Raw genomic sequence first — 57,671 nt, forward strand, 5'->3', positions numbered from 1 at the left:
ACGATCTGGCAAAGTTCACGGGTATCAGCCGGGAAAAAGACATTCTGCTTACGGATCACCCTGCAGTCCGCTTTATGAAAGAAGAAAAAGATTCTCCCTGCTATCTGGATTTTCTGGAGCAGAATATTTACCGTTATACAGGAAGAACCTTAAACGGGCAGCCGGAATCCATTCATTTGTATCAGACACGAAATCCGTCACAGGAGGTCGCATTTGTGATCCGTTCCATGGAAGACAATATAAGAAAGAACGGGCTTCGATACAGGGATATGGCGGTAATATCCGGGGATTTATCCAGCTATGCCAATGAGATCATTCATCAGTTTCAGCTAAGCCGTGTGCCATTCTTTCTGGATGATAAGAAAAGCATCTTAAAGAATCCCATGGTCGAGCTCATCCGCGCAGCAATTGAGATTGTTCAGAAGGATTTTTCTTATGAATCCGTGTTCCGTTATTTAAGAACCGGGCTGATTGTATCCCAGGATCATATGGATCAGGCAGACAGACTGGAAAATTACGTCATAGCCATGGGGATCCGGGGCTTTAAACGGTGGGCAGCTCCCTTTGAGGGGTGGTATAAGGGTGCCAGAGAGTTAAACCTTGTGGAATTGAATCAGTTTAAGGATGAGATAATGGGTCCCCTTAAATGTCTGCGGGAAGAATTTAAAAGAGAAGACTCCACGGTAAAGACCATGACTGGTGCAGTGACTGCGCTTTTAATGGAGACAGGCATTGAAGAGAAGATGCTGGATTTCGAAAAAAAGTTTCAGGAGATGGGAGAATTTGCGCTTGCCAAGGAATACGGCCAGGTTTATGGACTGGTAATGGATTTGTTTGACCGTCTGGCAGGACTGCTGGGAGAGGAGCATGTAAGCAGGAGAGAATATGGGGAGATATTAGATGCCGGTTTTGCTGAGATTAAAGTAGGTGTGATACCGGCAGCCGTGGACCGGGTTGTCGTGGGTGATATTACACGAACCCGTCTGGATCATATTAAGGTTCTTTATTTTGTAGGAGTAAACGACGGACTGGTTCCGGTGAAAAAGGAGAAAAGCAGCTTATTCACGGACAGAGAAAGAGAATTCCTATCCGATCATTCCATAGAGCTGGCCCCTACTTCCATGGAAGAGGGGTTCCGCCAGAGGTTTTATCTGTACTTAGCACTTACCAAGCCGGAAAAAGAGCTGGTGTTATCCTACTCAGCCATGGATGGCAGCGGAAAGAGCATGCGTCCCTCCACGTTGATCGGAGAACTGAAAAAGCTGTTTCCCGGTTTAAAGGAATCGGCTCCCGGTGAAGGAGGCGTACCCTTAAACTTTCGTGAAGCAAAGAGCCGGCTGGCAGACGGTATGAGGGAGTGTGGAACTGGAGGAGGGGACAGCCGGCTTCTGGAACTGTTAAAAGCGTTTTTGTCATCTCCAGAATACAGAGAAGAAGGAAAACGACTGATTGAAGCAGCTTTTTACGTATACCAGCAAAAGGGCATTGGAAAAGCGGCTGCCAAAGCTCTTTACGGACCCGTCATCAACGGAAGCGTGACCAGGATGGAACAGTACGCATCCTGTGCTTATGCCCACTTCTTAAATTACGGTCTGGAACTGACTAAACGTCAGGAATATGAGCTGGCAGCCATGGATATCGGGAATCTCTTCCATGATTCCATTGATTTATGGTTTGGGCGGATGAAGGAAGAAGGCAGGGATTTTAAAACACTGACAGTAGAAGAGCGTCAGGCGATGGTGCACGAATGTGTAACGAAAGTAACGGAGGAATATGGAAATACGGTCTTAAAAAGCTCTGCAAGAAATGCTTACCTGGCAGGTAAGGTGGAACGGATCACGGACAGAACGGTCTGGGCACTTACAGAGCAGTTAAAAAAAGGGGATTTCACCCCCGTCGGATTCGAGGTTTCCTTTTCTGCAGACGATCATTTAAAAGCAATGCGGCTTCCTTTATCTAAGGATGAAGCCGTTCATTTAAGGGGAAGGATCGACCGAATGGATTTATGCGAAGATGAGGAGGCAGTCTATGTTAAGATCATTGACTACAAATCCGGAAGTACCGCATTTGATTTAACTTCCCTTTACTATGGTCTGCAGCTGCAGCTGGTTGTCTATATGGATGCGGCACTGGAGTTGGAAGAGAGAAGACGACCGGATAAGCAGGTTGTTCCGGCAGGCATTTTCTATTACAATATCAACGACCCGGTTGTGGACAAAGACGGTGAGATGACGAGTGAAGAGATATCAGGCAGGATATTAAAACAGCTGCGTATGAACGGCCTTGTTAATACTGATTTAAATGCAATCGCACATCTGGATCATGAGATTGAGACCGAATCGGATGTAATACCGGTTGCCATGAAGAATGGAATCATTCAGGAGGCGCGGTCATCGGTAGCAGGAGGAAACCGTTTTTCCGCCTTAAGACAGTACGTTCAGGAAAAACTGAAGACAGAAGGGCGGGAGATTTTAGATGGTGTCATCGATGTAAATCCCTATAAGCAAGGCAATAGAACTGCATGTGATTACTGTCCCTATCATGCTGTCTGCGGGTTCGATTTAAAGACGGAAGGGTATGGTTTTAAAAAGTTTAAGGCTTTAAAATCCGAGGAAATATGGCCGGTTATTGAAGGAGAAACAAAGGAAGGAGAGGAACATGGCAATCACCTGGACAGAGGAACAGAAAGCAGTCATTGAAAGCAGGAACAGAAATCTCCTTGTATCGGCAGCAGCGGGAAGCGGTAAAACGGCTGTTCTGGTGGAACGCATTATACAAATGATTACGGAGGGAGAGCATCCCCTTAAAATAGATCAGCTTCTGGTCATGACGTTTACAAAAGCTGCTGCAGATGAGATGCGGGAGCGGGTTTTAAAGGCGGTGGATCAGAAGCTGATGGAACAGCCGGATAATGATCATCTTCAGATGCAGGCAGCCATGATTCCCTACGCCCAGATTACTACCATAGACAGCTTCTGTCTGGGGATTATAAGAGAGCATTACAGCCGGTTAGACATTGATCCAGCTTTCCGTGTGGGAGATGAAGGAGAACTGATTCTCCTTCGGGGAGATGTGATGAAGGAGATGCTGGAGGAATTCTATGAATCAGAGGATCCTTCCTTTGAACGTTTTGTAGAGACGTATGCCACCGGCAAGACGGACCGTGGAATTGAAGATTTCATCATGCAGGTATACCGTTTTTCCCAAAGTAATCCCTGGCCGGAGGAATGGCTTAATAACTGCAGGAATGAACTTGAAGCCTGTGATATGAAACATATGAAGGATACTGCCTGGATGCGTTTTTTAATGGAGGATGCTTCACTTTTACTGGAAGAGCTTCTGGTTCAGACAGAAGCAGCCATGGAGATCTGCCAGGAAGAGAACGGTCCGGAGGCATACCTTCCCATGCTTGCCAGTGATGCGGCCATGTTAGAATCGCTGCTGGAAGCCAGGGAATATGAGCAGTTAAACTGCCTGTTAAAGGAGGTATCATTTACCAGACTCGCCTCCATACGAAGCAAAGACATTGACCAGGAAAAAAAGGCGGCTGTAACAACAGTCAGGGACCGGGTGAAAAAGGGTCTTGGAAAGCTTTGTGACTTATACTGCTTTGAGTCCCCGGAGGAAGTGGGAGCGGATATGGAAGGGACGAAAGAAGCTGTTTTCATGCTCCTTCATCTGGCAGAAGAATATTCCCGCAGATATCAGGAGAAAAAGAAGGAACGCAATCTGGTGGATTTTAATGATCTGGAGCATTATGCTCTTCAGATTTTATTAAAAGAAGAGGACGGAGTAAGGATTCCAACCCAGGCGGCCGATGAATTTTGCCGGCAGTTTGAGGAGATCCTGGTGGATGAATATCAGGACAGCAATGAGGTGCAGGAAGCGCTGATCAACAGTATTTCAAGAGAGCGGTTTGGAAGTCCCAATGTTTTTATGGTAGGAGATGTGAAGCAGAGCATCTACCAGTTCCGTCTGGCAAGACCCCAGATGTTTCTTGATAAGTATCAGAGGTATTCCAGTGAGGAAGGGAGTTATCAGAAGATAGAGCTGCACCAGAATTTCCGAAGCAGAGAATCGGTATTAACCAGCATTAACGAAGTTTTTTATCAGATTATGACAAAAAATCTGGGGAATATCCGGTATACAAAGGAGACGGCGCTTCATCCGGGCGCTGTGTTTTCCCAGTGGGAAGGCCGTGTAGGAGAGAAGACAGAACTCCTTCTCATTCATGGCTCTTCCGATCAGTTAAAGCAGCTCGATGAAGAACGTGCAGATTATACTGCCAGGGAAGCAGAGGCAAAGGTTATCGCCTCGAAAATAAGGGATCTGACAGATCCGGATTCAGGCCTTTTTATCTGGGATAAGAATTTAAATGGTACAGGCGCATACAGGATCTGTCAGTATTCCGATATTGTTATCTTATTAAGAAGCTTAAGCGGGTGGGCGGAAGAATTTGTCAATATCCTGATGAATGAGGGGATTCCAGCTCATGCAGAACGGAAAACAGGATACTTTTCAGCCACAGAAGTGGAGATAGTTCTATCCCTGCTCAATATTATTGATAATCCCATGCAGGATATTCCGTTAGCTGCCGTACTTAAATCCCCGATTGCAGGAATTACGGACAAGGAGATGGCTCATCTTATGGCTGTGTGGAAAAATGCAGCAAAAAAAGGTCAGGATCGTGGGATTTATGGGGCGTGGCAGTACTATTTAAAGGAGTATGAACAAGGAGAAGATGAAGACGCCCCGGCCCTGCCCCGGAAACTTTCCGAATTTTCCGGAACATTGTCCCGATACAGGGAAAAAGCAGCATATTTATCCATTCATGAGCTTCTCTATGACATATATGAGGGAACCGGTTATTACGACTATGTTTCCGCCATGCCGGGAGGGGAGGTGCGGCGGGCCAATCTTTCCATGCTGGTGGAAAAGGCGGCAGCTTATGAACAGACAAGCTACAGAGGGCTGTTCCATTTTATCCGTTATATTGAAAATCTAAAAAAATACGATACGGATTTTGGGGAAGCATCAATCCTCGGAGAAGAGAATACGGTCCGCGTCATGAGCATCCATAAGAGCAAAGGATTGGAATTTCCGGTTGTATTTCTGGCTGGAATGGGGAAAAAATTTAATAAGCAGGATGCCTATGGAAAACTGCTCATTGATCCTGATCTGGGGATTGGAACTGATTATATGGATCTGGAAAAACGAATCAAGGCGCCTACCTTAAAGAAACATGTTCTAAAGAGAAAGACAGAGCTGAGTGCACTTGGAGAAGAGCTTAGGGTACTCTATGTTGCCATGACAAGGGCCAAAGAAAAGCTGATTATGACCGGACTGGACCGTTACCTGGATAAAAAGCTGGACCGTTATGCATCTGTTATGAGGGCACAGGGGCAGATTCCATTTTCCATACTTTCAGGGGCAGATTCTTATCTGGACTGGCTGCTGATGAGTGTTTCGGGTAAATATTCCCCTGACGGCATCTTGTCGGAGGAAGGACAGGATACAGGGAATATCATTATGAAGGAGCTGACTGTTTCCGGCCTTGTCATGGGGGAAATGAAACGGCAGGTTAGTATGAAACTGACGAAGGAAAGCTTTCTTCGGATGGATACTGGAAAAAGTTATGACCAGGATTTTGAACGAGGTTTAAAGGAGGCACTTTCCTACCAGTATCCTTATCAGGAGGATATAAGACTTCACACCAAGCTTACTGTTTCTGAACTGAAAAAGCAGGGGCAGTTCGTGGATGAAGAGGAGAGTGATTTTCTTCCTACAATCCCTGTATTTTTAAGAGAGGAAATAAAAGAAGAAAAAACAGGTGGTGTCCGGCGCGGTACAGCGTATCACCGTGCCCTGGAACTTTTGGATTTTTCAAAGGTGAAGACTGCAAAGGACTTATCATCTGCACTGGAGAAGCTAAAAGAAGACGGACGGCTAAGCGGGGAAAGCTTTGCCCTGCTTTCTGAAAACCAGATTCTGGCATTTATCAACTCACCATTAGGACGGCGGCTGGCAGCAGCCCAGGAGAGAGGACTGTTAAAGAGGGAACAGCAGTTTGTAATCGGGATACCGGCCAGGGAGATGGATGTGGCTGATTCCGATGAACGGATACTGATACAGGGAATTATAGACGCTTATATGGAGGAAGAGGGGCAGCTTGTCCTGGTGGATTATAAGACAGACTTTCTAAAGGAAGGGGAAGAATCCATTCTTTTTGACCGCTATGGAATACAGATGGAGTATTACAGGCGGGCTCTGGAGCAGATCACTGGTAAAAAGGTGAAAGAGATGATCATTTATTCCTTCGCTCTGAAAAAAGAAGTCGTAATATGCGGATCATAAAATCTTAAGAAGGAGATGGTAAGAATGATACCTGACAATGAAGTAAGATTAACTCAAATGACGAAAACAGCCGGCTGTGCCGCTAAGATCGGTCCGGGAACCCTGGCAGGTATTCTGGAACATTTACCGAAGTTTCAGGATCCCAGTCTTTTGGTGGGGATTGAAACCTCGGATGATGGTGCGATTTATAAAGTAAATGAGGAACTGGCACTGATCCAGACGCTTGATTTTTTCACACCGGTTGTAGATGATCCCTTTATATTTGGCCAGATTGCCGCTGCCAATGCACTCAGCGATATTTATGCCATGGGAGGAGAACCGAAAATCGCATTGAATATCGTGGCCTGGCCGAACTGCTTAAACCCTGCTATTCTGGGAAGGATATTAGAGGGCGGAGCGTCAAAGGTTCTGGAAGCAGGTGCCGTACTGGCAGGAGGACATTCCATTCAGGATGAAGAACCGAAGTACGGGCTGAGTGTAACCGGTTTTGTCCATCCGGATAAGATTTTTAAAAACTGTGAAGCAAGGCCGGGAGATGTTATAATTCTGACAAAACCCCTTGGAACCGGAATCGTTAATACTGCGGTGAAGGCTGATCTTGCTTCCCGTGAGGCAAGAGATGAAGTCATAAAAGTCATGACTTCGTTAAACCGCAGGGCCAAGCAGGTCGTGGAGCAGTTTGAGGTTCACAGCTGTACCGATGTGACTGGGTTTGGTCTGGCAGGCCACTCGGTTGAGATGGCTGATGGAAGCGGTGTAACACTGGAGATTTCAGTAAGTGATCTTCCGGTACAGAAAGAAGCCGTGGAACTTGCGCGAATGGGGCTGGTGCCGGAAGGGGCGTATAAAAACCGATCCTATACCAGTGACCGCGTGGATTACGGTAATACGGAGGAATGCATGATTGATATCTTCTGCGATCCCCAGACTTCAGGAGGACTTTTAATCAGCGTTTCCAGGGAAGACGGGGAGCGGATTATGGATACGTTCCTACAGGCAGGTATGGAAACTGCCTGCCGCATAATCGGAAGAGTTACAAAGAGACAGGAAAAAGCAGTAAAACTGGTGAGTCACTTATGATCTATCTGGATAATGCAGCCACTTCCCTGCATAAACCTGAGGAAGTAAGACTGGCAGTAGCTGATGCCATGCTTCATATGGGCAATCCTGGAAGAGGGATTCACGGTGCATCTCTTGATGCTGCCAGAATGATTTACGATACCCGGAGTCTTATTTCCCAGCTCCTTCATGGAGACGGTCCCGGCCAGGTGGCATTTACTGCCAATTCTACGGAGAGTTTAAATCTGGCAATAGAAGGGATATTTCGTCCGGGTGACCATGTGATCACCACAATGATGGAACATAATTCTGTACTTCGTCCTCTTTACCGTATGGAGGATCGGGGAATGGAACTGACTATTCTGCCTGCAGATCAATATGGCTGTATTCATTATGAAGAGATTGAGGCTGCAGTCAGAAGCAATACGAAAGCAGTGGTATGCACCCATGCCTCTAACTTAACTGGAAATATTAATGATTTAAAGACCATTGGGGATATCTGCAAAAAGCATGGGCTTCTTTTCCTGGTGGACGCTTCACAGACTGCCGGTGTGTTTGACATTGATATGAAGGAGATGGGAATTGATGTGGTCTGCTTCACAGGGCACAAAGGATTGTTGGGACCTCAGGGAACCGGTGGAATCTGCATCAGGGAAGGGCTTAATATAGAGCCTCTGATTGTAGGAGGAAGCGGGATGCAAAGCTTCCTGCGGACGCAGCCGGAGCAGATGCCGGAACGTCTGGAAGCCGGCACATTAAACTGTCATGGCATTGCAGGACTTCACGCAGCCCTGCTCTATATCAGCCGGACAGGTATGGAGTCCATACGTAAACGGGAGCAGTCTTTAATGAGACGGTTTTATGAAGGAGTAAAGGACATTCCAGCAGTTACCGTCTACGGGGATTTTTCAAGAAAGAGCCTGGAGCAGCGGGCTCCCGTTGTAGCTCTTAATATTGGAAGCCTGGATTCTGGTGAGGTGGCAGATGAATTGACAGTTGCTTATGGTATATATGCCAGAGCAGGTGCTCACTGTGCTCCTCTGATGCATCAGGCACTGGGTACTGTAAAGCAGGGTGCTGTGAGGTTTTCCATGTCCCACTTTAATACGGAAGAAGAAATTGATCAGGCAGTGGCGGCAGTCAGAGAACTAAGCAGGGAACAGGAGCTGATATGAGGCGGAAAGAGTTAAAAACCGTAGTGACTTTTCATACGGTTACTGAAGCGATTGCCATGGAGACGGCCTGCATAAGAGAAAAAATTCCGGGAAGAATTATTCCGGTACCGGGAGAGATTAAAGCGGGCTGTGGACTTTCCTGGGTGATGCCTGTTCATTGGGAAGGAGATATCCTGCAATGGATGGAACAGGAAGGTCTCAAGTGGGAAGCTGTAGGGGAATATCTGATTTAGGAGTGCAAATGGATAATAATCTGAAAAATATATCATATATGTTAAGATGACAGCATATATTGATAAATGATTTGAAATAAAAATAGCGTTGACAAATAGTTTTACAATATGTTATAGTCAACCTGTCAGAGGTCACAAAATATGTTAAGTATCAGTATTCAAAGAAACTTATATATGCTCATAATTGGATGAGTGTTTCTACCAACTACCGTAATAGTTGTCTATAAGTTTCCTCGTGACAGGTAGGCGGCTTTTTGGGCTGCGCTGTTTGTGTTCACGTTTGGAGCGACAAAGGAGACGGTAGTTTTTTATTGCTTGGTTTTTAGGAACATTGCAATTTGGCTGCCGTATTTTTGTTTGTGCGAAGCAGGAGGTTCTATGACCGGTGATAAAAATTTTATACTAAAGGGAAACATTTGTTATAGTGAGGATGCCCATACGTTAAGAACGGTGGAGCAGGGGTTTTTAATATGCCAGAATGGGAAGTGCGCCGGAGTATTTCAAAGCATACCCCAGCAGTTTTTAGATTTTTTGGTGATTGACTGTAGCGATAAGCTGATTATTCCGGGGCTGATTGATCTTCATATTCATGCACCGCAATATTCCTTCCGTGGTCTTTCCATGGATTTAGAGCTGTTAGACTGGCTGAATACCAATACGTTTCCGGAGGAAGCCAAATATGGCGATCTGGAATATGCAAAAAAGGCCTACCAGATATTTGCAGAAGCAATGAAGAGAAGCGGGACGACAAGAGCCTGTATCTTTGCCACCATCCACGGACCGGCCACAGAGCTGTTAATGGATCTCATGGAAGAAACCGGTTTAAAGACGATGGTTGGTAAGGTCAATATGGACCGGAATGCACCGGATTATTTATGTGAATCAGGTGCACAGGCGTCAGAGGCGGAAACAATCCGCTGGCTTTCCAAGACAAGAGGAAAGTATCAGAATGTAACTCCGATTCTGACACCCAGATTTATTCCGTCCTGTACTGATGATCTCATGGAGCGGCTGGGAAGACTGAAAAGAAAATATAAACTGCCGGTTCAGTCTCATTTATCGGAGAATATAAGTGAGGTTGAATGGGTGAAACGTTTATGCCCCAGCACCGGGTGCTACGGCGAAGCTTATGATCAGTTTGGCATGTTCGGTGGGGAGGAAAAGACAGTAATGGCTCATTGTGTCTTTTCGTCTGAACAGGAGATTGAACTGATAAAAAAGCGGGGAGTTTATATTGCCCATTGTCCCCAGTCTAACACCAATCTTGCTTCTGGTATTGCACCCATGCGTACTTATTTGGACCTGAAATTAAACGCAGGCCTGGGTACGGATGTAGCAGGAGGAAGCGTTGAGTCCATTTTCCGTGCTATGTCAGATGCCATATCCGTATCAAAGCTTCGGTGGCGTCTTGTGGATTCCTCATTAAAACCTGTTACGATTGAGGAGGTATTCTATCTGGGAACTCTGGGAGGAGGCTCTTTCTTTGGAAAGGCAGGCAGCTTTCTGGAAGGTTATGAGTTTGATGCTCTGATTCTGGATGACAGCAGTTTAAGTCATCCCCAGCCGCTAAGTACGAGGGAACGGCTGGAACGTTTTATCTACCTGTCGGATGACAGGCACATCGCGGGGAAGTATGTGGATGGGAAACGAATTTTTTAGAGCACCTAAGGAGGTAGGAAGTATGGAACGAATATTTCATTTATCTGAAAATCACACAGATTTAAAAACCGAGATTATAGCCGGAATTACAACCTTTATGACAATGGCTTATATACTGGCGGTAAACCCAAGCGTTCTTGGGGCAGCCGGAATGGACAGCGGTGCAGTCTTTACGGCCACAGCGCTGGCATCCCTGGTTGCAACACTTTTAATGGCAGGTCTTGCAAATTACCCGTTTGTACTGGCACCAGGAATGGGATTAAATGCTTACTTTGCTTATACCGTTGTTCTGAATATGGGTTATACCTGGGAGATGGCTCTGGCAGCCGTGTTCGTCGAAGGTATTATCTTTATTCTGCTTTCACTGACCAATGTCCGTGAGGCGATTTTTAATGCGATCCCAATGAATTTAAAGCATGCAGTATCAGCTGGTATTGGTTTATTTATTGCCTTTATCGGTCTTCAGAATGCAAAAGTAGTGGTTGACGGAGCGACTCTTGTAACCATGTATTCCTTTAAGTCATCCCTGACTGACGGAACCTTCCATTCTGTAGGTATCACTGTTTTACTTGCGATTATTGGCATCCTCATTACTGCAGTACTGGTTGTAAAGAATGTAAAAGGGAACATCCTGTGGGGAATTCTGGCAACCTGGATTCTTGGTATGATCTGCCAGGCAGTTGGTCTTTACCAGCCAAATCCTGAAATTGGAATGTTCAGTGTATTCCCGGATTTTTCAAAAGGATTTGGAATTCCAAGCATGGCACCCACCTTTTTAAAGCTGGATTTTTCCAGAATTATATCAATGGATTTTCTGGTAGTCATGTTTGCATTTCTGTTTGTTGATATGTTTGATACACTGGGAACCTTAATCGGTGTTGCATCCAAAGCAGACATGCTGGATAAGGATGGAAAGCTTCCCCAGATCAAGGGTGCACTGATGGCAGATGCCGTAGGTACTTCTTTAGGAGCATTATTTGGTACATCCACAACTACAACTTTCGTGGAAAGCGCTGCAGGCGTGTCAGAAGGCGGAAGAACCGGATTAACAGCAGTGGTAGCAGCGATACTCTTTGGCTTATCCCTGTTTTTATCCCCGATCTTTCTTGCGATTCCTTCTTTCGCAACAGCTCCAGCTTTGATCGTTGTCGGATTTTTAATGATGACATCAATTACAAAAATTGATTTTAACGATTTTACAGAGGCACTTCCATGCTACATTGCAATTATTGCCATGCCGTTTATGTACAGCATTTCTGAAGGTATTGCAATGGGTGTTATCTCTTATGTATTTATTAACGTTGTTACAGGCAGCGCAAAGAAAAAGAAAATCAGCATTCTTATGTATGTTTTAGCTGTACTCTTTGTGCTGAAATATATACTGATCTGATAGATCGGCGAAACGGCGGTGACACGGTCCTGCCAGGCAGATATTGCCTGGTGAACCATGTCACCGCCGTTTTTCTTTGTTTCATTAAAAATTAATTCAAAAGCACAATGGCCAGATTTAAATATCCTGCAAATGTCACCCATAAAAGATAGGGAATCTGTAATATGGCGGCTGTCTGGTTTACAGACCAGAAGGCTGTAATCATACGAATTATAAAATACCATAAAAGCAGCAGAATAAGAAATGCCAGAAGGTAGTTTTGCAGGTTAAAGAATACCAGGCTCCAGATAAAATTGAGGGAAAGCTGAATGGCGTAAAGCCGTAGTGCTTCCTTCCGCCTGGGAGAAGAGGACTGGGCAATGATATAAGATCCTAACCCCATGAGCAGATATAGTATCGTCCATACGATGGGAAAGATCCATCCAGGAGGGGAAAGAGCCGGCCGGTTTAAGTCTTTGTATAGCATCATGCTGTTTTTTGTTAAAAATCCAGCCAAAGCGCCCACTGCCAGAGGTAGTACCAGGAAGAAAATAAATTTTTTTCTGTTACTGTTCATAGAAATCTCCCGTTTCTGTAATTAATACAATCTTATTCCCGCATTAGTGAAATTATTTCCCGTTTTTCGGTAAAATAATATTTAATAAGATAGCGACCAGAGTTGCCACAACCACAGGAGACCGGCCAAAGATGGTGACTACCCAGGCAGGAAATGTGGAAAGCGCCGCCGTAGCCTGGGAGATTCCCATGCCAAGTGCTGCAGCAAGTCCTACGATAGAGGAATTGCGGTAGTTCATTTCTTCAGAGGTTACCAGCTTCATACCTGTCATTGCAATGGAGGCAAAAACAGATACGGTTGCGCCTCCTAACACACATTGGGGAATGGTGGTAAGCACGGCTGAAAATTTGGGTATCAGACCGGCAGCCAGTAAGAAGGCTGCAGTTAAACCCATAACATACCGGTTGACCACTTTCGTGGTGGTTACGATCCCCACGTTCTGGCTGTATGTCGCTGTGGGAAGTCCTCCTAAAAAAGCGCCGAAAATATTTGTTACTCCATAGCCCATGATTGCCCCCTGCAGTTCCTTATTGGTTGGCTCTCTGTCTATGGAACCGCTGGTGGTAGCGGTAAAGTCACCAATTGCCTGAACCGAATTAATGGCAAATAAGAGTCCGATGGCAATGCAGGAAGAGGGTTCAAAGGCAATGCCAAAATGCAGAGGCTTTGGTATAGAAAATAAGGAAGCAGCTGCAATGTTGGAAAAATTGACCATACCAAAAAGCAGTGCTGCCACATATCCCACTATGATGCCAATGAGAATAGAAGCCAGCTTATAAATTCCCTTTCCAAAATGGTTCAGTACTGTGACCACAGCCAGTGTAAGGAAAGCGACGGTCCAGTTCTGCCAGGATCCGTAGGAGGGGCTTGAGACTCCGCCGGCCATATAGTTAATGGCAGTAGGGTAGAGGGAGAGCCCAATGGTAAACACGACAGTTCCGGTAATGAGTGGGGGGAAAAATTTCCGGATCCGCATAACGGAAAATCCTACCAGAAATGCTACGATACCGCCGACGATCTGAGCTCCAAGAATTGCAGAAATTCCATAATCTGCAGCAATGGACTGCATACTGGGGACGTATGCGAAACTGATGCCCAGGATAACAGGAAGGGCAGAGCCGAGGCGGAATCCGTTCTTTTTCCCTATGGGAAAAAGCTGGAGGAGAGTGGACAGGGCGGAGACTACCAGGGCAGCCTGAATCAGGATGACCCGGTCTGAGCTTTCCAGTCCTGCGACGTTTGCTACAATGATGGGTGGTGTGACGCAGCCGACGATCATTGCAACCAGATGCTGTACTGCAAGGGGGATTGTGTGAGAAAATTTGGGGATGCCGTCGAGTTCAAAGATAGATGCATACTGTCTGTCAGATTGACTCATGGCATTTATACTCCTTTATAAGTTTACTGATGTATATGGGTTCCGGTGCTTCCGAGTATTCCTTCTTTTGCTTTTTCCAGCAGAGTTATGAGGGCAGTCCGCCCTTTCCCGGATTCGGCAAATTTTACTGCTGCTTCCACCTTGGGAAGCATGGATCCAGGTGCAAAATGGCCCTCCCGAATGTACTGATTCGCCTGGCTGGCGGTGATGTCACTCAGCCATGTTTCGTCCTGTGTGCCATAGTTTAAGGCTATTTTCTCCACGGCTGTCAATATAATGAGGAGATCTGCGTCCAGTTCCTCTGCCAGAAGCTCACTGGCAAAGTCCTTATCAATGACTGCACTGGCGCCCTTTAAGTGATTGCCATTTAAGGTTACCGGAATACCTCCGCCTCCGCATGCAATCACCAGCTGTCCGCCGTCTACAAGAGAGCGTATGGCCTCTATTTCGATGATTTCCTGCGGCTTTGGAGAGGCGATCACACGGCGGTAACCTCTGCCGGCATCCTCCTTCATCAGGTATCCGTATTTGATTGCGGCCTCCTTGGCCTGTTCCTTCGTCATAAAATGTCCGATTGGCTTGGAGGGATTTGAAAATGCCGGATCCTGCTCGTCTACGCGGATCTGGGTAATCATGGTGGTCACCGGAATATGTCTGATATTCCGGTTCACCAGTTCTTCTCTCAGTGCGTTCTGCAGATCATAACCGATATAAGCCTGGCTCATGGCGACGCAGACGGAAAGAGGGGTATTAGGCTGCGTGGGATCCTCTCTGCACAATGCACTCATGGCATTGTTGATCATTCCCACCTGTGGCCCGTTTCCATGGGCAACCACCACCTCACATCCTTCTTCGATCAGGTCTACGATGGCTTTCGAGGTGATCTTGACTGCTGCCATCTGTTCCGGCAGGGTATTGCCGAGGGCGTTTCCGCCCAGGGCAATTACAATTCTCTTTTTTTTCTCCATATGAGTGATCCCCTTGGTTAGATTGAGAACTTACGCGGTGAATTCTTTTCCTCCAGCTTTTTAAATACTTCCTGGGGATTTTCAAATTTGCTTAAAAAGATCATGGCAGCAATTACGTATGGCTTATAGCTGGCTTCCTTATAAAGCGGATTTCTGTAACGGTCAAATACGGAAGCTTCTACTTCTCCGTCTTTGCAGCTGATATCGTTGATATCTGCAGGAAGGCAGTGAAGATAGAGCGCTTTTCCGTCCTTCGTAGTCTTCATCAGTTCTTCTGTACAGCACCAGTCCTTATGATTGGCATTCTGTGCCAGAAGCTCCTTCTCAAGTGCTTTGATTCCGTCCATGTCTCCATTGCCATAAAGATCGGTTCTCTTTTCCATAGCTGCAAACGGTGCCCAGCTCTTTGGATAAACGATGTCTGCATCTTTAAATGCATCAGCCATATCGTTGGATACCCGGAAGGAACCGCCTGATTTTTCGGCATTGCCCTTAGCCACATCTAACACTTCCGGCATTACTTCATAGCCTTCCGGATGGGCCAGAACCACTTCCATTCCCATACGTGTCATTAATCCGATCACACCCTGGGGAACAGATAAGGGCTTACCATAGGAAGGAGAGTAGGCCCAGGTCATGGCCAGTTTTTTCCCTTTTAAGTTTTCGATGCCGCCGAATTCATGAATAATGTGGAGCATATCAGCCATGGTCTGCGTTGGGTGGTCAATATCACACTGTAAGTTTACAAGAGCCGGCTTCTGTTCCAGAATTCCATCCTTATATCCTTCTGTTACCGCATCAGAAACCTGGTGCATATAGGCATTGCCTTTTCCGATGTACATATCATCACGGATGCCGATCACATCTGCCATGAAGGAGATCATGTTGGCAGTTTCGCGGACTGTCTCTCCATGGGCGATCTGGGATTTCCCCTCGTCTAAATCCTGTACTTCCAGTCCCAGAAGGTTGCAGGCAGAAGCAAAGGAAAAACGGGTGCGGGTGGAGTTGTCGCGGAATAAGGAGATTCCAAGTCCGCTTTCAAAAACCTTTGTAGAGATGTTGTTTTCTCTCATAAAGCGGAGGGCGTCGGCAACGGTAAAGACTGCTTCCAGTTCGTCGTCCGTTTTCTCCCAGGTTAAAAAGAAGTCATTTTCATACATCTCCTTGAAATTTAAGGAATTCAGTTTGTCGATATAATCCTGTAAGGTTTTCATAATGTGGTAAGCCTCCTGATCGTGGTTTTATTCATTGCAGTAAACAGTGGGAAGTGCAGCGTATACGGCTGCACAGGTGACAAGGTCCTGCTTCCAGGTCTTTTCATTCGGCGCATGAGCCTGGGCCTCTGCTCCCGGGCCAAAGCCGATACATGGAATCTGATTGCGTCCCATAATGGAAACGCCGTTGGTGGAAAAGGTCCATTTGTCGGTGAGAGGACGTGCAAGCCGCATGGAAACTGTCTCCTCAGAACCGATTCTGGTATTCCCGTATAAGGACTTATAAGCTTCTTCCAATGATCTGGTTACTTTATGATCCTCAGGAATGACCCAGGTTGGGAAGTAACATTCGATTGGATAGGTAAGTCCTTTATAGGAAGGACGGGAATACTCATACATGGAAACGGTGACATCGTCTCCGTATTTCTTAACATTTGGCAGACTGCGGATCTCCTCCAGACAGCTTTCCCAGGTCTCCCCTGCTGTCATACGGCGGTCTAAGGAAACAGAACAGGAGTCAGCTACTGCACAGCGGCTTGGTGATGTGAAGAAAATCTCTGAGACAGTGATGGTACCTCTGCCTAAAAAGTTTGCTTCTTTCCACTGGGGATTATGAGCTTGCTCAAGCATTTTGGCAAGTCCCTTAATCTCATTGCCATCTGCTGTATCATTCTCGTTAAGAGAACGGACATCCTGAAGAATATCAGCCATCTTATAGATAGCATTGTCTCCACGTTCCGGTGCAGAACCGTGGCATGAGATTCCCTTTACATCAACCCGGATTTCCATACGTCCTCTCTGCCCGCGGTAGATTCCTCCATCCGTCGGTTCGGTGGATACTACAAATTCCGGACGGATCTTATCTTCATTGATAATGTACTGCCAGCAGAGTCCGTCGCAGTCTTCCTCCTGTACGGTACCGGTAACAAGAACGGTGTATTTGTCACTTAAGAGCCCTAAATCCTTCATGATTCTGGCACCGTAAACAGCAGATACCAGTCCGCCGCACTGGTCGGAGACACCTCTTCCTCCTATTTCCGTATCGGTTTCATAGCCTTCGTAAGGATCAAAATTCCAGTTGGACTTGTTGCCGATCCCTACCGTATCAATGTGGGCATCGAAACCGATCAGTGTCTTTCCGGTTCCCATAAATCCAAGTACATTGCCCATGGGATCGATCTGCACTTTGTCAAACTCAAGCTTTTCCATCTCCTGTGCAATCCGGTCAATGTGAGCTTTTTCATCGCAGCTTTCCCCAGGGAATTTTACGATGTCACGCAGAAATTTTGTCATATCTGCTTCATAGCTTTTAGCTGCTTCTTTGATTTTTTCGTAATCCATGCTTTTACCCTCCGTTTTTATAAATGACTAACGTTCTTTTCCTTCCCAGACAATGGCTTTGTAACGGTCAGGATCGGTATCTCCTTCTGTGGAGAAAAGAAGAACTTTAGAATCTTTGTTAAGTCCCAGGTGATCTCTTAAGGCGTGACAGGAGTCATCTTTCATAATGGATGCTAAAACTCCAAATGGTGCAGCTCCCGATTCTCCTGATGTAACAGGAGTATCTCCTTTTATTGGTGCAGCCAGCATTCTCATACCTTCTGCAGCAGCCCAGTCAGGAGCAGAAATAAATGTGTCGGTATGATTCTTTAAAATATCCCAGGAGATTGTATTCGGTTCTCCGCAGGCAAGACCGGCCATAATGGTCTGCATATCGCCGTCAACGATCCGGATATTACCATCCCCTGCTTTTGCGCCTTCATAAAGACAGGCAGCAACATCCGCTTCCACTACAACACAGACAGGCGGATTCTCGGGATAGCGGTTTTTAAAGTATCCAATTACTGCTCCGGCAAGAGATCCAACACCTGCCTGAACAAACACATGGGTAGGTCTTTCGCACCCGTATGTCATAAGCTGTTCGCCAGCCTCCATGACCATGGTGCCGTACCCCTGCATGATCCAGGCCGGAATTTCCTCATATCCATCCCAGGCGGTATCCTGTACAACAACACCGTTCTTTACCTTTAAAGCTGCATCAGCAGCCATGCGGACGCATTCGTCGTAGTTGAATTCCTCAATGGTTACATCGGCGCCCTCTGCCTTAATGTTGTTAAACCGGTTTAATGTAGTACCTTTTGGCATAAAGACAACTGCCTTCTGTCCAAGCTGGCGGGCAGCCCATGCAACACCTCTTCCGTGATTGCCGTCTGTCGCGGTAAAAAAAGTGGCCTGACCGAATTCTTTCTTTAACGCATCGGATGTCAGCACCTGATAGGGAAGATCAGAGACTTCTTTTCCAGTCTGCTTCGCCACATACTTGGCCATGGCATAAGAACCACCTAAAACCTTAAATGCATTCAAGCCGAACCGGTAAGATTCATCTTTTATGTAAATCTCACCTAACCCAAGGTAGTCCGCCATATGGGGGAGTTTTGTCAGAGGAGTTTCTTTGTACTGGGGGAAACTTTTGTGGAAGTTTCTCGCCTTTAAAATCTCCTCAGGCGCCATGACAGGCAGATGTCTGTCATCGGTTTTCGGCATGGTGTTTACAGCCCATTCAATTGGTTTCATGTCTGCACATTCTCCTTTATAATAAAATAGAATCATCGGGTTTCGTCTGCATGCTGCTTAAGCCTTTTCTTTGTTTGCATCCATATAGCTGTATAATGTAAATTTTGAGATACCGAAAAAGCTGGATACCTTATCACCTGATTTTGTAATGAGAAATGCACCTGCGTCATTGAGATACTGAATAGCAGCCACCTTGTCATCCTTTGTCATCAGGGCCACCGGCTTTCCAACTAAAGCAACAGACTGATCGATTAAAGTGTCCAGCAGATCGTTGACGTTATGGGTGATTTTTTTAGGCTCCTTATTGTGATCTCCTGCAGTTTCACCGGTGGAAATCAGGGATTTTACCGCATTCTCCACGGTAAGCAGTCCGGTAATGTCATAGTTTAATGCAAGGATGTAGTCCACGGTATGACCGTTTCCCCTGATATACATCGTGCTGGATTTCAGTATACGGCCATCCTCAGTTCTTGTTAGATAGGAGAGGCGGTCTTTTAAAAGATCGGGATCCTTTTTTAAAGTTTCCAGAACAATTTCAGAAGGCCCGTCTCCGATTTTACGGTTGCTGACCTGGCCGTTTTCAATAAAAACGATGGAGTTTTCGATGTTTTCCTTGTGCAGGTCGTGAATCACCACTTCGCATTGGCTGCCAAAGTGGGCTGCCATCCCCTGCGCAATCTGTGTCAGTAACTGAAGCTTTGAATCCATTTTTTCTCCTCCTTGCAGGTTCGTTGTTAAATTCATCATAGCATAAAAAAATTTAATTACAAGTGGTTTTCTAAAAAATTTTTAGGTTTGCTAATTTTTTTTGTAAATCATGCTTGCATTTCTCAAAGTGAAATGATAAACTGTTTTTAAACGAAAGCTATAGTGTAATGTGCATAAAAAAATAAGTTTAAACAGATGAAAAGAAAGCAGATTGCGAAAATAAAGTAATGACCTTTAAAAATTATTCTGTAAGGTTTGTATACATAAGAAAATTAGTAATTTACTTTCAAATATAAGAAAATCGAAAAGGAGATGGAATCATGCTGATAATTGGTAATGGAAGAATGATCACAAGAGATCCCGGGAATCCGTTTCTGGAAGACGGAGCAGTGGCGATGGAAGACGGGGTGATAAAAAAGATTCTGACTACCGGTGAGCTAAAAAAGGAATACCCTCAGGCAGAATATATCGATGCCAGGGGAGGGGTCATTATGCCGGCCTTTTTAAATACCCATGAGCATATTTACAGCTCCTTTGCCAGAGGATTAGCCATTGACGGATATAATCCCCATGGATTTTTGGAAATTCTTGACGGACTCTGGTGGACCATAGACCGGAATTTAACATTGGATGATGTCTATTTAAGTGCTATGGCCACCTATGTGGATTCCATTAAGAATGGAGTAACGACTGTTTTTGACCACCATGCCAGCTTCGGGCAGATCAGGGATTCCTTATTCCGGATTGAGCAAGCAGCGAAAAAAACCGGGATCAGAACCTGTTTGTGCTATGAGGTCTCCGACCGTGCCGGAGACGAAAAAGCGAGAGAAGGAATTCTTGAGAATGAGACATTTATCCGCCACGCTGGTTCTGATGATACGGATATGATTGCAGGTATGATGGGAATGCATGCCCAGTTTACCATATCGGATCAGACCATGGAATTTGCGGCATCCCATAAACCGGACGGGACAGGCTTTCATATACATGTGGCAGAAGGAATTGAGGATCTTCATGACTGTCTTCATAAACATGGCAAGCGGATTGTTGACCGCCTTATGGACTTTCAGATTCTTGGGGAGAAGACGCTTCTGGGACACTGCATCTACATTAATTCCCATGAGATGGATTTAATCCATGATACGGACACTATGGTAGTGCATAATCCGGAGTCCAATATGGGCAATGCCTGCGGCTGTCCGCCCACGATGGAACTGGTGAAACGGGGGATTTTAACCGGTCTGGGAACAGATGGCTATACCCACGATATGCTGGAGTCCTATAAGACAGCCAATGTGCTTCATAAACACCATTTATGTGATCCTAATGCAGCATGGAGCGAGGTTCCAAATATGCTTTTTGAAGGAAATGCAAAGATTGCAGGCAGATATTTTAAGAGGCAGCTGGGAGTTTTAAAAGAAGGTGCTGCTGCTGATGTCATTGTAACGGATTATATTCCGCTGACACCCATGAACGCGGACAATGTAAACAGCCATATTCTGTTTGGCATGACCGGACGCAGCGTGGTAACCACCGTTTGTAACGGTAAGGTTCTTATGAAAGACAGAATCCTTATGGGAATTGATGAAGAGAAGCTTATGGCAGAATGCAGAGAAGCTGCAAAAGGGCTTGCTGCACGGATCAACGGACGATAAACAGACAGGAGGATATCTATGGGAGACAAAATGACACCAATGCCCTTTGCGCAGTTAATGGACTGGGTGAGGGCAGAGCATAAAAAGAAAGAATCGGTTTTCGGAGTATACCGTCCTTATCTGGCGGATGAGTCACATAACAGGGAGCTCTTTGGCAGAATCCTTGAGACCCCCATCGGACCGGCGGCCGGTCCCCATACCCAGCTGGCCCAGAACATTGCAGCTGCTTACTATGCCGGAAGCCGTTTCTTCGAGCTGAAGACTGTGCAGATATTAGACGGAGATGACCTGCCGGTAGAAAAGCCCTGTATCAGGGCAGAGGATGAGTGTTACAACTGCGAATGGTCCACCGAACTTTATGTTCCCCAGGCGCAGGAGGAGTATATCAAAGCCTGGTTTATTCTGTCTTTTATGGCAAAAGAATATGGATTGGGCCGGATGGATGGCTTTCAGTTTAATATGAGTGTGGGATATGATCTGGAGGGGATCAAATCCCCCAAGATCAATTCTTTCATTGACTGTATGATGGAAGCCGGAGAGACAGAAACGTTTCAGTCCTGCAGGCAGTATCTTCTGAATCATGTGGAGGAGTTTCGGCATGTGACAAAAGAGGATATAGAGTCCATCACTTCCCGGATCTGCAATTCTGTAACCCTTTCTACCTTACACGGATGTCCGCCTCAGGAGATTGAGCGGATAGCTGCCTATTTAATAGAAGAAAAGGGACTGAACACCTTTATTAAATGCAATCCCACACTTCTGGGATATGAATTTGCCAGAAATACTCTGGATCAGATGGGATATGATTACATTTCCTTCGGTGAGTTCCATTTTCTTGACGATCTTCAGTATGAGGATGCAATTCCCATGTTAAAGCGGCTTATGGAACTGGCGAAGAAACGCGGATCAGAGTTCGGCGTAAAGCTGACCAATACGTTTCCTGTTGATGTTAAAAATGGTGAGCTCCCCAGCCAGGAGATGTACATGTCGGGAAGGTCTCTTTTTCCTCTTTCCATGGCACTGGCAGCCAGACTTTCCAAAGAATTTAACGGAGCACTTAGAATCTCGTTTTCCGGAGGCGGTGATTATCATAACATCCATAAGATTACAGATGCGGGGATCTGGCCGGTTACAGTTGCCACTACCCTTTTAAAACCGGGCGGTTACCAGAGATTACTTCAGATGGCAGAACAGACGAGAGAGACAGGTGTCTCATTTCAGGGAGTGGATGTTACAAAAGTCTCAAAGCTGGCAAAAGATTCGGTAACAGATTCTCATTATACAAAAGCCCTTAAGCTTCTGCCTGAGAGAAAGATGAAAAAAACAGTTCCCTTGCTGGACTGCTATACAGCACCCTGTCAGGAGGCCTGTCCCATACATCAGGATATTACCACATATTTAAAACTGTCAGGTCAGGGAAGATACGAAGAGGCCATGGAAGTGATTGCAGAGAAGAATCCCCTTCCTTTTATAACCGGTTCCATATGCGCCCATAACTGTATGAACATGTGTACCAGGAATCATTACGAATCTCCGGTGAATATAAGGGGAGCCAAACTGCTCTGTGCTGAAAAGGGTTATGACAATTATCGGAAAACCATTAAAAAACGCGGGCTGAATGGTAAAAAAACAGCAATTATCGGAGGCGGTCCGGCGGGTCTTTCCGCCGCATATTTCCTGACAAAGTGTGGTATGCCTGCCACGATATTTGAAAAGAGCGGTTTGTTAGGAGGAGTGGTCAAAAACGTTATTCCTGATTTTAGAATATCAGGGCATGTGATTGATCATGATGTTGAATTATGTCTGTCTTATGGGGCAGAGGTAAGGCTGAATACGGAAATAACAGATCTGGCTGCATTGAAAAACGAAGGATTTGATTCAATCATTCTGGCAGCAGGTGCAAGCGAGCCGGGAGTTCTGAATCTGAAAACAGGCGAAACCATAAATGCCCTGCATTTTCTGAGTGAGTACAGAAAACAGGATAAAAATGTAGATATTGGAAAGAGAGTTGCTGTAATCGGCGGAGGCAATACGGCGATGGATACGGCAAGAGCAGCGGTCAGAACCCATGGCGTAGAGGAGGTTTCCCTTATTTACCGGAGGACAAAACGATATATGCCTGCAGATGAGGAGGAATTGCTGCTTGCCATGCAGGATGGCGTAAAATTCAAGGAGCTATTATCTCCTGTAGAGTTGGTTAATGGACAGCTGATCTGCAGTGTGATGAAGCTTGCCGCTGCAGACGAAAGCGGAAGAAGGGCGGTTACAGAGACTGAGGAGACTGTTTCCATACCAGCAGATACGGTCATAGCGGCAGTTGGAGAGGGGATCCCAAAAGAGTTTTATGTAAAGAACGGCATTGAATTAACAGGCAGGGGAAGAGTTCTTGTGAATGAGGAAACGCTGGAAACAAGCGTATCCGGGGTTTATGCAGTGGGCGATGGGCTTTCTGGTCCGGGAACTGTGGTTGAAGCCATCAAAGATGCAAGGATGGCGGCAGAAGCCATATTGGGGAAGAAAGCTGTCAGGGATTTTGATAACCTGTCAGCTGAGCCCGATAAGCTCTACGACAGAAGAGGCATCTTAAAAGAAACGCTGAACGATCAGGAGGAAAATACCAGGTGCCTTGGCTGTAAAAGTATCTGCGAAAACTGCGCAGAGGTCTGTCCAAACCGTGCCAATCTGGCTCTTTTCGTTCCAGGACTGACAAAGCATCAGATCCTTCATGTGGATTATTTATGCAATGAATGCGGAAACTGCCGAAGCTTTTGTCCATATGACAGTGCTCCGTATATTGATAAATTCACTCTGTTTGCCAATGAAACTGATTTAAATAACAGTAAAAATCAAGGGTTTACCGTGACTGACAGTAAAACCGGTGAATTCCTTCTTAAATATATGGGAAGTCTGTATACGGGAAAAGCAGGTGAAGCGGTTGATGCAGTTCCTGAGGGACTTTTAAAGATTGTGGAAACTGTCATAAATGACTACGATTATCTTCTAAGATAAGAAAGTGGGTGAAGCAATGGTTCGTTTCCTGGTAAACGGAGTGACTGTAACAGTACCGGAAGAAAGGAAGCTGATTGATGTTTTGAGAATTGATCTGGGGCTTAAGTCTGTGAAAGACGGATGCAGCGAAGGTGCCTGCGGTACATGTACGGTCTTAATAGACGGAAAGGCTGTAAAAGCCTGTGTTTGGAAAGCTGCCAGAATGGAGGGGAAATCTGTTATGACGGTTGAAGGATTGTCTGACAGAGAAAAGGAAGTGTTTGTTTACGCCTTTGGGGAAGCCGGGGCTGTTCAGTGCGGCTTTTGCATTCCCGGCATGGTAATCTGTGCAAAAGCCCTCATTGATGAAAATCCGGATCCAACAAGGAAAGAGGCAGCCTTTGCAGTGCGGGGAAATATCTGCCGCTGTACCGGATATAAGAAAATTATTGATGCTATTCTTCTTGCAGCCAGGCTGTTCCGGGAAGACGTCAGGGATTTAAAAGCTCCTGAAGTAAAGTCTGTGGGCCAGCGGGTTCATCGCCTGGATGTACCGGAAAAAGTGCTGGGCTACGGGGAGTACGTAGATGATATGGAAGTGGAAGGCTTAATCTACGGAAGTGCGGTGCGAAGCAGATACCCCAGGGCAAGGATTCTGTCTATAGATAGTTCCAAAGCCAAAGCTCTGCCCGGAGTCCGAGCAGTCTTAACCGCTAAGGATGTTCCGGGAAAGAATAAAGTGGGACATTTAAAAAAGGACTGGGATACCATGATTCCGGAAGGTGAGATAACCAGATATGTGGGTGATGCAGTCTGCCTGGTAGCAGCCGATACCCCAGAGATCCTGGAAGAAGCGAAGAAGTTAATCCGGATTGAATACGAGGAACTTCCGGGAGTTTTTTCTCCGGAAGAAGCCTTAAAGCCGGGTGCACCTCTGGTTCATGATACCGGTAATATTTTAGCCCATGAACATCTGATAAGAGGAGATGCGAAAAAAGCCATAGAAAATTCCGCCTATTCTGTAACCATGCATTATGAGACTCCGTTTACAGAGCATGCATTCCTGGAACCGGAGTGTGCAATAGCCATTGTGGACAGGGAAGAGAAAGAAGCTGTTATTTATTCCTCCGATCAGGGAACCTATGATACGCAAAAGGAATGTGCCGGAATGCTGGGGTTTGAGCTTTCAAAGGTTCATGTCATCAACAAACTGGTAGGAGGGGGATTTGGCGGAAAAGAGGATATGTCTGTTCAGCACCATGCTGCCCTTTTATCCTACCATACCAAAAGACCTGTTAAGGTAAAGCTGACCAGAAAAGAAAGTATGATGGTTCATCCAAAACGTCATCCTGCTTCCATGGAATTTACCACTGCCTGTGATGAGAATGGTAATCTGACCGGTATGACGGCTGTAGTCGTAACGGATACCGGAGCTTACGCTTCTCTGGGAGGACCTGTTCTTCAGCGGCTTTGCACCCATGCGGCAGGACCCTATCATTATCAGAACATTGACATTGAAGGGACCGCCGTCTATACAAACAATCCGCCGGCAGGAGCGTTTCGCGGATTCGGAGTCACACAAAGCTGCTTTGCCATTGAATGTAATTTGAATCTGCTGGCGGAAAAAGTGGGAATCAGCCCGTGGGAAATCCGTTACCGCAACGCGATCAGGCCTGGTCAGGAGCTTCCCAACGGTCAGATCGCTGCAGAAGGAACTGCTCTTGTGGAAACTCTGCTTGCGGTAAAGGATGTTTATGAAAGCCACCCATATGCAGGAATTGCCTGTGCTATGAAAAATGCCGGAGTGGGAGTGGGGCTTCCTGACTGGGGAAGATGCAGGCTCACCATTGAAGACGGTAAAGTTCATATCCGGTCAGGAGCCTCATGCATCGGTCAGGGACTGGGAACCGTACTGGAGCAGATCGTCTGTGAAACCCTTGACATTACCGGAGATCAGGTGGTTTATGTGGCGGCTGAAACTAATTTAGCCCCTGATTCCGGAACTACCTCCGGTTCCCGCCAGACGCTGGTAACCGGAGAAGCAGCAAGACGTGCATGCGGTCTGATTCTTCAGGATTTAAAGGCAGGAAACCAGTTATCTTCTTTAAACGGAAAAGAATACTTTGGGGAATATCTGGCTGCTACAGATCCCATGGGAAGCGAAAAAAAGAATCCGGTCTCCCATGTGGCATACGGTTTCGCCACCCAGGTAGTCTGTTTAAAGGAAGATGGCACAGTGGAGCAGGTGATAGCAGCCCATGATGTGGGAAAAGCTATCAATCCGCTGTCTGTAGAGGGACAGATTGAGGGGGGCGTGATCATGTCACTGGGATACGCCCTGACGGAGGAATTTCCGCTGGATAATGGTATGCCCCTTGCAAAGTTCGGAACTCTGGGACTGTTTCGTGCAGACCGGACACCGGATGTACAAAGCATAATAGTCGAACGAAATCACGATTCCCTTGCTTATGGGGCAATTGGAATCGGAGAGATTACCTCTATTCCTACAGCACCGGCTGTTCAGGGCGCTTATTATAAGTATGACGGTGTATTCCGTACCACCCTGCCCCTGGAAGAGACGGCATATCGGAAAAAGAGAAAATGACCGTAAAAAGGCGCAGGAGAAGAAATTATTTTCTCTGCGTCTTTTTAGGATTGACAAGAAACGGGGAACAGGGGAAAATAGATTGTATAGACCGGTATGCAGACAGAAATACCGGATTATCAGAAAGGAAGTGGATGTGCTGTGAAGACGTTGTTAAAAGGCGGAACCGTAGTTTCAGGAAGTAAAACTGCAGCAGCAGATGTTCTCATGAAGGATGGGAAAATTCTGGCAGTGGAACAGGAGATTGATGAGGCAGATGCGAAGATCATCGACGTATCCGGCAGACTTTTGTTTCCGGGTTTTATTGATGCCCATACTCATTTTGATCTTCATGTGGCAGGGACTGTAACCGCTGATGATTTCCAGTCAGGAACCAAAGCGGCTATAGCCGGAGGAACCACCATGATCATCGATTTTGCCACTCAGTACCAGGGAGAAAGTCTCCATGAGGCATTGAATAACTGGCATAAAAAAGCGGATGGCAATGCATCCTGTGATTATGGGTTTCACCTTGCCATATCGGACTGGAACCATTCTGTAAGTGAAGAGCTTGATACCATTATTTCTGAAGGTGTGACTTCCTTTAAGCTGTATATGACTTATGATGAGATGTATATGGCGGATAAAAAGATTTATCAGATTTTAAAGCGTTTAAAAGAGGCTGGAGGAATTGCCGGTGTACACTGTGAAAACAAGGGAATCATAGAGGCTTTAGTGGAGGAAGAAAAAGCAAAGGGCAATTATTCCGTTCATGCACATAAAATGTCAAGACCTGCGGCGGTAGAAGCAGAAGCAGCAGGCCGTCTTCTAAAGATTGCCCAGGTAGCGGACTGCCCGGTTATCATCGTACATTTAAGTTCCGAAGCCGGTTATAAAGAGATTTTATATGCAAGAGAAAGAGGACAGGAGGTTTATGTGGAAACCTGCCCCCAATATCTGATTTTTAATGAAGATGTTTATGATCTCCCTGGATTTGAGGGGAGTAAGTACGTGATTTCCCCTACAATCAAGAAGGAATCAGACCGGCAGCGGCTGTGGGAGCTTTTAAAGACGGATCAGATCCAGACTGTATCCACTGACCACTGCAGTTTTACTTTGTCACAAAAGGCGGCAGGAAGGGATGACTTTACAAAGATACCAAACGGCATGCCTGGAGTGGAGGCACGTCCAGCCTTAATGTACAGCTTTGGAGTAAAAAAGAATGGTCTGACTGTGGAACAGATGTGCCGTTTTCTCTCTGAAAATCCGGCAAAGCTTTACGGGGTCTATCCCCAAAAAGGCGTCATAGCTCCAGGAAGTGATGCAGATATTGTGGTATGGAATCCGGAGACCAGGTGGACGATGTCAGTTGGCAATCAGGTTGCACATGTGGATTACTGTCCATTTGAGGGAATATCCGTTGAGGGGAAAGCAGAGCTTGTATTTTTAAAAGGCCGGCTGGCTGCAGAGAATGGAAAAGTACTGGTGGAAAAGACAGGCTCTTATGTGGCAAGAAACAGGCATATGGAGCTGGCACAATGGAATTAAAAAGCGTGTATGCGTTTGAAGAGTCAGATGGTAAAATAAAACTGAAAAAGAAGAACTCGCTGTGGGAAGCACTCCGCCTTTCCATAAAAGAACCGGAAATCATAGCTTTTACCGGAGGCGGAGGCAAGACAACTGCCATGTTTTCACTTGCAGAGGAATTAGCAGGCTGTGGAAAAAGAGTGATTGTCACCACAAGCACCCATATTTACCGGCCTGTTGACCGGATCGTGGCAGAGGCTGCTGATTATAAAACAGTCAGTGATTTTCTTACTATAAATAAGGAACATTTTTCTACTCCGGCGGGCTGGATTCTGGTGACCGGACAGCCCGCCGGAGAGGGGAAGTTAAAGGGTATGGAACTGGCGGAGCTGGAAAAGCTGGTTCAGCTTTGTGATGTACTTCTTGTAGAGGCAGATGGCGCAAAATGCCATCCAATTAAGATCCCGCGGACAGGAGAGCCGGTTTTACCAAAAAAAACTTATGCAGTAATCGGCTGTGCCGGGCTTACCTGTATCGGTGAGCCTTGGGAGGAAGCATGTTTTCGTTATGAACTGGCTCCCTGCATTTTTGGCTGTCTTACAATGGAAGATCGGATTACTCCGGATGCCATTTCGCAGATCCTGACCAGTATAAACGGAACTCGGAAGGGGGCAGAATCTATGGAGTACCGCATTCTTTTCAATCAGGCAGATAGCGACGTACGGCTGTTATATGCCCAGGCGGCAGCAGAGACAATGGGGAAACAATGGGCACAATACTGTGCGGTAACCAGTTTCCATACAAATGATAACGCAAACACAGGAACCGGAAAGGGGCAGACAAGATGAAGGAAATCAGAACGAAAGACGCAGTGGGTCATGTTCTTTGCCATGATATGACTCAGATCATACCAGGAGTGTCAAAGGAGGCAAGATTCCGCAAGGGGCATGTAGTAACTGAGGATGACATCCCTGTTCTGCTGTCAATGGGGAAGGAGCACCTGTATGTCTGGGAAAAGGATGATACCATGTATCATGAGAATGAGGCAGCTGAAATACTATGTGAATTATGCAGAAATGACCATATGGACAGAGGCGATGTAAAGGAGGGGAAGATTGAATTAAAATCAACAATACGGGGACTTTTGAAAATAGATACCAGGCTGCTTGAGATGGTAAACAGTGCCGGAGATATGATGATTGCCTCCAGACACCCCAATACACCTGTGGAACCAGGGGATAAGCTGTGCGGAACCAGGGTGATTCCGCTTGTAATAAAGAAGTATAAGATGGATTCAGTCAAAAGTCTTTGCAGCGGAAAGAAAATATTTACCATTCTTCCCTATAAAAATAAAAGAATCGGTATTGTAACAACTGGCAGTGAGGTATACTGCGGAAAGGTCAAAGATGCCTTCGGTCCCGTATTAAGAGCCAAAGCAGAAGAATTTGGAGGAGAGATTATGGGGCAGACGGTGACGGATGATAATCCGGAACATACCACAGCGGCGATTCTTAATTTTATCAGTCAGGGAGCCGATATGGTATTGGTCAGCGGAGGTATGAGTGTGGATCCGGATGATAAAACTCCTCTGGCAATCCGAAGCACAGGGGCTGAAGTGATATCCTATGGTGCCCCGGTCCTGCCTGGAGCCATGTTCCTCCTGTCCTATTACCGCAAGGATGGAAAGAACATACCAGTGGCAGGACTTCCGGGCTGTGTAATGTATGCCAGACGAACGGTATTTGATTTAGTTCTGCCCCGCCTGATGGCAGATGATCCCGTAACAAAGGAAGAACTGGATAAGCTTGGAAAAGGAGGGCTATGCCTTTCCTGTGAGGTATGCCATTATCCAAACTGCGGATTTGGGAAGGGCTGGTAGGATGAAGATATTAATTCGAGGTGCCGGTGATCTGGCCTCCGGAATTGCCTGTCGTCTGCACCGCTGCGGATTTTTTGTAGTAATGACGGAAATTCCGGTGCCGACCACAGTGAGGAGGACGGTGGCATTTTCCCGGGCTGTTTATGAAAACATGGTTAAGGTGGAGGATATTACCGGTGTGCTGTGCAGCAGCATGGAAGAGATCGAGGAAGCCTTGTCAAAGGATCAGGTTGCTGTGGTGGTTGATGAAGTATGCCGCATTCGCAAGGAATTTAATCCGGCTGTAGTGGTAGATGCCATCATAGCGAAGAAAAATCTGGGAACAAGGATTACGGATGCAGACATCGTCATAGGGGTCGGACCTGGTTTTACTGCAGGAGAGGACTGCCACGCAGTGGTAGAGACGAAACGGGGCCATGACCTTGGCAGATGCATCTGGAAGGGAAGTGCATTTCCCAATTCAGGAGTTCCAGGAATGATCGGCGGTTATGATAAGGAGCGGATTATCCGTGCGGTAAAAAACGGGATATTTCACCCGGCAGTTACCATTGGAACAGTGGTAAAACAAAATGATGTGGTTGGATATGTTGATGATACTCCGGTGCTGGCTGAAGTGGGGGGAGTTGTAAGAGGACTGCTTCAGGAGGGAGTGACTGTCTGCAGCGGTATGAAATCAGGAGATATTGATCCCAGAGGGGTGATACAACACTGCTATACCATATCAGATAAGGCATCTGCTATCGGAGGAGGAGTATTAGAGGCTGTATTAAGCCTTACAAAGAAGAGTCTTACTGAGAAAGAAAGGGTTTTGCAATGAATATGACACTGATTCTTCTGGCAGCAGGAGACAGCTTGCGGTTTCACGGCAATAAGCTTCTTTATGAAATGAATGGAAAGCCCATGTACCGCTGTATTATAGAAGAAATAGATCAGCTTCCTGCTGGCTTGTTTTCCAGAAAACTGATTGTGACCCAATATGATGAGATAATGGAATACATGAAAGATTCCGCATATAAAATCATTGCTAACAGAGACAGTAAACTTGGTATTTCACATTCCATTCATCTGGCTTTAAAGGAACTGGAAAATGAAGATACGGATGTTTTGTTTGCAGTCTGCGACCAGCCTTATCTGCGTTCCTCTACCATAGAAGCTCTGGTGCGGGGATTCAAAGAAAGCAAAAAAGGGCTTGCCTGTTTAAGCTGCAGGGGCGAATTAGGCAATCCCGCCGTGTTTTCCAGCAGATATCGTAAGGAATTGATGGAACTAAAAGGTGACAAAGGCGGAAAAACAATTCTCAGAGCCCATATGTCTGATGTGTTTCTTTTAGAGGCAGCAGACCCTGTAGAGTTACAGGATATAGATATCAGACCCAGGTAAAACAGGGAATATTCTTATAGGAAGACACGGCTTTTAAAGACCGTGTTTTTTTAATTTCCAATTTCATCCAATGATAGAAAAAAATCACTTATTAGTTTTCAGAAGAATGAAAATCGTGTATAATAAAAGCATCAAAGGAGGGGCGCTATGTGGAAAAGGCTGAGTGAACATTTCCTTGTGTTAAGTAAAAGCAGAAAGGAATTGAAGCAGGAAGGAATTAAGATCTGTGTCGCGTATTTCCTGCTGAGTTTGTTCTGGATATTAAGTTCTGACAGATTGGTTCCTGCTGTTGTCAGTAATTTCCGCACAGTCATGCTTTTTAGTATGATGAAGGGAGTCCTGTTTGTATTATGTACAACCATATTTTTATATTATTTAATAATCAGGCTCTTAAATAAAGCAGGTCTGGCTGAAGAAGAACTGGGCAGAAGTTATGAAGAATTGAAGACGCAGTACGAAAAGATCGGCCTTTATGATCAGAAGCTGTTGCAAAGTGAAGAAAAATACCGGACAATCATTGCCCATATGCAGCTTGGAATGGCTCTCTTTGAGGGAGAGGATGAAACCGATATCAGGCACTATAAGCTCATAGATGTAAACCCATACTATGAGGAACTGGCGTGTGACCAGGAAGAATCTGTTCTTGGAAGATATTTTTGTGAGATACATGACAATCTTGAGCCGGACATATGGGAACTGCTTGCAAAGGCTGTAAAAACCGGTGAACCTGCCCGCTATGAACGTTTTCAGCACAGGATGAATGTATACTATGAAGTGATTGTATTCTGTCCGGGGCAATCCCAGCTTGCCCTGATTATTAATAATATAACGGAACGCAGACTGGCGCAGCAGAGACTGAATTATTTAAGTTATCACGATCCCCTTACAGGTCTGTATAACAGAAGATATTTTGAAGAACAGCTGAGGCTTCTGGACCAGGAGTATAACTATCCCCTGGTGATTACCATGGCAGATATTAACGGGCTGAAGCTGATCAATGATTCATTTGGTCATTCGGCAGGAGATGAATACATAAGAAAAGCTGCAGCTGTACTCCGGAGCAATACCCGCAGCCAGGATATCATATGCCGGCTGGGCGGAGATGAATTTGTTATTTTTTCACCAGGTACATGTGAGAAGGAGATAAGGCAAATGATTTCTGCCATGTGTGATATGGTGAAAATCCAGACTGTGAATAAAATCATGCTTTCAATTTCCTTTGGCTACAGCATAAAGAGCAGCAATCAGGATTCCATCACAGAAGTATTAAAAAAGGCAGAAGATTTTATGTATCGGAAAAAGCTGATGGAAAGTCCCAGTATGAGAGGTAAGACCATTTATACCATTATGGCAGCACTTCATGAAAAGAATTTCAGAGAAGAGCAGCATTCTTTACGTGTATCCGAACTGTGTGAAAAGATGGGAAAAGCCCTGGAGCTTCAGGAAGATGATATTAAGGAATTAAAGACAGTGGGGCTGCTTCATGATATTGGAAAGGTTGCCATTGAGGAAGGCATTCTGAATAAAAACGGAAAGCTTGACGTTAATGAATGGGGGGAGATGAAAAAGCACCCCGAGATCGGATACCGTATCTTAAGTACTGTCAATGAACTTTCAGAAATGGCGGATTATGTCCTGGCTCATCATGAACACTGGGATGGAAGCGGATATCCCAAAGGATTAAAGGGCGGGGAAATTCCCATACAGTCCAGAATCATCGCGATAGCCGATGCCTATGATGCCATGATCAGTGAACGGAGCTACCGTCATGCACTGCCTAAAGAGATTGCGGTCAGTGAGCTGCAAAAGGGAGCAGGTACCCAGTTCTGCAAAGAGTATGTTTCTATATTTATTGATAAAGTGATTAATAATTCCGGCACAGGTGCCTAGACATGAAAACCTGGCAAAAGGCAGATGAAAATCATCTGGCTTCTGCCAGGTTTTTAATTTTTATGACAAATAAAGTAAAATTTATGATTATAAACGGATCAAAAAATATTGTTTAAATATAAAAAATGTAACTAAAAAACACATTTAAAGTGTCAATTTTGGCACTCAACGTGTATAATTTTGGCACTTGGGTTGAAAATTGTCGAAAATAGTTATATGCTGAGACCGTTAACAAACAAAATTGGCAGAGTGTTAATAATTAATAAGGAAGCAAATCTGTAGAAAACTGATTTCGGAGATTGCTGGATAATAGGAGGAGAGGCCATGCTGAAAATTGGAGTATGTGATGATGACCATCTGCTGCTGTTGGAAGCAGAAACGCGTTTGCGCAGGATTGGGAATGAAAAAGAGATGGATCTGGAGGTGGAGACCTTCTGTGATGGGGATGAAATTGTCAGGGCTGTTTATTTAGGAAAGCGTTACGACATTATTTATATGGATATTGAGATGAAACGCATGAATGGACTGATGGCAGCAGAACGGATCCGTGAATTTGACCGAATGGTGCAGATTGTTTTTATGACATCGCATCAGAGATACATTAATCAGGCCTTTCGCTCAGCGCCCATCGGATACCTGGTGAAGCCTGTAAGAGATCCTGAATTCAATAATAATTTCAGTCATATCATGAATCTGATCGAAACAAAAGATTTATACTACCGTTTTAAATACGGCAGAACAGAACGCCAGGTATATTTAAAGAAAGTGTTGTATTTTGAAAGCAAGCTCCGCCTGACTGAGATTGCATGTGAAGAAGGACGTCACAGGTTATACAAAAGTCTGGAAGAGATTGAAAATGAGTTAAAGGACCGTAAATTCCGATTTATCAGAATTCACCAGTCCTATCTGGTAAGCTTCAACCAGATTGCCAGATTCTCCAATGATATTGTAGAATTAATGGACGGTACCTGCCTTCCGGTCAGCCGCAGCAGGCGAAAGGAAGTGGAGGAAATTATGTTTGAAACCATGGGCTGGTGTCAGATTTGAGAGTAACAAAAAGAACTAACTATTATTTTATCATGATGTTGATGGGCATTCTCGTATGGCTGGAAGGAAGCTACAGGTTTATAAGCCGGCGGTTTTTGGATGTAATTATATTATTTCCGACACTTCCTGCTTATGTTCACTATATGATCCAGTCTCTTATTGAGTTAGCTGTTACATATGGAGAAGTACTAGTTCTGTTATTCATTTTATCAGATTGGAAATCAAAGAGAGACAGTGAGTGGGCGGGATATAAGAAGTCTCTGCATTTGTATCTGATGATTGGAATCATTTTGGAGAAGATAATAATTTACATAATTCAGAATCTGTTTTCCATCTATATTGAATCATATCTGGCAGCTATCATAATGATAATGGTGTTTAAAATAGTTACCGTATTTTTTATGGTAATGATTGTAATGAGAATCTCATTGAAAAATAAAAAGTATACTTTAAGCATAGATCAAACCAGTATAATATATTTTGCTGCAGTAGCAGTCATAACCATTGGTTTAGCTGGTTTATGTTCTTTTAAAGAGTGGCAGGATTATCGGATCTTTATGTCGGATATGGATGCTTACGGATTTTTCAGACAGATGACCGCATCATCACCTGGGTATTCTGTTTTTAACAAATGGATGGTTCCTTATATGGTAAGGATTTGTTCGGTGATACTGTTTATGGGGGAGGGAAAGCAGATATTTATAATATAAAATAATAGTGGGTTACTTTGGAGGAGCAGCTAATAGCTGCTTTTCTTTTTTATATTTACCAAAAATTACATGCAGGCTGCTAATTATTACATGAAGCAAAATTTTGTCTAGAATTGCATTATAATGTAACAAAATGATGTTTTGCTTTGAATAATTGGGAGGGAAATCAATATGCTTAAGAGAATTAAATTTGTTTTGCCAATTGCGGCAGCAATACTGGCGACAGTCGCAGTTTCTGGCTGTTCTGTAAATGAGAGATCCGCAATGGAAGAGGGTAAGAAAGCTATTTCAGAAATTCAGCCAATACTTTCTAAGCGTGACAAGGTCATAAATATGTCCCAGGTAACGGAGCAGGCGGGATTTGATTCACCGGAACGTGCAGTGAAAGCTTATTTAGAAGGCCTTAGAGATAACGATTTGAAACGTATGACAGATAGCTTTTCAGAAAATGCAAATACTGATGATATTATGCGGCAATATACAATTCTCTGCGGGCTTGATTTGGAAGCAGAAGGTCCTGTGATTTTTAAGAATCAGGCAGATGTGAAAGCATTTGTGGAAAAATTAGATAATTCTATAAAGACAGTGGATTTTAGTTCAATGAAGTTGATAGGGTTTATTGCTCCGGAGGATTTAGAAGAGGCATATGCAAGTCAGAAACATCAGGAAAATTTAATCAAAGCTGCACAGCGGTATGGCGGGGATAAGTTGGTAAGCTGCGTCGCCGCTGTTGAGGTGGGTGACATTAAGTACATACTTGTTTTTGATGTAATAAGAAAGGATGGCCGATGGTACAATCACCAAATAGGTGGAATATTTGCCAATATGTTAGGAATGGACAGGGAAGCGGTAGGAATTATCACGTTAGATACAGAAGATGAGAAGAGTCTGAAACAGCTGCTACCTGATTTATCAAAAAATCTATTAGAGACGGAAGCCGTGGGTGGAGCGGAAAAATCTGCAGTTTCCAACATTGAGGCAGGAGGCTTTGATTCGCCTCAAATGGCAGCTAAAAGCTATTTAGAAAGTCTTGCAGCCAATGAACAGGACAAGATGATTGGTGGGTTTGCTGTGGAGAGTTATGTGGACCATTTTGATTTTCAGAGCAGATTAGAAAGTACCGGAGGATATATTTTCATGCAGCAGGAAATCAACCTTCCTGTTATAAATGGCTTTACCAGAGATTTAAACATTCAAAGCAGAAAAAAAGAGATTCAGCGGAATATTTTAAAACAATATGCAGCACTAGGCAGTTATTCAGGAAAGGATATGAGTGATCTGGTTCAAATAGGAAATTTAAATATTTCTTCAGCATTATCTGAGATGCCAAAACGTTTGAATTTAAATTCCATAAAAATTCTGGGATATATTAATCCAGAGCAATTGTCAAAGTCATATGAAACAAATAAATTTCAAGATTTAAGGCTCAGGAGGATGAAGATCTACGGCTCGGATAAAGCGGAAAGCGTAGCGGTTGCGTTTGAATATAATGGTGCCCGCTATATCATTTGTATAGATACTTTAAAATATGATGACAGATGGTATATCCAACAGCTCGAAGGTGATCTTTCCATGCAGCTTGGCTTAGACAGTTATTATGCAGGTATAATGCCTTTTGATTATCTGGAAAATCCAGAAATTGATAATCTTATTTTACCTTTCAACTGATGATATTAAAACAGATTGGTTTAAAAAATATAAAAATATGAGTAAAATAATACTTTTTGTTACCAAAAATTACATGTAGCGTGCTAAATATTACATGAACGGTTTTTTTGCATATTTTTGTATTATAATGTAACTAACAAATTAATACAGAGGTGTGGGCGTATATGAAGAGATTAAATGCACTATTGACGGTTCTATTATGTTTTGCTTTTCTATCTGTTACGTTCCCTGTATCCGCAGAGGAAATAGCCAGTAATAAAAACGGGCTGGACGTAATGTTTGTCATGGACTATAGCGGCTCCATGAAAACCAATGATCCGGATCATACGGCAGTGGGTATGGTAAAAGCATTTGTGGATACCGTTCACAGTGCTGACATACGGATTGGTTTTGTTGCTTACAATGATCAGATTGTGACATCAGCAGCACCGGCTTCGGTAAAGTCCCAGGAAGACAGAGACGCTTTAAAAAATCTCATAGATGCTTCCGGCTATTCCGGTAATACGGATATTGGATTGGGGTTAAGCTATGCTTTTGGTCTGTCAGGGCCTGAGAGTGGTCGTAAGCGCATGGTTGTTTTAATCTCAGATGGGGAATCGGATTTAAAAGGTTCAACAACTGGAAGAACATTAGAAACTTCCAATGCAGATTTAAAGAATACCATCGAGGCGTGTAAATCCCAGGGTGTTCCGGTCTATACCGTTGCTTTTGGAAAATATGACGGTAACAAAGAGATTTTAAAAGATATTGCTGGCCAGACAGGCGGACAGAATTATTCGGTAGAGAAACCAGAGACACTGATTGAAGTTCTGTATGGAATATTTAATTCCAATATGGCTTACAAAATCCAGGAGATTACCAATGGTATTTATGCGGCAGGAAGTCAGAGTATCCGGATTAAGCTGGACGATTCTTACTTAGATGAAATGGATGTTCTGATGATTTCTCCCCAACAGATTGGTGACACCACCGTTCTTTATGGGGACCAGCAGATTAAACCGGTAAATTTATACCATTATTCTGTTGCTAAAATATCAGATGTGAATAAGGACATCAGAGAATTAACCGTTCAGACAGGAACTGTGGAAAATCAGGGGCTGAAGATTTATCTGGTCAGTTACAGAGATTTGATTCCGATTCTGGAAATAGACACGTCCACTGGCAGGAACAAGCCGCTGCCGTTTCGGATATATTTCAAGGATGAAACGGGATCTGTGATATCAGATGAGAATTTTTACAATAGCTTTAACCCTAAAATTGAGTTATACGCAGATGGACAATCAGATGGGGGACGAAGCAGTATTAACACAGTTGTGAAAGATGGGGTAATTACAGGAGAGGCCACACTTACGAAATCAGGAACTTATTACATAGAAAGCCGTTTAGACGATGCTATGGAATCCTGTATATTTGACACCGTCAGGGTCCAGGTTGTGAATACTCCTCCGGCAGGTGCTCTTCCGGATCAGATAAAGTACAACCCGTTAAGCGGTGAGAAAAAGTTCGTACTAAATGATTATTTTACCGATTCGGATGGGGATGTCCTTACCTATACACTGGAACAAAATTCAAACAGTGCTGCAGAGGTATCGATCAGTAAAGGGATTTTACATGTCAAACCGGTTAAATCCGGTCTCCAAAATGTCATTATTAAAATATCTGACGGAGAAACAGCGATATCCTACACGTATCTGATTGCAGTCATGCCGGTATGGCAGGCATATTGGTGGGCGTTTGTAATCGCAGCCTTGATACTCGGCGCGATTATCTGGAGAATATTCCATAAACCGAAGCCTGAGCTTGAAGTTATAACAGAGAAAAAGGCGCAGAACCGTTTCCAGGGGAAAATGGATGCTTATTTTATCGGACAGCCAGATGGAGATGAGGAAATCCCGCCTCTTACATTCCCTATGTATAAGATCAAAGACAACAGAGTCAGTCTTGGTGATTTGATGAAAGAATATCCGGAAGCTTCTTTGGCCTTAGGGCTTGATAATATATTTTTGATAGCAGATGAAGACAGACGCATGATCCTGTATCATTCCTCCGATTCCTCCATCATGATCGGCAGTTCCATTGTCTGCAGGAAGATCCAATACAGTGTAAGCTTCGGCGATATCATTTCCATAACAGCGCCAGATGGTGTCTATGATCTGGAAGTCCACTATATATCAATGATTCAATAGCAGTTGGTTACGCTTGTCATTCCTGATTCAGGAAGAAAGCGAATGAATAAAAGTAAGAAAGAGAGAGAAGCATATGGAAACAATTACACAAACAAACCGGACAATACTATTTTCTGAAATCAATCCGGAAAAGCTGAATTTACTCACCCTGATCGGAGATGTCAGAGGAAAGACAAGCCTTGATGATGATAAGATCAAGGAAATCAATGAAATGCTTCTGGTTGAGAGTTTTGCAGAATTTTTAGAGAAATTCGCACCAGTTGTTTACTCCTGGTGCGATGCAATGACCGGAAGCATCCAGTACAGTCTGATAAAACCGGAAAATATTCCGGATAACTGTATTACGGAAATCCCGCTTAATGAGATGAATGACCTGTTAAATATGTTGATTACTCTTCAGGGCGCAAAAGGCGCTATGGGAGTTGCCAATGTGGATTTTAAGTTCAGCAATGTTCTGGATATGATTTCTCCAAAAAAAATTATGGAAGATATCCGCCAGGTGAGAAAAGAAATTCAGTATACATATGGCAAATATATGGAGCTGGATGAGGAAGATCCGAAACGTCTGGATATGGGAGACCAGTTAAACTTTCAGTTTGAGCAGGCCAGCCATAATTACAATAATGTATTAGCCATGCTCCCTCTTGCAATTGAAGATATTAAGACCCGTCTTCTCCTTGGAAGCGGAGAATCGGCACAGGGCGGACAGGAATTTAAGGCTGGACTGTTAAGCATGGGAGATGATGGAGAATTAAAGATCCTTGAGATGAAACAGGAAGAGGGAACTCAGCTGGCAGTTGTAGATGATCATATTAATTCCAGTCTGGTTCAGACATTCAGGGATGATTATGACGCGTTAAACGAGACACCTTCTGATTATGTAAGAGAATTGGTTGTCAGAACCTTCTGCCCTCTTACCTCAACGGTGGAAAGCAGTATAGACCGTGAATTGGAGGTTCGTAATTACAATACTTACCTGGAGTTCTACAAAAAGAGCAAGGATGATTTTGTAAAGGCTGTAAAACCTCTGATTGAAAAGATTCTTGGCGTAAAGGCATTTTTCGATCAGTATCAGGTAAAGGAAAAAGGAATGCAGCCAAAGCTTCTTATTACAAATATTCCTTTGGAGATGTTAGTGAAATCCAGTAATCTGCCAAGACTTTTAACCTACTTAAATACCACCAACGATAAAAATGAATTTGAAAATACATTGTGGTTTGGAATTGTACCTGATGTGGAGCTCAATCAGTCCGGTGGCGGAAAACTTCAGAGAATGCGTTTTGCCGGCAATCAGAAAGTGAAGAAACCTGGCACGAATTCTATGGAAAGCCTTGCGACTTTGATGAATGCAATTACTCCATATAAGATTACTACATTTTTCAGCTTTGCTACAGGAGAAGAAAGCACTTTCAGCTATGTAGCAACAGAAGGAATCGGAATTTTTAAAGATAAATGTACGCCTTTAATGAAGAAAGAATACAGTGAATTTGTGGTACCCTGCATTCCCAATGTAACGATTATACCAAAGGACAAGTCAGGGCTGATTCTGGATAACCGTATGGTAATTGATGATGAGGGTAATATAGCTCTTTCTAAGGAAAAAGAAGATATCATGAAGATGTGGATTGAGGGAGTATACATAGGTGCCGCTTACGGCGCAGCAGGAATTGCCGCTTCCTGGCAGTGTCCGGAATATTTAAAACAGAGATTCCCCAATACATCTATGGAATATCCAGGTGTACGTTATGATATTGAGGCAGATGATAACGCTCTTTTGGTAACAACAAGTATGACAAAGGAAATCTCAGGATTTACCAATGCGATTAAGAATTCCATTAACAACACCGGCTTTGGTTTTGTCTTTACTTCTGACAATGCGCAGCATAAGGGCAGGGATATCAGAAATATCATGGTTTACAAAGCAAGAAATTTACTGAGTAACGGGACAGAATTCGAGCCCATTTACAAAACTCTTGTTGTTACCTACATAGAGAGAATGCTGCGATTCTACAGCGGAGACTTCAAACAGGACAAGATCCTCAAATTCTTCAGCAATAATCCAAGCAGCCAGAAGAGTAAATGGGATGCAAACCGCCAGTACGTTAACTCCTTATTACAGGATGGGGATGAACTGGATTTCAATATAGATGAAAAAAATGGTATCTGCAATGTTCAGCTGACGTTCAGCAATACAACGAGAAACTTAAAAGTTGAATTAACCAGAAAGGGACAGTCCGCATAAGGAGGTAATTGATTATGTATGATGCAGTAAAAATTGGAATTGATATTTTGCTTGTTGTTTGTGTGGTATTTGCCATTTACAAGGGCATAAAGAAAAAACGCGGATAATTATAGTTTCTGCGTACAGCCAGATCTTTTTATAGGTTAGAAAGATCGTTCCTATCGGTAACTGAAAGCTGGATTAATCCTGCTTATAGATTACAAAAACATATAAAAAAGAATGGAGGAAAAATTATGGGACTTAGAATGAAAATCACAGGTAGCGAATCAGTGGAACTGCGTGAGACAAGCATCACAAAAGTGGTGTTCGGAGCAGATATTCCCCACGATTCCAACGCAAGATCAACCGATCTTGGTTCAACGGTACTTATTGAAGGAAAGATACTGGCAGCAGTAGGCGGGGAAGCCGCAGACGATACCAGTAAGCTGGCCAGATGGTCTCTGGTTCCGGCAGAGAATTCCGATTGCTACCGTACTGTCGAGATTGATGTTGTCAATGCATCACAGGTGGTAAGACAGATTACAGTGCCCAACGCTTTCGTTGTAGACTACACAGAGGATTTTACAGATGAAACAGGTACCGGAATCTTTAAGCTTCTTATCAAACAAAAGAAGGATAAGATGGTAAATCTGAAATTTGAAGGCGGATTCAGCGGAGAATAATTAAAAAAGGATAAGAAAGGAAGGAACCAATTATGGGATTTACATTAAAAGTAGAAGGACCATCTACCATTGATTTAGGAACAATCAGCATTACAGGAGTGAAATTCAGAACCGATATTCCCCACGACTCCAATGCACGTTCTACTGATATGGGAAGCACAGTTGAAATTTCAGGAAAGATTTTAACGGCAGTGGACGGGGATCCCTTTGATGCAACAAGACAGCTGGGACTCTGGTCATTAGTACCGGCAGAAAAATCTGACTGTTACCGGAAAGTCACCATTGAAGTGATTGCTGCATCACAGGTTGTTCGTAAATTTACATATCCCAATGCATTTGTAGTTGATTATAAAGAAGACTACGGTGATACCGAGGGTGTTGGTACATTTAAACTGATTGTGAAGCAGAAAAAAGACAAGATGGCGCAAATCGCTGTGGAAGGCGGATACAGCGTGTAAACATGTGGGGGCTGCCGTCAGGCAGCCCTTTTCAGTAAGGAAAATAAAATGCTTAACTACTATAAGATTCTGGGAGTATCCTCACAGGCAACGGAAAAAGAGATTAAAGCAGCATACAGAAAGCTGGCAAAACAGTACCATCCGGATGTAATTAAGGATGATCCGGAGGGAAATAAGAAGATGTATGAAATCCAGGAAGCTTATGAAGTTCTTGGAGAAGAAGAAAAGCGGAAGCGGTATGATCTTAATTTTAGTGAAAAACGGGAGAAGAGTAAAGGTAAAAACAGCAATGATTTTTCCAATCAGGAAAAGGAAAGACCGGCTCCTGATCTAAGTCAATTTGAACGTTTTTTTGGTTTTCAGCCTGGAAAGGGGATGGAAACCTACGGGGAGAGTTATAAAAAATCACAAAAAAATACTGGACCTGTAAATCCGGATGATCTGTTTTCCTCTTTTTTTGGAGTAAAAAAATGATGAAGGAGCCCAAAGGCACATGAGATCCGTCAAAAAAATAAAAATTGTTCTTGATATAACAGTATTAATTTGCTCGGTTTTATTTAACCTGTGTTTCTTTTATGTAATCCATAAAAGCATGTGGATACAGATTCCCATTGGAGTGGTTTCTATTTTGGCTCTGGCTGATATTCTCGTCTTGCTGACTCCTCATGATACGAAAGTCCGGAATGCAGGAGAGTATAAAAAAATGTCAGGAGCCTGCCAGCTGGTTCTTCTGGGTGAAGAAGAAAGACCGTTAAAATCCTGGGATCTGGCCGGGAAAACAGCTTTAATCATAGGAAAAAAGAATGAAGAAGAGGAGATCGATGTTGATTTGGAAGATTGCGAATACAGCACATTTATCGATCCCCAGCATGCAGTGCTAAATTTTTGCCTGGATTCCTGGTACGTGGAAGATCTGGGTTCTCAAAATGGTGTAAAAATCAAAAAGGTGGAAGACGGAGGTTGTTATCAGGTGACAAACCGGCCTTGCAGACTTTCGCCGGGAGACATTATTTTTATAGCAAATACCCGTCTCTTATTGACATAAGAACATAGATTGGAGAGTAAAACATGAGCTTAGTAAGATGCCCAAATGGACATGTATTTAATGCAAGACGTTATGGAAATACCTGTCCATATTGTCAGATGAAACTAAAAGAAGAAAAGGATGATACCAAGCCCCTTGGTTTTGAACCGGCTGTGGAACTGTTACAGGAAGAAGTCAGTCCGGTGTGCGGCTGGCTGGTATGTATAGCAGGAGCCAGAGTGGGAATGGATTACAAAATTCACGGGGGTAAGAATTTTGTGGGCAGGGGAGATGATATGGATATTCAGATTTTAGGAGATAATGAGATCAACCGTAAAAACCATACCATCATTGTCTATGATCAGAAAAAGAGGAACACTGTAATTCTGCCTGGTGATGCAGCCGGACTTGCTTATCTGAATGAGGAAGCCGTTTATATTCCAACTGAACTAAAACCATATGATGTGATTGAGCTGGGAAAAAGCAGGTTTTTGTTTGTGCCTTTGTGCGGAGAAAATTTTGAATGGGATGATCAGAAATGATGCTGACAATATTAATTGGTCTGGGAGCAGTTTTGCTTATCTCTGCATTAAGCAGGCTCCTCTTGTCTGTGAAAGAGATGAACAAAGAGGAAGAAAAAGAAAGTGGATCTTTTGGCAGATGTGTGATCAGTCAGACAATGGGAGACAAGGAAATACAGTCTGACTTAGCTGGCTTTGAATCCAGCAGTGCAGGGACTCTGGCAGTACTTACGGATGGAATGGGGAAAGCCAATACAGGGAAAGTATGTGCCCAGACTGCCATGGACTGCGTGCTTGACGCATATCAGCCATATCAGGTTTTACATAATCCTGAGTATTTTTTTAAAACAGCTTTTTATGAAGCAAATCAGAGAGTGCAAAAGACATTGGGAGAACGAAGAGGCGGAGCGTGTCTCGCGGCGGTTTTTGTAAATGGATTCACGTTTCATTATGGTCTGGCAGGTGATATCCGCATTGCACTGTTTCGAAACCAGGAGCTGATTCCCATAAGCAAAGGACAGACACTGAATGTTCTGGCATTAAATGCTTATCAGGACGGTGTATTATCCAGGCAGGAGGCCATTTGGACAATGGAGGAGGACCGCATATGGAATTATCTGGGAGTGGATGGATTCCGGGATATTGAAATTTGCGATCAACCCATTCGTCTGAAGCAGGGAGACATCATAGTGATGTTGACAAAGGGAATATTTGACGTTTTGTCATGGGCTGAGACAGAAGATGTATTATTAAGAGATTATACATTGAAGGAAAAAGCGGACAATCTGGTTATGGAAGCGGAACGAAAAAAAGGTATGGATAAAGAAAACGGAAGCGTGGTGCTGATAAAAGCGGAGGTGTCTGATGAGAAGAATTAACTCTGAATTCCGGACCAGGTATATCTCGGAGGAAGGTCATAAGCTGACGAACAGAGATTACTTTGGTTATGTTGAAATGGATGACTTTGCCTGTTATGTACTTGCAGACAGCCTTGATGGAGAGCTGGAAATCAACAGTGCGAAGCTGGTCGTAGAAAGTGTGATTAGAAGCTTTGTGGAAGGTCCCACCCTTAAGAAAGGTAAGCTGAAGCATTACATCAATCTTGCCCATAAGGAACTGCTGAAACAGCGTGGTGGAATGCATTTAAAAGCTTCTGTTGTCATGGTTATTTCGGATTACAGAAACATTCGTTTTCTTTATGCAGGAAACAGCCGTTTTTATCTGGTCAGGAATGCCCGTATTCTGGTAAAAACAACGGATCAGTCCCTGACTGAAAATCTCCTTCGTGATGAGAGGATTACGTTAGATCAGGCGGCTGCTCATGAGGCACGGAATAATCTTTATTCCTATCTTGGAGAACGGGGGCAGCCTGAGATATCCGGTTCTAAAAAGATCCGTCTGGAAGACGGAGACAGCTTTGCTCTTTTTACCAAAGGTGCATGGGAGAATTTTGGCGAGGAAGAGTTTTTAGAAGCAGTCAAAGAGGCGGCTGAACCTGGAGAAATTATAGATAAAGCGGAAGACTCTATCCTGGGAAAACAGGAAACAGATGAAGTGGATAACTACAGCCTTGCAGTGACATTTGTTGATAAGGTATACCAGCCTCCTGCAAAGAAGATTACGGTAAAAAAGGTATTGCTTATTGCGCTTCCCATTATTTTGGTAGCTGGAGGTATCAGTCTGGCGCTTTTTCTACGGCACAGAAGCATAGAGCGTAAGGAAGAGAGTCTTAAAAGCCACATGGAAAGCGGTCAGGAGTATTTACGGTACGATAACTATGTAAAAGCGTCTGAGGATTACAAAGAAGCAAAAAAGCTGGCTGATGGTTTAAAGAAGGAAAAAGAGTCAAAAGAAGCAGATTTATATGAAAGGCTGGCGGAGCAGATTCTCCTGGCTGATGATGCGATGAAAGGGGAAAAGTATCAGAAAGCCCAGGATCTTTATTTAAAGGCAAAGGATTTATCCGTAGAATCGGGAAATGTGGGGAAACAGTACATAGAAACCCAGCTGAAACAAACAAGAGATTATATAGATGTGTTTGATTTGATACAGATGGGACAGCAAAAAGAAGAGAATGGTGAAATAACCGGTGCATTAAAAGCTTATCGTGAAGCCAGGGATAAGGCAGCCTCCCTTTATTTTTCAGCTGGAAAAGAAGAGGCTATGGCAAAACAGGCTGCTTTGGAAGAAAAAATAGATAAGGACAACCAGAAAGCAGCTGCAGCGCAGGCAGCGGCAAAAGAAGAGAGTAAAGCTGCCAAAGAAGCAGAAGACGAGTCTGCAAAGGCGGAAGAGGAAAAAGCAAAAAAAGAAGAGGATGAAAAACGGGAGCTTGAAAACCAGCAGAAGTTAAATGATCAGAAGAATGCCATAGATTTAGAAAATAAGGGAAATGAGCTTATGGCCGGCGGAAAGTATGAAAGCGCAATTACTTATTATCAGACTGCACAGGCAATCTATATCCGCCTTGAACTGACCGATATTGCAGATGGTCTGAATCAGAAAATTGCTGCAGCAAAAGCCGGGATCAAAGCAAAAGAAGAGGAATTAGCCAGTTTGGAAAAGGAATCCAAAGCGGAGGAAGAGACATCAGGAGATACCGGTCCTGGGGTTAACAGTAAAAAAACAGATAAAAAGTAAAGTGAGGAAATATAAATGAGCCGATACACCTATACCTTGCACCCGGGGAAAAAAGAACCGGAAAGAAACACCTATAAAAAAAGCGGACTGGAGAATATGACCACATTTCAGCTGAGAGAAATATGCCGCAGGGAAAAGTTAGTGATACCATCTGGGAATTCCATGGACCGGGAGGGACTGTTAAGGCTGATTATGCGGTTTCGGGGGCAGAAGGAATATCGGCATATTACCTCATCCTGCAATGGCGGACTGGTCCGCCTCCAGGAGTTTTTCGACAGAAATTTAATTCATATAACTTCCAGTCAGAATGTGCGGATTCCCGGTACAATTGCAATCTATCAGGGAACGGGATTAAATGAACTTGACGGATATAAGGTTGAATCTGATGTTTTACTCTATGAGGGAAATTTACTTCTTGTAGATGAGAACTTCAGTATTTACACCTGTTTTTATATAAAGAAAATAAAAGATATTTACTATTTATTTCAGGGGAAGGACATGGAGATTCTTCCTCTGGAAAAGCATCAGTATTTTATTCTGTATTTCCCAAATGAGCGGGATTCAGAGTTCCTCTATGACTGTTACCAGGGAAATCATTCTGTAATACCCGGACATATGGAAGGAATCCGGATCCCGCTTTTAGACATTGAAATAAAAGAGGTGGAAAAAACAGATCTTCCGCTGGTAATTGACTTCGGAAGCTCCAATACTGCCATGGGAATCTGCTTAAATGACGGCTCTGTTAAGATTGCCAGGGCAGGCGGCGGAAACATTATACCAAGTGTAATCGGTGTCAGGGAAAGCGAAGGAAAACCGGAGTTTGTATTCGGCTTTGAGGCCCTGACTCTGGCCAGTCAGAATTATCAGGATGAGGATATCCCTGTATTTTACGATATGAAACGGTGGATCAGCGATTCAAACCGTCCGGAAGGCGTGATTTTAAAAAGCGGTTTTAAATATCAGATACCGCGGCGGGATATGCTGAAGGCATTTTTGGAGTATTTAATAGATCTGGCAAAACAGCAGTTTAAATGCAGCTTTCAAAACATTCAGTTTCTTGCTCCTATCCGCCAGAAAGAAAAGTTCCAGGAGCTGTTTAAAGAGCTTTTGCCGGGTTACTCTGTGAGCTGCGAGCTGGATGAGGGGATGGCAGTCCTCTTTCACAGCATTTATGGAATGATCAGCCAGAACCTCTATGAGAAGGGGCGTAAGTATCATGCGCTGATCATTGACTGCGGAGGCGGAACCACAGATCTTACTTCAGGCCGTTTCTTAATTGATAACAGCCGGGTTTCCTATACTATTGATCTGGAAACAAGCTATGAAAATGGGGATACGAATTTTGGCGGGAATAATCTAACCTACCGGATCCTGCAGATGCTTAAGATCAGGATTGCAAAGGCATGGGGATATTTAAATGCAGAAGAACCCGGGTTTACAAATGAAGAGGACTGCATTCAGAGTTTAATCAATCAGTATAAGAAAGCGGAAAAATTTCTTCCAACCTGCTTTAAGGAATATGAAGAACGGGACAGAGAATCTTATTTCCGTGTAAAAAACAACTATTACTATTTGTTTCAGCTTGCGGAAGAGGTAAAAAAATCATTTTTCCAGGCCAGATTTCAATATGAGCTTTTGATCAGTACCGCGCGAAATGAAGAACAGAGCCATATGTTTCTGGATAAATGGAAGCTGTCTGTATTTGAGGACGGACGTCTGGTTCATGTTGACAGGGAAATCTCCTTTTCCCTGTACTTAAACGAGATTGAAAGGATTTTAAGGCCGGATATTTATCATGTTATGGAGCGCTTTCTGGACCAGAAGTTTGAACAGGGGGAACTTCAGGATTATGAGATGTTAAAACTTACGGGACAGTCCTGTAAATCAAGTCTTTTTACGGAAGCTTTAAAACAGTATGTCCCGGGAAAGCTGATTCAGAACACAAAGAGAGAAGCGGATGAAACAGAGCTGAAAATGTGCTGTTTAAACGGAGCGCTTTCCTACTTCATGAATTGCAAGAGAGGGTATATGAAGGTGAATCAGAATTATGAGGTACGGACACTTCCTTATGAAATCATGGCTTATACCCATGAAAATCAGGAAAAAATTCTGATTCGAAGTCTGGATCCGGAAGAGCATATCGGATGCATCTCCCGTTTTATGGTTGGAAAGCAGCTGGATCTTTATCTAAATGATGAAAAGGGAAAACATTTAAAAACCTGCTATTTTCAATATGATACTGCTTCCTTTGATCAGACAACACAGGAAGAGATTGACACTCAGTATGCAGGAAGTGTCATTCAGGAAGAAACAGATACCATATTAGAAGGTGAGATGAAATTCTTCGTATGGGTATCCAGAAAAAGATGGGGCTTTATTGTACTTCCGGTGCTGAGGGAAAATGAGGTGCTTTATAAAGGAAAAGAGACATTCTTTGATTTTGAGGATGATACGTGGGAAGAAAACTTCTTTGATGGGAGGAAGTAAATCAAATAAAGAAAACAGGGATGGCAATAAACGTTAGGAGGACAGGAACGAATGGACCAGATAGAAGAGATGAAGGCTATGATCAGGGAAGAAATCCAGTCAATCACCAATCTGGAGGAGCGGATTGTATTTAAAAATCTGATGGAAGGGGTTTTTTTAGAGCTGTATGAGACAAATGTCCGTATGTACCGGATGTTAGAGGAACGGGTGATGAATGACCTGGTTTATGATGTCAATCGCTATCTGATCCGGACAGGCATTATTGAACGAGGTTATTTAGACAATTCCCACCACTTAATGAGTCCCATTTGCGAATCGGATTTGGAAACACAGGTTTTTGAAATTTCAGAGGTGAGAAAAAAGCTGGAAGAGGATGGCCGGTTTTGTCTCACAACCGTATTTCTCCGATGCGATGCCATGGAGGTGGAGGATGTATTAAAAAACCAGGATAAATTTACCGGTAGATTAAAGGCAGGAGAGGAATATCCGGTTTCCATTTCACTGGAGCCAAGCAGAAGATACAGACAGGAATTGGAGCATCTGTATCATCTGTTTATGAAAAATGGAATACCCTGGAAAACAATCAATGCACCTTATCTGTTTAAGATGGCGGATATCTGCATTACATGCCTTCCGGAGGAGATTAGAGATGATGAGGTTATTACCAGTTTTGGTGCGGATTTTGGAGAATATAATCCATTTGTTCAGTACGATATGATACCAATCTGGAATGTGAGGCATCTAAAGCTGGAAAGCGTGGGATTTCCAGTAGCCTGCAGTGATCATGAAAACTATGAACATGTGATTTCCATTCGGGATTACGGAACAGACCACGCTTACCTGGTGGAAGAAAAAGCCGGAATCCGCAGTGTGAGACAAAGCGGAGAAAAGCTCCTGGTAACAGGTAAGATTGCCAATGCCAAAAAATGGGATGTGTTTATGATCAGGAGCGGTTCCGACCAGAAAATTGACCGTTATACCTATCCTGTTATGGAAAATTTGAGAAAAGACGGATTCGCGGAACGCTTTCAGGAAAAAACCAGGCAGATGGTAAAGACAAAAGGAGAACTGGAGCGGTTTATCCGTGGATTTGGCCTGGAAGAGTTTATTGAATATAAGGACTGTGCTCTTCTGGAACAAAATCAGGAGAGTCTTGAGACATATCCCATGAATTTTTTTATGGAGGATGAGATCCGGGATCGATCCGGGAAAAAGCGGCTGGTTATTTACTTTAAAGCAAAAGGGAGAGAAAAATGGCTTTTGCGGGATTTAGCAAGCTTTATTACCTCTGAGGTTCAGGAACTTTATCCGGAATATGAATGCGGAGGAAAGCTCATATGAATTATTTGTGGGAAGCAATGCTTCAGCTGAGAAAGCAGGGCGTGACGGAATCTACTGTGCGTTTTAAAATGCCACGAAGATTCAGCTCCTATATGGAATTGTCCATCCCATGTTTAAACCAGGAAGAGATGGTAGAAGGGGAAGTAATTGAGGTGAACCCGTACTATCGCTTTTATAACATTTTCAAGGATTTTTACCAGCCGGATCTTATGGATTATCCCATGCTCCGTGATAATCTGTTTCATTTAATCTTCCATCTTCTCGCTCAAAATGATGCTTTGTCAGGAATGACAAAGGAGGAGTATCATAAAAAACTTCTTTACCGGGATTTAGAGGAATGTGCATTTGGAGAATCGGCAAGAAATGCGATTGAATTATTTAACCGGGATGAACGGGAATTTATCTTAAGCGGTATGTTAAAGCAGTATGAGACGGGCAGCTCCTTAGATATGTTTAAGGATATGATGGAAGAACTGATTCCAAATAACATCGTATATCATAGCAACCAGAATTCCTATGAAATACTGGTTTTCATCGGTAGAAAGAAGGATAAGACATTACAAGGAAAAATGGAGTTTCTGGTCAATATGTTTGTTGAGCTGCCTTATCACGTGGAGATTTACTATGAACACCATTTTGGAATTATGGGAATTGTAGAAACAATGGAAACAGATGAAATTATTATGTGCTGACAGGAGGCGGTGAGATGTTTCAATATGTATATCCTCAATTTGAGAAAAAGCGGATTCTCCGGGTAGAGATGCTGGACCAGTTAAGGGATTACCCGAAGAATTTATTTGATCTGTCATTTCAGGGATTTGGCAACGGTATCGTAAATGGGTGCAGCTTCACCTGGGATAATGGGGTACTGACTATCTCTCCAGGTATTATTTATCACAATGAAAAACTGTATATGATGACGGAACCCTTTGTAATGGATTGTAAGGCAGAAGACAGAATGCGGTATTTAAAAGTGCAGTTTCTTACGGAAGCAAGGGAGATGGGCAAAATTATCGGGAACACCAGGATTGTACTGGAAGAGAAAAAAGCGGATGGTGCGACCGAACTGGAACTATGCAGATTCCGGCTGCAAAACGGTGCCAGGCTCCGCAGTACATATGAGAGTTTTTCAGATTATTCTACGGAATATGATACCATCAATCTGATTTACCAGCCCTATGCCGCGGCGGGAGGAAGCACATTAAATCCCAGGCTCGTCCGCCAGTTTGCTAGAGAGTTAATAAGAGGCGGAGTAACTGACCCCCTGGATGCCGGCTTTTCCATGGCTGCCTTATCAAATAACGGAGTAGTATCAGTTTCCTGTATGGAAGAATACCTTTCAGCCAGACATGGAGAGGACTTTAACGGGAATGGAAATGGAGCCATTTACCGGGGGTTGCTGGAGATACTCAAAGATAATGGAAAAGGTGAGTTTAAGAGAAGAACAGGAAATCATGGAAACAGGGGGATGCTGCTCATTTAAACACAGGAAAACAAGGAGTAAATGTATGGCGGAGCATATTACGTATGGTGATTTAAAAATTAGATGTAACGTAAAAATAAAACGTATATTGGAACTTTCCATAAAAGAAAGCATTGGTACCCATGCTATGGCTATGGTAACGGCAGAGTTAGAGCCGGGGAGTTTTTCGGTATCCGGTGAAGAAATGAATAGCCAGCCTTTAAAGATTTATAGTATAAAAAATCAAAAAGAGGTTCTGCTTTTTTCAGGCGTAATCAGTAAGGTCCGTGTAGAAAAGGAATCATTTCATGAAATTCTTTATCTTACTTCCTACTCATTGTCGTGGCTCATGGATCTGGAAAAAAAGAGCAGATCATTTCAGGATTGTAATAAGTCTGTTTTACAATTGGTTCAAAATATAGCTGAGGAAAAATCTTTTACTGTGATATCCTCTGCATCAGATAAAGCAATTACAAAACCTTTTATTCAGTTTGAGGAAACTGATTGGGAATTTATATTAAGATTATCAACGCACCTTCATACTCAATTAATTGCAGCAGATGATTATGATGGAAGAGGGGTATACCTGGGATTCCAGAAAGAAAGTGATGCTCTGAAATTAGATGCTTTAAGTGAACGATGGTGTATGGAGGCGGATGATGCAAAAGCGCTGGACTGGAGAACCAGAGAAGCCAGTTATTACGAAGTGGATTCTTATCAGGTCCTGCATCTGGGACAATGCGTCAGCTACAGAAACGGAATTATGTGGACATATTATGTTGAGATGAATCTGCGGAAGGGTCTTTTGTACTGTACATACAAGTTATCCGGAATGAATCACGGAATGTATCCAACAATTAATAATCCCTGTATAAAAGGTGTTTCATTGACCGGAACAGTACTGGAGCGCAGGGAAGAGAAGATCAAAATCCACCTGGATATTGATAAGGAGCAGGATGCAGGCAAAGCATTTTTTTATCCATGGTTTCCGGAGTATGGAAATTTACTATACTGTATGCCGGAAACAGGAAGCAGGGTTCGTCTTCAGATTCCAAGGGGAGATGAGCAGGAAGCATTTGGGGTGAGCTGCATCCGTGAGAATGGGCAGGAAGGCGCGGAGACACTGGATCCGAATAACCGCTGGTTTATTACAGCGGCTAAGAAAAAGATGGCACTTAGACCGTCGGATATGGAATTATCCGCTGATAACGGGAAGTCGGAGATATCCATGCAGGATGGTGTTGGTAATATCATTCGCAGCAACGGAGAATTATTACTTCAGGCAAAGGGGAAGGTTGTGCTGCGCGGAAAAAAGATTGAATTGATGGCACCCACTGAGGTTACAGTTGTTAAAAGACGGTTGGGAAATCCGGCGGTGGTTAACATCTGCCATAATCTTGATTGTATGGGAGAAAGTACTATTTTAAAAAATCTTAGTGGTTCAAGTGAGGGTACTGCAGGTCCCGGTTCCAGTTTAGGCAATCAACAGAAGATGGATAAACGGACAGAAGAGAGGATGAAAAAAGAGAAAGAGAAGATGCAGCTTAAGATGAAGGAATTGTCAGAGGACAGTTCAGATAGTTATGAGTTTGGGCCATCAATCGTAAATATCATCTCGGCGATACCACAAAGTACAGAGCAGGACCGGCTGTCCCAGATCGCAGCAGGATTTCGGCCTATATCAGGGAGAATGAAAGGAGATTAAGTATGTCGTATTCCGTTATAAATGGAGCAGTAGGAAAAAGTCCGTTAATTGATAAGATCAACCAGATTCCTGTCTGGCAGGTTAAAAGCGGAGTTCAGGAGCAGATGGAGCAGCTGGTTACAGGACATAGTGGGGATATCTGTCAATCGGTTCAATTTTCGTTTGATTCGTGCAGGAAGGAGATAAAGGAGCAGCTGCATAGTTTGAAATTAGAAACGGGGGAGGCAAATGGAGTACGTCAAAGATAAAACTCTATTTTTTGACGGAAGACTGGCGGTACAGATTCCGCAGTCTTTTCAAGATATGGAAACTAACAGAGCAGAATTAATGTATCCTTATGAGCAGAGGCCTCAGATTATTTTGGAGGATGGGGAGGCACACCGGTTTTGTACTTTTTCTCTTTTGAAAGAGCAGAAGCTGGCAGCAAACCAGGTGGGATATGTAATAAAAAACATTACTGCAGCAGTCGTGGGACTGTATCCTTCATGCCTGCTGACCGATCCACGGTTAGTGTGGAGGAAAGAGGGGGCATACGGCTGGTTTTCCTTCCGAAGCATTATAAAAGAAGGAGAACTTAAAAACTTTATGTATGTATTTTCTGTAGATGAGTGCATGATGCTTGGTACAATGGGCTGTTTTATTGAGGATGAGGAAGGGAAAAAGCAATTGTTACAGATTATGGATTCATTGGAAGTTCCTGAAAGAAAGCCGTCTTTTGCGAGAAGCAGTCAAAGTTCGTTGCAGACAGTTGGAAAAAATAATGGAGGGGGTATATGAAAAAGGGTACTTATGTGGATGAAAAAATTATCAGTTTACAGAACTTCGTTAAGAAAAGAACCAGTTCATATGAGTTGCTGACAGATGAAATTCCAATTCGGGGAAAAGGGATACGATTTATACCTCTTCCTATGTTTGACGGAAAAGTAAATGCACTAATACCTCAAAATTTCACAGAAATGCCCGAGATGATTGCAAAGGTCAGATATATAAGCAGCAACCGTCCGCCGGTATTGCTTACAAATGAATATTATGATGATAATTTCGGTTTTCATCTTCTAAGGCGCGGGGATATTCAAGAGTATACCAATCTGGATGAACTCATACATCAAATGCAGGATACGGTTAAGCTTCATACACCGGAGACTGTAATTTACGGCAAGGGGAGTATTAATTTAGAGAGAGCCGATGGCAGGTGGTTTGAATACAAGAATTTTACACTGGATGATGAAACATATAATCTGCAGTTTCTGGTTAGTACGGAGGAATATTTGCTGGCGGGAACATTTAACTGCAGGATGTGTTTTTATGATGATTGGAGAGAATCCGTGTTGAAATCGCTGGAGTATATAAAAATCACAGGAAAAGGAGAATTGAAAAATGAGAGCAGATAAAATACATATTTCTCAATTTGAGTTCCTGACACTGGAGAGCCTGGAGATAGACCGGGAAGTGGGGGGACATGCAACTGCGTTTGTAAGCGGATATATACGTGATAAGGATGTGGAAGCTTACAAAGGTAAATTACTGGAACGCATGTGGGTGAATATTACCGGAGAGGATGAAGAAGGGGGTACCCAGAACCTTATGACAGGAATGATTGCGGGTTTTTCTCTGGAACCACAGCCTCATGCTACCATGCTTACCCTGACACTTAAAAGCGGTACATATCTAATGGATGGAAACAAGCATTATCGTTCTTTTCAGGATACCGGTTTAACCTATCTGGATGTGTTAAGAACCATAAATCAGACTTATGGTGAAGCTGATGTAAAAGTGAAGGGAGTTCTGGATTCCTCCACCATAGACTTTTTATTGCAATACAACGAGACTGACTGGGAGTTTATCAGGAGGATTGCCAGCCGTTTTGGTATGGCTGTAACACCTGCGATTACCAGAGAGGGAGCTTATTACTTTGTAGGTGATGCTAATTATTCTACGTACACCATGCCTGAATCTGCCAACTTTAGTGTCAGCAAACGTGTCGACAGTTATATGACTTGTGGAGGAGGCAGTTCTAATTCATTTATGGAACAGGATTACATGGAATACCGCATTACTTCAAGGGATGTTTATGATTTATGGGACAGGCTTATGCTGGGGAACGAAGGCGGGTATGTCTGTAAAATCGAAAGTAAATATTTACACGAGGAGTTAACACATACTTATACCTTGCGTCCTATCAATGGCATGCGTGTAATGTTACAGTCAAACAATTATCAGTCAGGCTGCTCTTTTCAGGCATCAGTCAGAGAAGTCGCTCGTGATATGGTAAAGATAGAACTGGCAGGAGACGAAAATGCCAGTCAGAATATAACGAAATGGTTCCCTTATTCCACTGGATACTCTTCCCCTGATGGCGCAGGCTGGTACTGCATGCCGGAACCGGGAGATCGTGTACGCCTGCAGATACCAGATCAGATCGAAGAGCATGGTTATGTCATTAGCTCTGTACATATGGAGACGGGCAATGACAGGAAGAATCCGGATCATAAGTCTTTTAAGACTAAATATGGAAAGGAATTATTGTTTACACCTGACAGTGTAGAACTTACTAATAACAAAGGAATGTCAATCAGGATAAAGGATGGGGAAGGGGTACAGATAAAAAGCAGCAAGGATATATCCATATCTTCCGGAGGCAACATGACTATATCCAGTGAGGATGCCTCTCTTGTCATAGCAGGAAAAACAAATGTTAATATCAAGCAGGGCGGATCGGGGTTATCGATAGATAAGGATATTACATTCACCGGCGGAAAGATAAGGATACAATAATGGATCGAAAAGAAGAATTTATGACAGCCATGGAATATATCCTGCCTGAACAATTTTCAAAAAGCAGCAGGAGTATTACACTACACTGTGAAAAACATAGTAAGGAAATCGTACATACATTTCTGGAAGCTTTCAAAACAGCAGTAGAGCAGACCACAATTCTTCAAGACCAGAAGAAAAAGGGAAAGGTGAGATATATTCTCTTTTCTCATTTGTACAGCAGTATTTTTCTGCAGCGCTATCTTATCAGGATCGATTTGATGGATCATACATTTTACAGCGATTCTTCTCAGGCTGTGTCTTACTGGGATGCCAGAGACATATATCAGCTTTTTGAGGAAGATGTGGAAGCTATCAGGGAAGAATTAGGCAAAAATTTTCCCAGAATCCATGAATATGAAGCAGATTTTATACGCTATGCTTATGCACCGTATTATCATGGAGTGACCAAAGCTTTCTTACTGGCAATGCTGGAGGAAGCATTGCCAGAGCGCAATTTTCTTCCACATCAAGACAGATTAGAGAGTTTTGTGAGTATTCTGTTCGGGGAGTATATGGGAGAAGCGGACGTTCTCTTTCAGTTAGGAGAGGAGTAAATATGAGATATTTCATGATATATGCTGATAAAAAGAACCCACAGCCACGATTCATGGACTGGTACACTCAAATGAGACCAGGCAGGACGGATAGTCAGATATATGAGGAGCTTTCCAGACAGAATCATTTTCAAATAGAATTAAACAGGGAGATAACATTTATGGACCTGATTTGTCACCCCTGTTTCATGGTTTCAAAGGAATTTGCAGCGTTAATTAGAGTATATAGTCCGGAAATCCAATTCAAATATGCAACATTAAATGATAAGGAAAACAGGAGAAGTGCTTTTTACCAGATTCCTGATTTACCGCAACTGGATTGTCTGGATGAAAAAAGTGAAATAAGCAGAGATGGAAGTATAATCATTAAAGGGGTTTTGAAAAAAGAGAAAATACAAACACATTCTATTTTCAGACTTGGCGGCATAAAAGGACGATACATTGTGGCAGACTTGAAATTCGTAGAAAGTGCCTGCCGAAGAGAAGTTATGGGTATGAGAATAGAGGAAATTGTGGTAAAATGAAAGGAGAAAACGTATGGGTTGGTTTTCCTGGTTGTTTGGGAAAGAGAAAGGACCACCGGAGCCGTTGGTGTTAGGGGCAAAGCTACGCTGCCCGTATGGTTCACAAGACAGTTATTTATATGTGGATTCAGTCGGTATTGATGTCAATAACCTTCCGAAAGCATGTGTGGAGGACTGTAAGGCATTGCATAATATTGGGTCATTTGGAGACTGTTATGCGGGAGGCCCTTGTGAGAAATCAATGGTTTTGGATGAAAAATGGGAGAACCCGGAACCGCAGGGTGAAAAGATAAATGGGAAGGAAATTATAACAACGAAATCTTTACTTTCCTGTAGAGCATCCGGGATGGAATTTAAAATTATTAACTCAGGGCAGGATGGAATTTTTGCAAAGCAGATTATACTAATGCAGGAGATGGATGAGAAATACCCGGGACTGCGGGAGATACTGG

The 57,671-nt window shown here is 43.6% G+C and carries 47 protein-coding genes and 1 riboswitch (2 of these 48 running past the window's edge); of the genes, 40 read left to right on the forward strand and 7 right to left on the reverse strand.

Annotated elements, in window-relative coordinates; all coding sequences use genetic code 11:
- The 7 genes from addB to CRO04_RS15425 all read left to right on the forward strand — a co-directional run.
- On the forward strand, positions 1–2,699 hold the 3' portion of the coding sequence (addB, locus tag CRO04_RS15395) for a helicase-exonuclease AddAB subunit AddB (protein ID WP_097005148.1). It extends 769 nt beyond the left edge of the window; only the last 2,699 of its 3,468 coding nucleotides appear in the window; its start codon lies off the left edge, out of view; it ends in the stop codon at positions 2,697–2,699.
- Positions 2,659–6,354 (forward strand): helicase-exonuclease AddAB subunit AddA, encoded by a 3,696-nt coding sequence (gene addA / locus CRO04_RS15400; protein ID WP_097005149.1) that lies wholly within the window; start codon positions 2,659–2,661, stop codon positions 6,352–6,354. Before addB ends, addA begins: the two co-directional genes overlap by 41 nt.
- Before the next feature lie 24 nt (positions 6,355–6,378).
- Positions 6,379–7,434 (forward strand): selenide, water dikinase SelD, encoded by a 1,056-nt coding sequence (gene selD / locus CRO04_RS15405; RefSeq protein ID WP_097005150.1) that lies wholly within the window; start codon positions 6,379–6,381, stop codon positions 7,432–7,434.
- The gene (locus tag CRO04_RS15410; protein ID WP_097005151.1) at positions 7,431–8,588 is read left to right on the forward strand and encodes an aminotransferase class V-fold PLP-dependent enzyme; all 1,158 of its coding nucleotides are present in this window, start codon (positions 7,431–7,433) and stop codon (positions 8,586–8,588) included. Before selD ends, CRO04_RS15410 begins: the two co-directional genes overlap by 4 nt.
- Positions 8,585–8,821, forward strand: coding sequence for a DUF3343 domain-containing protein (locus CRO04_RS15415; protein ID WP_097005152.1), 237 nt, complete (start codon positions 8,585–8,587; stop codon positions 8,819–8,821). The genes CRO04_RS15410 and CRO04_RS15415 overlap by 4 nt, the downstream gene beginning before the upstream one ends.
- Before the next feature lie 148 nt (positions 8,822–8,969).
- A riboswitch (purine riboswitch) is annotated at positions 8,970–9,065 on the forward strand.
- A gap of 134 nt (positions 9,066–9,199) precedes the next feature.
- Positions 9,200–10,480 carry an amidohydrolase family protein gene (locus tag CRO04_RS15420; RefSeq protein WP_097005153.1) on the forward strand — a complete coding sequence of 427 codons (1,281 nt, stop codon included), beginning with the start codon at positions 9,200–9,202 and terminating at the stop codon, positions 10,478–10,480.
- Positions 10,481–10,502: 22 nt separating this feature from the next.
- Positions 10,503–11,870 (forward strand): NCS2 family permease, encoded by a 1,368-nt coding sequence (locus CRO04_RS15425; protein WP_097005154.1) that lies wholly within the window; start codon positions 10,503–10,505, stop codon positions 11,868–11,870.
- 91 nt (positions 11,871–11,961) lie between these two features.
- On the opposite strand, the gene CRO04_RS15430 is transcribed toward CRO04_RS15425, so the two are convergent.
- Genes CRO04_RS15430 through CRO04_RS15460 form a run of 7 tightly spaced genes read right to left on the reverse strand, consistent with a single transcriptional unit; the run spans position 11,962 to position 19,268 of the window.
- Entirely contained in the window at positions 11,962–12,426 is a 465-nt protein-coding gene (locus CRO04_RS15430) for a TspO/MBR family protein (protein WP_097005155.1), read from the reverse strand.
- A 52-nt stretch (positions 12,427–12,478) separates the two neighbouring features.
- Entirely contained in the window at positions 12,479–13,804 is a 1,326-nt protein-coding gene (locus tag CRO04_RS15435; RefSeq protein WP_097005156.1) for a uracil-xanthine permease family protein, read from the reverse strand.
- 23 nt (positions 13,805–13,827) lie between these two features.
- Positions 13,828–14,772: a carbamate kinase gene (gene arcC / locus CRO04_RS15440; protein ID WP_097005157.1), complete on the reverse strand. Its 945-nt coding sequence runs from the start codon at positions 14,770–14,772 to the stop codon at positions 13,828–13,830.
- 17 nt (positions 14,773–14,789) lie between these two features.
- Positions 14,790–15,986: a knotted carbamoyltransferase YgeW gene (gene ygeW, locus CRO04_RS15445; RefSeq protein WP_097005158.1), complete on the reverse strand. Its 1,197-nt coding sequence runs from the start codon at positions 15,984–15,986 to the stop codon at positions 14,790–14,792.
- Between the two features lie 27 nt (positions 15,987–16,013).
- The gene (locus CRO04_RS15450; RefSeq protein WP_097005159.1) at positions 16,014–17,327 is read right to left on the reverse strand and encodes a YgeY family selenium metabolism-linked hydrolase; all 1,314 of its coding nucleotides are present in this window, start codon (positions 17,325–17,327) and stop codon (positions 16,014–16,016) included.
- 27 nt (positions 17,328–17,354) lie between these two features.
- The gene (gene dpaL / locus CRO04_RS15455) at positions 17,355–18,560 is read right to left on the reverse strand and encodes a diaminopropionate ammonia-lyase (protein WP_097005160.1); all 1,206 of its coding nucleotides are present in this window, start codon (positions 18,558–18,560) and stop codon (positions 17,355–17,357) included.
- Positions 18,561–18,617: 57 nt separating this feature from the next.
- The gene (locus CRO04_RS15460) at positions 18,618–19,268 is read right to left on the reverse strand and encodes a helix-turn-helix transcriptional regulator (protein WP_097005161.1); all 651 of its coding nucleotides are present in this window, start codon (positions 19,266–19,268) and stop codon (positions 18,618–18,620) included.
- Positions 19,269–19,588: 320 nt separating this feature from the next.
- Here CRO04_RS15460 and ssnA point away from each other — a divergent pair, with 320 nt between their 5' ends.
- The 33 genes from ssnA to CRO04_RS15620 all read left to right on the forward strand — a co-directional run.
- Positions 19,589–20,923 carry a putative aminohydrolase SsnA gene (ssnA, locus tag CRO04_RS15465; RefSeq protein ID WP_097005162.1) on the forward strand — a complete coding sequence of 445 codons (1,335 nt, stop codon included), beginning with the start codon at positions 19,589–19,591 and terminating at the stop codon, positions 20,921–20,923.
- A gap of 18 nt (positions 20,924–20,941) precedes the next feature.
- Positions 20,942–23,932 (forward strand): putative selenate reductase subunit YgfK, encoded by a 2,991-nt coding sequence (gene ygfK, locus CRO04_RS15470; RefSeq protein WP_097005163.1) that lies wholly within the window; start codon positions 20,942–20,944, stop codon positions 23,930–23,932.
- A gap of 16 nt (positions 23,933–23,948) precedes the next feature.
- A complete protein-coding gene (gene xdh, locus CRO04_RS15475) occupies positions 23,949–26,516 on the forward strand; it encodes a selenium-dependent xanthine dehydrogenase (RefSeq protein ID WP_097005164.1) in 2,568 nt (855 codons plus the stop codon).
- Positions 26,517–26,657: 141 nt separating this feature from the next.
- Entirely contained in the window at positions 26,658–28,043 is a 1,386-nt protein-coding gene (gene hydA, locus CRO04_RS15480) for a dihydropyrimidinase (RefSeq protein WP_097005203.1), read from the forward strand.
- Complete coding sequence (gene yqeC / locus CRO04_RS15485; RefSeq protein WP_097005165.1) at positions 28,034–28,870, forward strand: selenium cofactor biosynthesis protein YqeC; 837 nt, start codon at positions 28,034–28,036, stop codon at positions 28,868–28,870. The genes hydA and yqeC overlap by 10 nt, the downstream gene beginning before the upstream one ends.
- Positions 28,867–29,901 carry a molybdopterin-binding protein gene (locus CRO04_RS15490; protein ID WP_097005166.1) on the forward strand — a complete coding sequence of 345 codons (1,035 nt, stop codon included), beginning with the start codon at positions 28,867–28,869 and terminating at the stop codon, positions 29,899–29,901. Before yqeC ends, CRO04_RS15490 begins: the two co-directional genes overlap by 4 nt.
- 1 nt (position 29,902) lies before the next feature.
- Positions 29,903–30,718: a selenium-dependent molybdenum cofactor biosynthesis protein YqeB gene (gene yqeB / locus CRO04_RS15495; RefSeq protein ID WP_097005167.1), complete on the forward strand. Its 816-nt coding sequence runs from the start codon at positions 29,903–29,905 to the stop codon at positions 30,716–30,718.
- Positions 30,715–31,281 (forward strand): nucleotidyltransferase family protein, encoded by a 567-nt coding sequence (locus tag CRO04_RS15500; RefSeq protein ID WP_097005168.1) that lies wholly within the window; start codon positions 30,715–30,717, stop codon positions 31,279–31,281. The genes yqeB and CRO04_RS15500 overlap by 4 nt, the downstream gene beginning before the upstream one ends.
- Positions 31,282–31,428: 147 nt before the next feature.
- Positions 31,429–33,171: an HD domain-containing phosphohydrolase gene (locus CRO04_RS15505; RefSeq protein ID WP_097005169.1), complete on the forward strand. Its 1,743-nt coding sequence runs from the start codon at positions 31,429–31,431 to the stop codon at positions 33,169–33,171.
- A gap of 324 nt (positions 33,172–33,495) precedes the next feature.
- Positions 33,496–34,218 (forward strand): LytR/AlgR family response regulator transcription factor, encoded by a 723-nt coding sequence (locus tag CRO04_RS15510; RefSeq protein ID WP_097005170.1) that lies wholly within the window; start codon positions 33,496–33,498, stop codon positions 34,216–34,218.
- A complete protein-coding gene (locus tag CRO04_RS15515) occupies positions 34,215–34,928 on the forward strand; it encodes a hypothetical protein (protein ID WP_097005171.1) in 714 nt (237 codons plus the stop codon). The genes CRO04_RS15510 and CRO04_RS15515 overlap by 4 nt, the downstream gene beginning before the upstream one ends.
- 171 nt (positions 34,929–35,099) lie before the next feature.
- Positions 35,100–36,596 carry a hypothetical protein gene (locus CRO04_RS15520; RefSeq protein ID WP_097005172.1) on the forward strand — a complete coding sequence of 499 codons (1,497 nt, stop codon included), beginning with the start codon at positions 35,100–35,102 and terminating at the stop codon, positions 36,594–36,596.
- 164 nt (positions 36,597–36,760) lie between these two features.
- On the forward strand, positions 36,761–38,782 hold the full coding sequence (locus CRO04_RS15525) for a vWA domain-containing protein (protein WP_097005173.1): 2,022 nt from the start codon (positions 36,761–36,763) through the stop codon (positions 38,780–38,782).
- A gap of 73 nt (positions 38,783–38,855) precedes the next feature.
- Positions 38,856–41,024, forward strand: coding sequence for a transcriptional regulator (locus tag CRO04_RS15530; RefSeq protein ID WP_097005174.1), 2,169 nt, complete (start codon positions 38,856–38,858; stop codon positions 41,022–41,024).
- A 233-nt stretch (positions 41,025–41,257) separates the two neighbouring features.
- Positions 41,258–41,686, forward strand: a complete 429-nt coding sequence (locus CRO04_RS15535; protein ID WP_097005175.1) for a membrane-associated protease 1 — start codon at positions 41,258–41,260, stop codon at positions 41,684–41,686.
- 32 nt (positions 41,687–41,718) lie between these two features.
- Complete coding sequence (locus CRO04_RS15540) at positions 41,719–42,144, forward strand: membrane-associated protease 1 (RefSeq protein WP_097005176.1); 426 nt, start codon at positions 41,719–41,721, stop codon at positions 42,142–42,144.
- 48 nt (positions 42,145–42,192) lie between these two features.
- Positions 42,193–42,618 (forward strand): DnaJ domain-containing protein, encoded by a 426-nt coding sequence (locus CRO04_RS15545; RefSeq protein ID WP_097005177.1) that lies wholly within the window; start codon positions 42,193–42,195, stop codon positions 42,616–42,618.
- A 19-nt stretch (positions 42,619–42,637) separates the two neighbouring features.
- A complete protein-coding gene (locus CRO04_RS15550; RefSeq protein WP_097005178.1) occupies positions 42,638–43,189 on the forward strand; it encodes an FHA domain-containing protein in 552 nt (183 codons plus the stop codon).
- A 23-nt stretch (positions 43,190–43,212) separates the two neighbouring features.
- Positions 43,213–43,710 carry an FHA domain-containing protein gene (locus CRO04_RS15555; protein WP_097005179.1) on the forward strand — a complete coding sequence of 166 codons (498 nt, stop codon included), beginning with the start codon at positions 43,213–43,215 and terminating at the stop codon, positions 43,708–43,710.
- Complete coding sequence (locus tag CRO04_RS15560; protein WP_097005180.1) at positions 43,707–44,567, forward strand: PP2C family protein-serine/threonine phosphatase; 861 nt, start codon at positions 43,707–43,709, stop codon at positions 44,565–44,567. The genes CRO04_RS15555 and CRO04_RS15560 overlap by 4 nt, the downstream gene beginning before the upstream one ends.
- Complete coding sequence (locus CRO04_RS15565) at positions 44,554–46,329, forward strand: PP2C family protein-serine/threonine phosphatase (RefSeq protein WP_097005181.1); 1,776 nt, start codon at positions 44,554–44,556, stop codon at positions 46,327–46,329. Before CRO04_RS15560 ends, CRO04_RS15565 begins: the two co-directional genes overlap by 14 nt.
- A 15-nt stretch (positions 46,330–46,344) precedes the next feature.
- Positions 46,345–48,816, forward strand: a complete 2,472-nt coding sequence (locus CRO04_RS15570; protein ID WP_097005182.1) for a hypothetical protein — start codon at positions 46,345–46,347, stop codon at positions 48,814–48,816.
- Positions 48,817–48,867: 51 nt separating this feature from the next.
- Complete coding sequence (locus CRO04_RS15575; protein WP_097005183.1) at positions 48,868–50,157, forward strand: hypothetical protein; 1,290 nt, start codon at positions 48,868–48,870, stop codon at positions 50,155–50,157.
- Complete coding sequence (locus CRO04_RS15580) at positions 50,154–50,849, forward strand: hypothetical protein (RefSeq protein WP_097005184.1); 696 nt, start codon at positions 50,154–50,156, stop codon at positions 50,847–50,849. Before CRO04_RS15575 ends, CRO04_RS15580 begins: the two co-directional genes overlap by 4 nt.
- A gap of 14 nt (positions 50,850–50,863) precedes the next feature.
- A complete protein-coding gene (locus tag CRO04_RS26305; protein ID WP_166432583.1) occupies positions 50,864–51,640 on the forward strand; it encodes a hypothetical protein in 777 nt (258 codons plus the stop codon).
- 25 nt (positions 51,641–51,665) lie between these two features.
- The gene (locus tag CRO04_RS15585; protein ID WP_166432584.1) at positions 51,666–53,324 is read left to right on the forward strand and encodes a contractile injection system protein, VgrG/Pvc8 family; all 1,659 of its coding nucleotides are present in this window, start codon (positions 51,666–51,668) and stop codon (positions 53,322–53,324) included.
- Positions 53,325–53,326: 2 nt separating this feature from the next.
- Complete coding sequence (locus tag CRO04_RS15590) at positions 53,327–53,572, forward strand: hypothetical protein (RefSeq protein ID WP_097005186.1); 246 nt, start codon at positions 53,327–53,329, stop codon at positions 53,570–53,572.
- Positions 53,553–54,101: a hypothetical protein gene (locus CRO04_RS15595; protein WP_097005187.1), complete on the forward strand. Its 549-nt coding sequence runs from the start codon at positions 53,553–53,555 to the stop codon at positions 54,099–54,101. The genes CRO04_RS15590 and CRO04_RS15595 overlap by 20 nt, the downstream gene beginning before the upstream one ends.
- Positions 54,098–54,715, forward strand: coding sequence for a hypothetical protein (locus CRO04_RS15600; RefSeq protein WP_097005188.1), 618 nt, complete (start codon positions 54,098–54,100; stop codon positions 54,713–54,715). The genes CRO04_RS15595 and CRO04_RS15600 overlap by 4 nt, the downstream gene beginning before the upstream one ends.
- Positions 54,702–56,099, forward strand: a complete 1,398-nt coding sequence (locus CRO04_RS15605; protein WP_097005189.1) for a contractile injection system protein, VgrG/Pvc8 family — start codon at positions 54,702–54,704, stop codon at positions 56,097–56,099. The genes CRO04_RS15600 and CRO04_RS15605 overlap by 14 nt, the downstream gene beginning before the upstream one ends.
- Positions 56,099–56,695 carry a hypothetical protein gene (locus tag CRO04_RS15610; protein ID WP_097005190.1) on the forward strand — a complete coding sequence of 199 codons (597 nt, stop codon included), beginning with the start codon at positions 56,099–56,101 and terminating at the stop codon, positions 56,693–56,695. Before CRO04_RS15605 ends, CRO04_RS15610 begins: the two co-directional genes overlap by 1 nt.
- A gap of 2 nt (positions 56,696–56,697) precedes the next feature.
- Entirely contained in the window at positions 56,698–57,219 is a 522-nt protein-coding gene (locus tag CRO04_RS15615; RefSeq protein WP_097005191.1) for a hypothetical protein, read from the forward strand.
- A 13-nt stretch (positions 57,220–57,232) separates the two neighbouring features.
- Positions 57,233–57,671, forward strand: partial view of a PAAR-like protein gene (locus tag CRO04_RS15620; RefSeq protein ID WP_097005192.1) — the beginning only. It continues 881 nt past the right edge of the window; the window shows 439 of its 1,320 coding nt (coding positions 1–439); its start codon is at positions 57,233–57,235; its stop codon lies beyond the right edge, outside the window.

Origin of the sequence: Lacrimispora amygdalina (assembly GCF_900205965.1) — a bacterium.
Lineage (GTDB): Bacteria > Bacillota > Clostridia > Lachnospirales > Lachnospiraceae > Lacrimispora > Lacrimispora amygdalina_A.

Bases quoted from the DNA above. Each gene is read 5' to 3' on its own strand.
- addA (WP_097005149.1), top strand. From the start codon at position 2,659: ATGGCAATCACCTGGACAGAGGAACAGAAAGCAGTCATTGAAAGCAGG.
- selD (WP_097005150.1), top strand. From the start codon at position 6,379: ATGATACCTGACAATGAAGTAAGATTAACTCAAATGACGAAAACAGCC.
- CRO04_RS15410 (WP_097005151.1), top strand. From the start codon at position 7,431: ATGATCTATCTGGATAATGCAGCCACTTCCCTGCATAAACCTGAGGAA.
- CRO04_RS15415 (WP_097005152.1), top strand. From the start codon at position 8,585: ATGAGGCGGAAAGAGTTAAAAACCGTAGTGACTTTTCATACGGTTACT.
- CRO04_RS15420 (WP_097005153.1), top strand. From the start codon at position 9,200: ATGACCGGTGATAAAAATTTTATACTAAAGGGAAACATTTGTTATAGT.
- CRO04_RS15425 (WP_097005154.1), top strand. From the start codon at position 10,503: ATGGAACGAATATTTCATTTATCTGAAAATCACACAGATTTAAAAACC.
- CRO04_RS15430 (WP_097005155.1), bottom strand. From the start codon at position 12,426: ATGAACAGTAACAGAAAAAAATTTATTTTCTTCCTGGTACTACCTCTG.
- CRO04_RS15435 (WP_097005156.1), bottom strand. From the start codon at position 13,804: ATGAGTCAATCTGACAGACAGTATGCATCTATCTTTGAACTCGACGGC.
- arcC (WP_097005157.1), bottom strand. From the start codon at position 14,772: ATGGAGAAAAAAAAGAGAATTGTAATTGCCCTGGGCGGAAACGCCCTC.
- ygeW (WP_097005158.1), bottom strand. From the start codon at position 15,986: ATGAAAACCTTACAGGATTATATCGACAAACTGAATTCCTTAAATTTC.
- CRO04_RS15450 (WP_097005159.1), bottom strand. From the start codon at position 17,327: ATGGATTACGAAAAAATCAAAGAAGCAGCTAAAAGCTATGAAGCAGAT.
- dpaL (WP_097005160.1), bottom strand. From the start codon at position 18,560: ATGAAACCAATTGAATGGGCTGTAAACACCATGCCGAAAACCGATGAC.
- CRO04_RS15460 (WP_097005161.1), bottom strand. From the start codon at position 19,268: ATGGATTCAAAGCTTCAGTTACTGACACAGATTGCGCAGGGGATGGCA.
- ssnA (WP_097005162.1), top strand. From the start codon at position 19,589: ATGCTGATAATTGGTAATGGAAGAATGATCACAAGAGATCCCGGGAAT.
- ygfK (WP_097005163.1), top strand. From the start codon at position 20,942: ATGGGAGACAAAATGACACCAATGCCCTTTGCGCAGTTAATGGACTGG.
- xdh (WP_097005164.1), top strand. From the start codon at position 23,949: ATGGTTCGTTTCCTGGTAAACGGAGTGACTGTAACAGTACCGGAAGAA.
- yqeC (WP_097005165.1), top strand. From the start codon at position 28,034: ATGGAATTAAAAAGCGTGTATGCGTTTGAAGAGTCAGATGGTAAAATA.
- CRO04_RS15490 (WP_097005166.1), top strand. From the start codon at position 28,867: ATGAAGGAAATCAGAACGAAAGACGCAGTGGGTCATGTTCTTTGCCAT.
- yqeB (WP_097005167.1), top strand. From the start codon at position 29,903: ATGAAGATATTAATTCGAGGTGCCGGTGATCTGGCCTCCGGAATTGCC.
- CRO04_RS15500 (WP_097005168.1), top strand. From the start codon at position 30,715: ATGAATATGACACTGATTCTTCTGGCAGCAGGAGACAGCTTGCGGTTT.
- CRO04_RS15505 (WP_097005169.1), top strand. From the start codon at position 31,429: ATGTGGAAAAGGCTGAGTGAACATTTCCTTGTGTTAAGTAAAAGCAGA.
- CRO04_RS15510 (WP_097005170.1), top strand. From the start codon at position 33,496: ATGCTGAAAATTGGAGTATGTGATGATGACCATCTGCTGCTGTTGGAA.
- CRO04_RS15520 (WP_097005172.1), top strand. From the start codon at position 35,100: ATGCTTAAGAGAATTAAATTTGTTTTGCCAATTGCGGCAGCAATACTG.
- CRO04_RS15525 (WP_097005173.1), top strand. From the start codon at position 36,761: ATGAAGAGATTAAATGCACTATTGACGGTTCTATTATGTTTTGCTTTT.
- CRO04_RS15530 (WP_097005174.1), top strand. From the start codon at position 38,856: ATGGAAACAATTACACAAACAAACCGGACAATACTATTTTCTGAAATC.
- CRO04_RS15535 (WP_097005175.1), top strand. From the start codon at position 41,258: ATGGGACTTAGAATGAAAATCACAGGTAGCGAATCAGTGGAACTGCGT.
- CRO04_RS15540 (WP_097005176.1), top strand. From the start codon at position 41,719: ATGGGATTTACATTAAAAGTAGAAGGACCATCTACCATTGATTTAGGA.
- CRO04_RS15545 (WP_097005177.1), top strand. From the start codon at position 42,193: ATGCTTAACTACTATAAGATTCTGGGAGTATCCTCACAGGCAACGGAA.
- CRO04_RS15550 (WP_097005178.1), top strand. From the start codon at position 42,638: ATGAGATCCGTCAAAAAAATAAAAATTGTTCTTGATATAACAGTATTA.
- CRO04_RS15555 (WP_097005179.1), top strand. From the start codon at position 43,213: ATGAGCTTAGTAAGATGCCCAAATGGACATGTATTTAATGCAAGACGT.
- CRO04_RS15560 (WP_097005180.1), top strand. From the start codon at position 43,707: ATGATGCTGACAATATTAATTGGTCTGGGAGCAGTTTTGCTTATCTCT.
- CRO04_RS15565 (WP_097005181.1), top strand. From the start codon at position 44,554: ATGAGAAGAATTAACTCTGAATTCCGGACCAGGTATATCTCGGAGGAA.
- CRO04_RS15570 (WP_097005182.1), top strand. From the start codon at position 46,345: ATGAGCCGATACACCTATACCTTGCACCCGGGGAAAAAAGAACCGGAA.
- CRO04_RS15575 (WP_097005183.1), top strand. From the start codon at position 48,868: ATGGACCAGATAGAAGAGATGAAGGCTATGATCAGGGAAGAAATCCAG.
- CRO04_RS15580 (WP_097005184.1), top strand. From the start codon at position 50,154: ATGAATTATTTGTGGGAAGCAATGCTTCAGCTGAGAAAGCAGGGCGTG.
- CRO04_RS26305 (WP_166432583.1), top strand. From the start codon at position 50,864: ATGTTTCAATATGTATATCCTCAATTTGAGAAAAAGCGGATTCTCCGG.
- CRO04_RS15585 (WP_166432584.1), top strand. From the start codon at position 51,666: ATGGCGGAGCATATTACGTATGGTGATTTAAAAATTAGATGTAACGTA.
- CRO04_RS15590 (WP_097005186.1), top strand. From the start codon at position 53,327: ATGTCGTATTCCGTTATAAATGGAGCAGTAGGAAAAAGTCCGTTAATT.
- CRO04_RS15595 (WP_097005187.1), top strand. From the start codon at position 53,553: ATGGAGTACGTCAAAGATAAAACTCTATTTTTTGACGGAAGACTGGCG.
- CRO04_RS15600 (WP_097005188.1), top strand. From the start codon at position 54,098: ATGAAAAAGGGTACTTATGTGGATGAAAAAATTATCAGTTTACAGAAC.
- CRO04_RS15605 (WP_097005189.1), top strand. From the start codon at position 54,702: ATGAGAGCAGATAAAATACATATTTCTCAATTTGAGTTCCTGACACTG.
- CRO04_RS15610 (WP_097005190.1), top strand. From the start codon at position 56,099: ATGGATCGAAAAGAAGAATTTATGACAGCCATGGAATATATCCTGCCT.
- CRO04_RS15615 (WP_097005191.1), top strand. From the start codon at position 56,698: ATGAGATATTTCATGATATATGCTGATAAAAAGAACCCACAGCCACGA.